The organism is Mycobacterium sp. (assembly GCF_008709575.1).
Classification (GTDB): domain Bacteria; phylum Actinomycetota; class Actinomycetes; order Mycobacteriales; family Mycobacteriaceae; genus Mycobacterium.
The window spans coordinates 1-52,035 of record NZ_VYIK01000021.1; the positions used below are offsets into that span (position 1 = coordinate 1).

A 52,035-nucleotide genomic window follows, 5' to 3' on the forward strand; every position below is an offset into this window, starting at 1 on the left:
GATCGCTGAGATTCCGCCCGAGCATGGGTTGTCGGCGGTGATTCATGCCGCGGGGGTGCTCGACGACGCGGTGGTGACGTCGTTGACGCCGCAGCGGGTTGACGCGGTGTTGCGGGCCAAGGTGGATGCGGCCTGGAATTTGCATGAGTTGTCTCGCGGGGTGTCGGCGTTTGTGATGTTTTCCTCGATGGCCGCGCTGGTGGGGTCGTCGGGTCAGGCGAACTATGCGGCGGCCAATGCGTTTTTGGATGGGTTGGCCGCGCATCGGCGCGCACACGGGTTGCCGGCGATATCGCTGGGCTGGGGGCTGTGGGAACAGCCCAGCCAGATGACCGGCAGCCTGGAGAGCGTGGACTTCGCCCGGTTCGCCCGAGACGGCATTGTGGCCCTGTCCGCTGAGGAGGCGCTGCGACTGTTCGACACCGCACTGGTGGTCGACGAGCCCTACCTGGTGCCGGCCGCCATCGACACCACGGCGCTGCGCGCCAAGCATGACGCCGGCACCCTACCGCCGATGTTCGTCGACCTGATCAACGCTCCGGCGCGGCGCCGGGTGGAGGACTCGCTGGCTGCCGCCAAGTCGAGATCCGCTCTCGTGCAGCGCCTGGAGAGCCTGGCCGAGGACGAGCAGCACGCCGTGCTGCTGGATTTGGTGCGCTCGCACATCGCCGCCGTGCTGGGCACCACCACAGCCGAGGCCATCGACCCCGACAAGGCGTTCAGCGAGTTGGGTTTCGACTCGCTGACCGCGGTGGAGATGCGGAACCGGCTCAAAGCCGCCACCGGGCTTCCCCTTTCACCCACCCTGATCTTCGACTACCCCAATTCTGCGGCGCTGGCCGGTTACTTCCGCACCGAACTCCTCGGTATCTCGACCGAGCAGGCCGAACAGCCGGTCGCCGGCGACGCCGAAATCCAGCGCCTGGTGGCCTCGATTCCGGTCAAGCGCCTGCGCCGGGCCGGAGTGCTGGACCTGTTGTTGCGCCTGGCCGATGAGGCCGACGGCACCGAGGCTGAGCAAACCCGCGAAAAGGATCTTGCCGAAATGGATCTCGAGGACTTGGTCAATGCGGCCTTGCTCGATGACGACGAATAGACCGACGACGAATCGACCTGTGCAGGGCGGTCCGTGAGAATCGCTGTTACCGGGGCGAGCGGAGTACTCGGCCGCGGCGTTGTCAGCCGGCTGCTCAGCCTGGGCCACGACGTTGTCGGAGTGGCCCGCCGCCGACCCGACAGTTGGCCTACGGCAGCGGAATTCGTGTCGAGCGACATTCGGGATGCGACTGCGGTCCGGCAGGCTGTCGACGGCGCCGACGTCGTCGCGCACTGTGCTTGGGCGGTCGAGGGCGGAAGCGAAGCCCAGCAGATCAACATCGACGGAACCGCCAACGTGCTCGACGCGATGGCGGAGGCCGGCACTCGGCGCATCGTGTTCACGTCGTCGGCGCACGCCGTGAACCCTGCCGCCCCCGAGGGCCGCGACAAAGCCCGCGTCGAAGCAATGCTGGCCGCCTCTGGCACGGAGTGGGTGGCCGTCCGTCCGGCGCTGGTCATCGGCCGCAACGTCAACAACCGCGTGCTTCGCCTGCTGGCGGGCCCGGCGTTGCCCGCCCCGCGCGGATCGAGCGGGCGCGGGCTGCAGGTGGTGCACAGCGACGACGCCGTTCGGCTCCTCATTCGGGCGATCGTCGCAACCGCCATCGACAGCGGTCCGGTCAATCTGGCTGCCCCGGGCGAGCTTTCGATTCGTCAGCTCGCCGCGGCGATCGGCCGGCCGGTGCTGCCGCGGTGGGCAGCGGTCGGGTTCGGCGCTCTGCGAGGCCTGCTGGACGCGCCGCCGATGGATACTTCGGGGCTGCGCCGATACTGGGAATTCACCCCGGCGTGGACCGCCGCCGAATGTGCCGACGACTTCGCGCTGGCGGTGCGGGGCCGGGTGAGTCTGGGCCGCCGGTTGCTGTCGTTGCCGTGGCGGCTGACCACCGTGCAGGACATTCCGGTGACCGACGCGCCGGCGACCGACGGAACCGTCCCGGTGCCGGCCGGGCCGGAGGGCTGCAACGGGGAGTTCGACACGCCGATCGACCCGCGCTTTCCGACGTTTTTGGCGACCAATCTGTCCGAGGCGCTGCCGGGACCGTTCTCGCCGTCGTCGGCGTCGGTCGCGGTGCGGGGTCTGCGGGCGGGCGGTGTTGCCATCGCCGAGCGGCTCCGGCCGGGTGGGCTGATCCAGCGCGAGATCGCGACCCGGACCGTCGGGGTGTTCGCCCACCGTCTCTACGGCGCGATCACGGCCGGGCATTTCATGGCCGAAACCGTCCCGTTCGTCAAGCCTGCCACGGTCTTGAGCAGCAGTCAGTTCTTCGGGCCGAGCCTGGCTTCGCTACCGATATTCGGCGAGCAGCGTCTGCCCGGTGAATCCCGCCGTGCGAAAAAGCTGGTGCGGACGATCCGCAACATCGGCGTGTTCGGCGTCAACCTGGTCGGGCTGAGCGCCGGCTCGGGTCGGGACACCCGCGACTACATCGCCGACATCGACCGGTTGGAACGCCTGACGAACGATGACCTCACCGAGCTCGACGAGCAGCGGCTGCTGAGCCTGATCCTGCTGGCCCGCGACCACGTGGTGCACGGGTGGGTGCTGGCCTCGGGATCGTTCATGCTCTCCGCCGCGTTCAGCCTGATCCTGCGGGGCCTGGGCGGGCGCCAGATTGCGCCACCGGTCGGTCCGGAGCTGGCCAGCGCGCGACCGCTCGGTGCGGTGCACCGGTTGGCGACCGCCGCCCGCCGCGATTCCACGGTGGGCCGCCTGCTCGCCGAGCCCGGCGATCACCTGGACGCGCTTGCCGCGCAGGCGCCGGAATTTCATGCCGCAGTGCTGGCCGAGCTGGCGCTGATGGGCCACCGCGGGCCGGCCGAAGTCGAGATGTCGTCGACCAGCTACGCCGACAATCCCGAGTTGCTGATCCGAATGGTGGCCAAGTCGTTGCACGTCACGGCGCTGCCGGCGGCGCAGCACCGGCCAATCCCGCGGCGTGCCCGGCCCGTTGCGCTGCTCTCCGCGCGACAACTGCGCGACCGCGAAGTCCGCCGCGACAGGATGGTGCGCGCCATCTGGGTGCTGCGCAGGCTGCTGCGTGAATACGGACGCCGATTGGCGGAGTCCGGCGTCATCGACGCCAGCTCCGACGTGTTCTACCTGTTGGTCGACGAACTCGACGCACTTCCCGCCTGCGCCGCCGACGTCGTGGCTCGCCGCCGTGCCGAACGGTGCAGGCTGGCCACGGTCATCCCGCCGGCGGTCTTCAGCGGCCGCTGGCAGCCTGTGCGTGCGTCGGCGACGATGCTGACCGCCGGCGAGACGCTGCACGGCCTCGGCGTGTGCGGTGGCCTGGCCCGCGGGCGGGTCCGGGTGGTGCAGCCTGAGACCATCGAGGATCTCGAGCCCGGGGAGATCCTGGTGGCCGAGGTCACCGACGTCGGCTACACCGTCGCGTTCTCCTATGCAGCAGCGGTGGTCACCGAGCTCGGCGGCCCGATGTCGCATGCCGCGGTGGTGGCCCGCGAGTTCGGGGTTCCCTGCGTGGTGGACGCGCACGGGGCCACCCGGCGTCTCCCGCCGGGTGCGCTGGTGGAGGTGGACGGCGGCACCGGGGAGATCCGCGTGCTCGCGGACCGACCGTGACTAAAACGGCGGCGGCTCGTCGGCGGGTGGTGCCGGACCGCAGCCGGGGGCATCGACGGTGAGCGTTCGGGCCTGACGGTTTCGCCGGCGTTGGTCGGCGATGTAGGTAGCGCGGTTCTGGGCGCGGGTGCGGCGCCGCCTGGGCATCATCACAGCGCGCTCAGCGCACCGCCGGGTGGGTGTCGGCGTGGACGGGGCCAGGTCCCCGGTCGGGGCGCACAGGTCGGGGAACAGCAGCGCGCTGCCTGGGGTGGTGACGTAGGTCTGCCCGGCCGGTGACGTCCAGATCACGGTGCCGTCGGGCAGCTGTTCGTCCGACCAGCCCCAGAAAGTCTTGATCAAATGGTGCTGGCGACAAACGCATTTCAAGTTCGACGCGTGTGTCGGGCCACCGTCGCGATAGGGGATCGAATGGTCCAGATCGCACTCCAGGGCCGGTCGGTCACAGCCCGGAAACCGGCACGTCAGATCCTGGCAGCGGACGAAGTCGGCCAACTCTCGCGAGGGCGAATAACCCGGCTCGGCCGGCGCATCGGCCGGATGAACCAGAGGCCGACAGCGCGCTGAGCGGGCCAAGTCGGCCAGCAGGTCTGCCGCAATGAGCTCCCCGCTGCCGAGTATCACGCCCGGCGCGGGATCGGCGCTCTCGAGGCTGGCCCGGGTGGCGACGACATGTATCATCACGGGTCCCGGCGCCGGAGCGGTGCCCGCGGGGCAGTCCGCTTGCCCGCAGCGGCACGGCAATCGGTCGGCCCCGGCCGCCAATATCCCCAGGGCGTCGGCGCGGCGCTGCTTGCGGGTGCGCGGATCATCGGCGCACACCGTGTCGGCCAGGACATTCAACCGCGCATCGACTACGTGGGCGTCGGTGCTGATCAGCCTGCCGAATACCTCGGCTAAGCCGTTGCCGCCGTCCCAGATCGAGAATTCCCGGTCGGCCTGCTTTTCGTGCCTGCGGCGCACCGCGTCGCGATCGGCGCGGGCCACCACCCGGTCGATGTAGCCGGCCAGCCGCCCTCGCGTCATCGACGGCCACCGCGCGACCCGCACAGCCAGTTCGGCATCCACGCCGGCCAGCACCTGCGGGTCGGTGAGCAAGTCGGTGCGGTAGACGATCGTCTGAAACGTCGAATAGCTGATATCGCCGGCCACCAGCAGCGCACCCACCTGTGGCAGCCGCATCCGCAGAGCGCGCGAATAGTCCAGGTAACTCGACGCCAGCGCCGTGCTGATGCGCAACGCCGCAGACACTTCGGCAACCACCGCATCGTGGGTGTCGGTCGCCCAGCTCTCGCGCTCCCCGACCTCGCGCAACCGCAGCAGATCCAGCTCACCGACGGCCACCAACCGCTCGCCGGCCGCCCGGTTCTCCGCCCGCGACGCCGCGCACAGCCGATCCACCGCAGCGGCTGCGGCGGACGACGGCCTACCGGATTCGAACATACATTCGATTATGCCACGGCCCGCCGACACTGTCACGGGTGCCGGGTGCAGGTTCGCTACGGTCGGGATATGCATCGGCACCCCGTCCGCGTGGAGCTTGCCACCGGCACCGTCGAAGGTTTCGCCCGCGACGGTGTCCGGCGCTGGCGATCCATTCCCTACGCCCGCCCGCCGGTGGGGCCGCTGCGGTGGCGGGCACCACAGCCGGCCGAGCCGTGGTCGGGCGTGCGCTACTGCCACCGCTTCACCAACTGCGCTCCGCAGGAGCGCCGCTACACGATGATCGGCCTCGGCAAGTACCAGCCGATGGGCGAGGATTGCCTGACCCTCAACGTCGTGGCACCCGAGACCACCGACGACCGACCGCTGCCGGTCATGGTCTTCGTGCACGGCGGCGGTTACATCCTGGGCAGTTCGGCCACCCCGTTGTACGACGGCGCCGCGCTGGCCCGGCGCGGGTGCGTCTATGTGTCGGTCAACTACCGGCTCGGCGTGCTCGGATGCCTGGACCTGTCGTCGCTGTCGACTCCCGATATCACGGTGGACAGCAACCTTTTCCTGCGCGACCTGGTGCTGGCGTTGCGCTGGGTGCGCGACAACATCGCAGCCTTCGGCGGCGACCCCGACAACGTCACGCTGTTCGGGGAGAGCGCGGGCGCACACGCGGTTGCCACGATGCTGGCGGTGCCCGCCGCCGGGGGCTTGTTCACGCGGGCGATCGCCGAAAGCCCGGCCACCGGGATGGTGCGGTCCCGCGCGGCCGCGGCCGAGTTCGCCGCCCGGTTCGCCCGGCTGCTCGGTGTGCGTGGGCAAGACGCCGCCCACACCCTGATGCAGGCATCCGTCGCCGAACTGCTGGCCGCACAACGCCGGCTGATCGACGAGGGCGTGCGCAACATGCTGGGCGCCTTCCCGATCGGTCCGGTTTTCGGTGACGACTGTCTGCCGCTGGATCCGGTCGAGGCGATGCGTCGCGGAGACACGCACCGGGTCCCGCTCATCGTGGGCACCAACGCCGACGAGGGGCGGCTGTTCACCCGGTTCCTGCGCATGCTGCCGACGACCGAGCAGACGATCGAAGATCTGCTCGCAAAGACCGAGCCCGCCCGGCGAGACCGGATAACCGCCGCCTACCCCGGCTATCCCCGGCGGTCGGCCTGCATCCGGCTCGGCGGCGATTTCGCCTTCGGCGCAGCGGCCTGGCAGATCGCCGAGGCCCACGGCCGGCACGCGCCGGCTTATCTGTATCGGTACGACTACGCCCCGCGCGTGTTGCACTGGTCCGGCCTGGGCGCCACCCACGGCACCGAACTGCTCGCGGTCTTCGACGTCTACCGCACCACCTTCGGCGCGTTGCTGGGGGCAGCGGCCGACCGGCGGGATGCGCTGCGCGTCAGCGACGAAATACAAGGGCGCTGGCTGTCTTTCAGCCGCACTGGGGTGCCCGGACCGGGCTGGCCGGCCTACCCGGGCAGCGACCGCGCCGTCATGGTTTTCGACCGCAAGCCGCGAATCGAATTCGACCCGCACCCCGAGCGGCGCCTGGCCTGGGAGGGCTTTTCGCTCGCACGCTAGACACTGGGAGATGCCATGCAGTCACACCTCGACCACGTCATCCAACAACCGGCCGACCTCACCGCCGACTGGCTGACCGCGGTGCTGGGCAAACGAGCCGTCACGGACTTCACGGTCGAGCGCATCGGCACCGGGCAGATGAGCGAGTGTTTCCGGCTTGGACTGACCTATGCCGACGGCGACCGCGCCGCGGGCCCGGAGTCGGTGGTGCTGAAGGTCGCGGCCACCGACCCGCTCAGCAGGCGAACCGGCGTGGAATTGGGGCTTTACGAAAGGGAAGTCCGCTTCTACCGCGAGATCGCGCCGCGGCTGACCGGGCCGGTTGCCCCCTGCTACCACGCCGCCTTCGACCCCGCGGCCGGTGTCTTCGACGTCTTGCTCGGCGATGCGAATCCGGCAGTCGTCGGCGACGAGATCCGGGGCGCCACCGAAGCGCAAGCCCGGCTTGCCGTCACCGAATTGGCCCGTCTGCAAGGTCCGTTGCTCGGCGACGCCGCGCTCGCCGACGCGCCGTGGCTCAACCGCGACTCGCCGATCAACCAGACGCTGATCGGCGGGCTTTACGCCGGGTTCCTGGACCGCTACCGCGACCAGATCACCCCGGAGCATCAGCGGGTGTGCGAGCGGCTGGTCGGCGCGTTCGACGCCTATCAGGCGGTACAAGGCCCCTGCGGGCTGGTACACGGCGACTACCGATTGGACAACATGCTGTTCGGCACCGCCGGCGCCGACCGCCCACTGACGGTGGTCGATTGGCAGACCGTCACGTGGGGCCCGGCGATGACCGATCTGGCCTATTTCCTCGGCGGCGCGCTGGCGGTGGCAGACCGGCGCGTCCACTACGACGAGCTGCTGAAGGCCTACCACGCCGCACTCGGTCCCGACGCGCCGATCGGCCTGGCCGAGGTCCGCGACGGTGTGCGCCGGCAGAGCTTCTTCGGGGTGATGATGGCGATCGTGTCGTCGATGCTGGTGGAGCGCACCGAGCGGGGCGACCTGATGTTCATGACTTTGCTGCAACGGCACTGCGAGCATGTGCTCGACACCGATGCGCTGGCGCTGCTGCCGGCGGCGGTGCCGGTGGTGCCGCTGTGCCCGGCGCCCGACGACGAATCCGCACACAGCCCGACCGACGAGCCGCTCTGGAACGAAAGCTGGTATGCCGATTTCGTCGATGTAGGGCAAGGATTCGGCGGTTGGCTACGGCTCGGCCTGGTACCCAACCAGCACACCGCGTGGCTGCACGCACTGCTGTGCGGGCCGCGGCTGCCCACCGTGGCCGTCGTCGACTTCGAGGTACCGCTGCCCGCCGACCCGTGGGCCGTGCGCACCGGCACCGTCGAGTTGCACCACCGGGTAGACGATCCGCTGCGCAGCTATCGGATTGCGCTGCAAGGTCACGGGCAGTCTTTCACCGATCCGGCGGCCCTGCTGCGCGGCGAGTCGGGCGTGCCGGTCGAGGTGACCATGGATCTGCAGTGGATCACCGACGGCACGCCCTACCGGTACCGGCTGACCACGCGCTACGAGATTCCCTGCACGGTGTCGGGCAGCATCACCGTCGACGGCACCCCATATCGGGTCGAATCAGTTCCGGGACAACGCGACCACTCCTGGGGGGTGCGCGACTGGTGGAGCATGAACTGGCTGTGGAGCGCGCTGCACCTCGACGACGGGACCCACCTGCACGCCGTGGACCTGCGCATTCCCGGTGCCGCACCCATCGCGGTCGGCTACGTGCAAGACCGCGGCGGCGCAGTCACCGAAGTGCACACCATCGCCGCTCGGGAAACCTTCGGCGCCAATGGTCTACCCCAGGAAGCGACGTTGACGCTCGACGAGATCAGCATGACCGTCGACGTGCAAGGTCACGCGCCGCTACGGTTGGTCGCCCCCGACGGGCGGGTGAGCGACTTTCCCCGGGTGTGGGCCGTGGTCACCACCGCCGACGGCCGCAGTGGCGTGGGCTGGCTGGAGTGGAACCGCAACCGCGAACAGTGCTGAGGGTCACGACAGCAGTGCCAATGCATAACTTCGGCGCAGCTTGCCCGACGGGGTCTTGGGGATCGAGCCCGGGGCCAGTACCACCACATTGCGCGGCCGCGCGGCAACTTCGGCGACGACTTCGTGTGCGACCTCGTGCTTGATGCGGCGCACCTGTGCGGGATCGTCGGCCTTGCTTGATTCGACGGCCACCGCGAACGATTCACGCGAATGGCCGGCGTCGAGCCGCACGGCCGCCACACCACCCGCGCGCACGCCGGCGACCCGCCCGGCCGCGCGCTCCACATCGGCGGGGTAGATGTTGCGCCCGGCCATGATGATCACGTCCTTGGCTCTGCCGCACACCACGACGTGACCTTGCTCGGTCAGGGTAGCCCAGATCCCCGGTGTTGAACCAGCCCCGCTCGTCTTGGGCGGCCACAAAACCGCCGGCCGTGACGTATCCGGAAGTCACCGGGGCGCCGCGCACCTCGATCAGGCCCACGCCACGCACCGGCTCGAGGGTACCGTCCTCGTCGACGATGCGGGCCTGCATGCCCTCCAGCACCGGCCCCAGGGTGGCCAGCCGTCGGGTGTTGCCGGTGGTGGCGGGCACCGCCCGACGCAGCACGGCAAGCATGTCGGCGTCCACCTCGTCTACGACGAGCCCGACTCCGCATTGCGAAAATGACACCGCGACGGTGGTTTCCGCCATCCCGTAGGCCGGCAGGATCGCCTCGGGACGCAGCCCGAACGGCGCCCCGGCCGCGCAGAGGTCCTCGACGTCGGCCGGTTCGACCTGCTCGGAACCCGACAACGCCCACCGCAAGGACGACAAATCAAGTTCACCGGATCGGGCGTGCTGGCGCAGCCGCTTGGCCAGCAAGGCGTACGCGAAGTTCGGCGCCGCGGTCATCGTTGCGCGGTATTTGTCTATCAACCTGGGCCACAACAAGATATCGGCCAAGAAGTCGATCGGAGTGATCTTGACCAGCTCGGCGCCGAACAGCATCGGAACGGTCAGAAACCCCGTCATGCCCATGTCGTGAAACAGCGGCAACCAGCTCACGATCACGTCGTTGTCCAGGTCGTAGCGGGCAGCGGCGAACATCGCCTCGGCGTTGGCGATCACGTTGGCGTGGGTGATCGCGACTGCTTTGGGGCAACCCGTCGAGCCCGACGTCAACTGCAAAAGCGCCAGATCGTCCTCGCTGCTGGCCACCGCGTCGATCGGTGCGGCGGCCAGCAGCTGGGCAATCGTCACCACCGCGACCCCGTGGCGGGCCAGCACCGCCGGCACCGCCAGGAACGGATCCGACACGATGACCGCCCTCGCCTCGAGCATGGCGACGATCGACAGCGTGTCTTGGGTCCAGACCTGCAGGTCGGTGCGCGGCGTCGGCTGGTGCAGCATCGTCAGGCACGCGCCCCGCAGCCACACCCCCTGCGCGGTAGCCGCGATCTCTGCCGGGGCGCCGGCCAACACACCCACCCGATCGCCCGGGCCGACCCCCAGAGCGGCCAAACCTCCCGCGACCTGTCGAGCCTGCCGGTGAATGTCTCCCCAGCCGTGACGAACCGGCGCGCCGGGCTCACCGGTCACCAAGCCATGACCACTTGACTCGGCGCTGCTGAGCATCGACTCGACGAATCTGCTCATCGCCGTCTCCGGTTTCAGGGCTGGTATCAGACCAGCTTCGGCCATCTCGGGACATCCGGGACGACACCGCCACAGTACCGGCCGGCGTGCCGAAACGCGTGCACCCGGACGACCGGCGCGCCGCCTCCGGCCCGGCCGTCGGCACGCCGGTGCCATCCTGGGGTAGCGTGGGGGGTGATACCGACAAGGACGGGTGGACATGGCTACACAGAACCGGTGCGACGCGCCCCAGATTCATCCGTCCCAGGTCCGAGTCGGTGACATCATCGGCGCGACGAACCCGCTGGGTCTGCGCTACACCGTCAAGCTGATCAGCGGCCCACAGACGACACCACGGCAGTGGACGTTCTTCGGCCGCGACGCCAGGGGCTTGCAGCACACGAACACGTTCGGTGAAGAAGATCTCGTCTGCCGGTACTCCGAGCCATCCTGACCGTTACGGACACCGACGGTCCGCGCCATCGTTCTGTAAGTGCGGGTCGCGATGAGCGCTGCTGGGCCCGACGAGCGTACCGCCCGGTTGTTCGAGCTCGCCGAGCGGGTGAAAGGGTTCATGCCGCCCGAGGAGGGTCGGGCGCTGCATGACGCTGCGCTGCACTACTTCGATCACGGTGTCGGGGTGGAGATCGGCACCTATTGCGGCAAGTCGACCGTGCTGCTGGGAGCGGCGGCGGCCATCGGCGACAGTGTGCTCTACACCGTCGACCATCATCACGGGTCCGAAGAGCATCAACCGGGCTGGGTTTATCACGACGTGTCGCTGGTGGACACCGCTACCGGGCGTTTCGACACCCTGCCGGCGTTGCGGCGCACCCTCGACGAGGCCGGGCTCGACGACAATGTTGTTGCGGTGGTGGGCCGATCGGCGGTGGTGGCCCGCGGCTGGCGGACACCGCTGCAGCTGCTGTTCGTCGACGGCGGGCACAGCGAAGCCGCGGCGCACGAGGACTTCGACAGCTGGGCGCGCTGGGTGAGTCCTGGTGGCGCGCTGATCATCCACGACGTATTCCCCGATCCCCGCGACGGCGGCCAGGCTCCCTACCAGATCTATTGTCGCGCATTGGAAACCGGAGCGTTCGAACAGCGATCGGTCACTGGGTCGCTGCGGGTGCTGGAACGGACTTCAGGCGCGCCGGGTGTGTTGGCTAGCGATCGGTCGGGTTGACCGCGCACTCGCAGTCGTATTCACCCTCCAGACCGCGCGGCAGATCGGTACCCCGGAAGATGCCGCTGCCGGCGGTGGTGCGTGACAATGCATCGGCCGCCAAGATCACCGCCGCCGCGGTCCAGGTGGTGCGCTCGACCGGCCAACGCTTGCCGTCGCTGAATACCAACCCGGTCCAGTAGGAGCCGTCGGATTCGCGCAGGTGCTGCATGGCCGCGAACTGGCGCAGCGCCTCGGCCCGGTAACCCATCGCGTCCAGCGCCAGCACTAATTCGCAGGTCTCGGCGCCGGTGACCCACGGCCGGTCGTCGACACAGCGGACACCGAGTCCGTCGACGACGAAATCAGGCCACCGTTCGGCGAGCCGGGCCGTCGCGGCCCGGCCCCGCAGCGCCCCACCGAGAATCGGGTAATACCAGTCCATCGAGTGATGCGGCTTCTCGGTGAACGCCTCCGGGTGCGCGGTGATCGCATGACCCAATTGTCCCAGTGCGACCTCCCAGTCGGGCTGCGGCTCGTTGACGTAGTTGGCCAGAGCCAGTGCGCAGCGCAGGCTGTGGAAAATGCTCGAACAGCCGGTCAGCAGTGCCTCGGCTACTGGGCCCGAAGAGCTTCGCGCCCAGCAGATCTCACCGCCCTCAAGCTGCAGGTCCAGCACAAACTCGATAGCTGCGCGCACCGTCGGCCACATGGCGGCGGCGAAGGCACCGTTCCCGGTGACCAGCACGTGGTGCCACACCCCGACGGCGATGTAGGCACAGAAGTTGCTGTCGCTGTTGGCATCCTCGACGACGCCGGCACGCAGCTGAAGCGGCCAGGAGCCGTCGGCGCGCTGCTGGTGACGACACCAGGCATAGGCGCGGCGGGCCGGTTCGATCAAACCCGCCGTGGTAAGGGCCATCGCACATTCGACATGATCCCAGGGATCGGTGTGCCCGCCCACCGACCACGGGATCGCACCGGACGGCTCCTGCACCGCAGCAATCGATTCCGCGGTTTGGCGGCACTGCTGTGGCGTGAGAATCCCCGCCACGCCGAGGGTGTCAGAACAGTTCAACGGCGGCCACCGATTTCTCGAAGTACAGGGCGACGCTCTTGCCGATCAGTGGGTTGAGCGCCGATTCGGCCAGGCGGGTGATCCACGGCCTGTGCATCATGTCCCAGACCAGCAGCCTGTGATAGGCGTTTACCGCAGGGTGATCTGGATTCGTCATTCCGACAATGCATTTCAGCCACCAAAATGGAGCATGTAGCGCGTGCGCGTGGTGACTATGGATAAACGTCACTCCGGCGTCGGCGATTTTGCCGCGCAGCCGACTGGCTCGGTAGATCCGGATGTGGCCGCCCTCGTTGCTGTGGTACTCGTCGGACAACAACCAGCACACCTGCTCCGGCAGCCATCGGGGCACGGTGACCGCCAGCCTGCCGCCGACCCGCAGGACGCGGATCAGCTCGGTGATCACCGCGTCGTCGGCCGGCACGTGCTCGAGGATTTCCGCGGCGATCACGCAGTCGAACGTGCCGTCGGGATAGGGCAACGCGATCGCGTCGCCCACCACGGTGTCGGCGGTGGCCGACGCGGGCGCCTCGCCGGTCTCGGCCATCGCCGACAGCATTGTCGCGACCTCGGCCAGTTGCGCGGCGTCCCGGTCGAACGCGATCACGTCGGCGCCGCGGCGGTATGCCTCGAAACTGTGCCGGCCGGCCCCGCAGCCGACGTCGATGACCTTGGTGCCGGGCCCGACGCCGAGCCGGTCGAAATCCACCGTCAGCACGGGTCGCTCGCCGTGGCCGTCGAGCCCGGTGTCCGCGCGATCGCGCGTTCATAGACGCCAACGGTCTGGGCGGCCACCGATTCCCAGCTGTACACGTCGAGCGCGCGGCGGCGGCCGGCTCTCCCGAGCCGGCGCAGCTGCTCGGGGGAGGCCAAAAGCTCGTCGAGCACCCGCAGCAACTCGCCGGCGTCTCCGGGCCGGACCAACCGTGCGCAGTCGCCGTCGGGTCCGAGCACTTCGGGCAGGGCGCCGGCCCGGCTGGCGACGATCGGCGTACCGCTGGCCATCGCCTCCACTGCCGGAAGGGAGAATCCTTCGTACAGCGAAGGAATGCAAGCGATTTCAGCAGAGGCGAACAATCCGGCGAGCTCGGCGTCGGAGAGCCCGCTGGAGGTGTGCACGATGTCGGAGAGACCGAGTTCGGCGATCAGCTTCTCGGTCGGCCCGTTCGGCTCGAGCCTGGCCACGAGCTGCAGTTCCACGTCGCGTTTGGTGCGCAACCTGGCCAGCGCGTGCAGCAGGTTCGCGACGCCCTTGAGCGGGGTGTCGGCGCTCGCGATGGCGATGAGGCGGCCGGGGACGCGCGGCCGGGCCGCCGGCGTGAACACGGTGGTGTCGACGCCGAGCGGCACCACGTGCAGCCGCTCGGGGCTGACCCCGAAGTCGACGGTGATGTCGGCGGCCGACGACGACGACACGGTCAGCAAGTCAGGAAGCGCGCGAGCGACCCGCTGCTGCATCCGCAGGAAGCCGTACCAGCGGCGCACCAAGGGTTTGCGCCACCACGGTGCCGCCGCCAGGTCCAGCAACCGGTCGCGGGTGATCGGGTGGTGCACGGTCGCTACCACCGGCAGGCCGGTCGCCGCGATCTCGAGCAGTCCGTCCCCCAGGCACTGGTTGTCGTGCACCACGTCGAAATCACCCCGCCGGCCGGCCAGCAGCCGGGCGGCGCGCAGGCTGAAGGTGCGGGGCTCCGGAAACCCGGCCGTCCACACCGTCGCGAGCTCGAGGACGTCGATGCGGTCCCGGATCTCGCGGGGGTGCGGAATGCGGAACGGGTCCGGCTCGCGGTACATGTCCAGGCTGGGCACCCGGCGAAGCACCACCCGCGGATCCAGGCCCTCGGGATAGGGCTGACCGGAGAACACCTCGACGCGATGACCCAGCTCGACCAGGCCCCGGCTGAGATGACGGACATAGACACCCTGGCCGCCGCAATGCGGCTTGCTGCGGTAGGAAAGCAAGGCAATCCGCATGTTCACGCCGGTTCCGTGAGGGCGACGCGGGCACTGGCCAGGGCAGGGGAATCGACATCGACGGCAACACGCTGTCTGGACACGTGTCTGGACTATACGTGACGGGCCGCACAGCGCAGGTGGCGCTCCGGTTCATCGCCGTCCGGGAAAGTGGCGGCTCGTCGCCATCGCCCTGCGCCGATCGGCGATACCGTGGGCGCTATGCAGGCGCTGATCATCGTCGACGTGCAGAACGACTTCTGCGAGGGCGGCTCGCTGGGTGTGGTCGGTGGCACCGCCGTGGCCGGCGCCATCACCGAGTATTTGTCGACTCCGGCCGCCGGCTACCGGCACGTGGTCGCCACCCAGGACTTCCACGTCGATCCCGGTGACCACTTCTCCGACCGACCCGACTACCTGACCTCCTGGCCGCGGCACTGCGTGGCCGGCACTCGCGGAGCGCAGTTCCACCCGGCTCTGGACACCGGCGGGATCGAGACGGTCTTCCGCAAAGGCGCTTATGCCGCGGCATACAGCGGCTTCGAGGGTGTCGACGACACCGGGACGCCGCTGGCGGACTGGTTGCGCCGGCGCGGCGTCGACGAGGTCGACGTGGTCGGGATCGCCACCGATTACTGCGTCCGCCAGACCGCCGAGGACGCGGTCCGGGCCGGTTTCGCCACCCGGGTATTGCTGGACCTGACCGCCGGCATGGCGCAGGAATCCACCGAGGCAGCCATCGACGCGATGCGGGCCGCCGGCGTCACGCTGGCGTCGAGCGCCTGATGAGCCGGCCGGTTCGGCGGCGGACGCTGTTGCGCAGCGCCGGCGTGCTCGGCGCGGCCGCACTGGTGTTCGGGTCGCCGGGATGTGCGGCCGACGACGACGCGCTGACCTTCTTCTTCGCCGCCAATCCCGAAGAGGCCGACGCCCGGATGCTGGTCATCGATGCCTTCCGGCGGCGTCATCCCGACATCACGGTGCGCACACTGCTGTCCGGGCCCAACCCGATGCAACAGGTGTCGACGTTCTGCGCCGGCGGCAAATGCCCGGACGTGATGATGGCCTGGGAGTTCTCCTACGCCGGGCTGGCCGACCGGGGAGTGCTGCTGGACCTGGGTGAGCTGTTGGCGCACGACCCGGTTTTCGCCGCGCAGCTGCGTGCCGACAGCATCACGTCGCTCTACGGCACCTTCACCTACGACGGCGGTCAGTACGCGCTGCCCGAGCAATGGTCCGGGAACTTCTTGTTCTACAACACCGCGCTGTTCGACGAGGCCGGTGTGCGCCCACCGCCCGGGCGATGGGAGCAGCCGTGGAGCTTCGGCGACTTCCTCGACGCCGCGAAGGCGCTCACCAAACGCGATCGGTCCGGCCGGGTTTCACAGTGGGGATTCGTCGACACCTGGGTGGGGTCCTATTCGGCCGGGCTCTTCGGGATGAACAACGGTGTCCCGTGGTCGACTCCGCGGATGAACCCCACCCACCTCAATTTCGGTGACCCTGCGTTCATCGAGGGCGTCCAGTTCTACGCCGACCTGGCCACCAGGCACCGGGTCGCCCCCACCGCGTCGGAGACACAGTCGATGTCCACGATGGACCTGTTCTCGGCGGGCAGAGCGGCGATGGCGCTCGGCGGGCACTGGAGATATCAGACCTTCGACCGGGCCGACGGCCTGGATTTCGACGTCACTGTGTTGCCGACCGGGCCGCGAGCCACCCGGGCCCGCTCCAACATCGGCAGCACCGGGCTCGCCATCGCGGCCGACAGCCGTCGCCGTCAGCAGGCGTGGGAGTTCGTGAAGTTCGCTGCCGGCCCGGAGGGACAGGACGTGATCGCTCGATCCGGGCTGTTCGTGCCGGTGTTGCGTTCGGCGATCCACTCGACCGGGTTCGCCGAGGCCCACCGCAGGATCGGCCATCTCGCCGTACTCACCGGCGGTCCGGCGAATTCCGAAGGACTGCCGATCACACCCGCATGGGAAAAGATCAACGCGCTGATGGACCGCAACTTCGGCCCGGTGCTGCGCGGCTCCAAGCCAGCGACGTCACTGGCCGACGGACTCGCACGCCAGGTCGACGAGGTGCTGCGCAATCCATGACGAGCCGGCCCGCCATCGCAGCATCGCGCCGTCGCCGATCGATACGACGACGCGTCGCCACCGGGCACCTGTTCGTCGCGCCGAACCTCGCCGCGGTCGCGGTGTTCATGCTGTTCCCGCTCGGATTCTCGCTGTACATGAGCTTTCAGAAGTGGGATTTGTTCACGCCGCCGAAATTCGTCGGCCTGCAAAACTTCCGGAACCTGTTCACCGCTGACCCGCTTTTCCTCATCGCGCTGCGCAACACCGTAGTGTTCACTCTCGGAACACTGGTGCCGACGGTACTCATCAGCCTGATCGTTGCCGGCATCTTGAACCGGCAAGTCAAGGGCATCGGCATCTTTCGCACCATCGTCTTCTTGCCGCTGGCGGTCTCGGCGGTCGTGATGGCCGTCGTGTGGCAGTTCGTCTTCAACACCGACAACGGGCTGCTCAACATCATGCTCGGCTGGGTTGGGATCGGCCCGATTCCGTGGCTCATCGAGCCGCACTGGGCGATGTTTTCGCTGTGCACGGTCAGCGTGTGGAAAAGCGTGCCTTTTGCGACAGTTGTCCTTCTGGCTGCGATGCAGGGGATTCCGGACGACGTCTACGAGGCCGCCCGGATCGACGGCGCGGGCGAAGTCCGCCGATTTTTCTCGATCACGGTCCCGCTGCTGCGCGGCGCGCTGATATTCGTCGTGGTGATCTCGATCATCAACGCGTTCCAGGCGTTCGACCTGGTCTACGTGCTCACCGGCGGCAACGGCGGGCCGGAGACCGCGACCTATGTGCTGGGCATCATGCTTTTCCAGAACGCCTTCGCATTCCTGCAATTCGGTTACGCGTCGGCATTGGCGTGGGTGATGTTCGCGATCCTGCTGACACTGACCGTGGTGCAGTTGCTGCTGGCACGCCGGAGTCGTCTGGAGGAGTGATGATGGGGGAGCGGGTGATCAAGTCCGGCATGCTGCGGGCCGGCGTCGTCTATCTCGCGCTCATCGGCATTGCGTGGTGCGCGCTGTTTCCGATCCTGTGGGCACTGTCGGGTTCGTTGAAGAAGGAAACCGAGGTCGGTGTGCCGGCGTTGCTGCCGGCTCATCCGCAATGGGGGAATTACCGTGAGGTCTTTGCGCTCATGCCGTTTTGTCGGATGTTCTTCAACACGGTGGTCTATGCCGGATGCATCACGGCCGGGCAGGTGTTCTTCTGCTCGCTGGCCGGCTACGCGTTTGCGCGGTTGTCGTTCCGGGGCCGCGACACGTTGTTCGTATGCTATCTCGGGACGCTGATGGTACCGCTGACGGTGACGGTGATCCCGCAGTTCATCTTGATGCGGCTGGTCGGGTGGACCGACACCCCGTGGGCGATGGTCGTGCCGGGGTTGTTCGGCACCGCATTCGGGACATATCTGATGCGGCAGTTTTTCCGCACCCTGCCCGACGAGCTCGAGGAAGCCGCGATTCTCGACGGCTGCTCACCGTGGCAGGTCTACTGGCGGATCCTGCTGCCGCACACCAAGCCGGCGGTCATGGTGTTGGCGGTGCTCACCTGGGTCAATGTCTGGAACGAATTCCTGTGGCCGCTGGTGATGATCGAGCACAAGAGCATCGCCACGCTGACCCTGGGCCTGGTCTGGCTACAAGGCGAATACGTCGCCCGATGGCCGGTGCTGATGGCCGCCTCGATGCTGATCCTGGCGCCGCTGGTGATCATTTACGCGGTCGCGCAGCGGTCGTTTGTCCGGGGTATCGCGATGAGCGGGTTCGGGGGGTAGTGGATGGCATCGGTGAGCTTCGAGCAGGCGACACGCCGTTATCCCGGCGCTGCATGCCCGGCGCTGGACAGCCTGGATCTGCAGATCGGCGACGGCGAATTCGTGGTGCTGGTGGGGCCCTCCGGGTGCGGCAAGACGACGTCGCTGCGGATGATCGCGGGTTTGGAGACGCTGGATGCGGGCCGCATCCGAATCGGCGGACGTGACGTCACCGATGATGACCCGAAAGACCGCGACGTCGCGATGGTGTTTCAAAATTACGCGCTGTACCCGCACATGACGGTGGCGCAGAATATGGGCTTCGCGTTGAAGATCGCCAGGACGCCCAGGGCCGAGATCCGCGCACGAGTCCTGGACGCGGCCCGGCTGCTCGATTTGGAGCCCTACCTGGATCGCAAACCGAGGGATCTTTCCGGCGGACAACGCCAGCGAGTGGCCATGGGCCGGGCGATCGTGCGCCGCCCTCAGGTCTTTTTGATGGACGAACCGTTGTCCAATCTCGACGCCAAGCTGCGGGTGCAGACCCGCAACCAGATCGCGGCGTTGCAGCGGCGGCTGGGCACCACCACCGTCTACGTGACTCACGACCAGGTCGAGGCCATGACCATGGGTGACCGGGTCGCGGTGTTGCGTGACGGTGTGCTGCAGCAGTACGCGTCGCCGCGGGAGCTCTACCGCGAACCGGTCAACGTGTTCGTCGCGGGGTTCATCGGCTCCCCGGCGATGAACCTTTTCACGTTGCCGGTCACCGATCACTCGGTGTCGTTGGGTGACTGGCAGATTCCGGTGCCGCGCCGGGTGGCCGACAGCGCCGCCGCGGTTGTCCTGGGAATCCGGCCCGAGCACTTCGAGCTGGGTGGTCGTGGCGTGGAGATGGAAGTCGACGTCGTCGAAGAACTCGGCGCCGACGCGTATCTGTACGGCCGGACCTGCCCGCCGGACGACATGACCGGCCAATCCATCGTCGTTCGCGCGGACGGAGGTGATCCTCCGCGGCGCGGCAGCCGGGTGCGCGTGCACCCTCGCACCGATCACCTGCATTTTTTCGGCACCGACGGCCGCAGGATGCTCTGAGTGCCGCGGCGGTTCAGGGGATAAGACCGGGTATTTCGATAAACGGGCTTGCCAGATCGAGACCGGCCGTGAAAACGCCCTCGCCGACCGCGATGATGTCGAACAGACCGCCCAGCGGCAGCAGCGCGGCATTGACGGCGACCGGCATACCGATCGCGTCAAGCACATTGCCCTGGCTGAGCTCGTAGGCAAAAATCGTAAGGTCCTCGGCCGGAACCGTCGTGAGCAGAGCATTGATGATATCTGCGGTGGGAAGCAGGGTCCCGTAAAGGCTCGAGGCGGCGCCGCTCAGCGCGTCGACGATCCCCAGCGGGGTGTCCGAGCCAGGGGATATCGCGATGTCTTTGAATGTCACTGCAGCGACGTACGACTCCTCCAACAGCCGCAGAACAGGGTTGCTGGCCAGCGAGAACAATTGCGCAGGGTGTTCAATGTCGCTGATCGCGTCTTGGATTCCCTCTTCGGTTCCCGCGACCAGCAGACCCGGAACCTTTTCCAAATCGGCCAGGCTTGGGAACAGCCCTGCCGGGGTGGGCACGTTGGCGTTGTCGTTGACCCAACCGTAGGCAGGATCGCCATAACCCAGGTTCACCAGCACTTCGACGTCGGGTTGCAGCAAGTCGGCCAGGATCGGCCCGCTGACCGGGATGGCGCGCAACGGATCCAGCAGCGGCAGGTACTCGGTGGGAATCATCCAGTACGTCGTGGCGCCGTCGTATCCGGCCGAGGTGGGCACCTCGACGGCGCTGGAGAGCTGGGCCGCAGTCAGATCGGGGTACTCGGTATGGACGAATAAAATTCCCAGCAGCGCGTTGAGATCGGCGAGCACGTCGATCGGGTAGCGGGGAAAATCGGCGAAACCGTCGTATTCCCCGGTATAGATCGCGGTCGGGTAGTCGTCGACCGGGGTTGCGCCGTTGAAGGTGATACCCAGGCTTGCGACGGTCGGGTCACTATTGGGCGGCAGGTCGAGACGTTCGAGTAGGCCCCCGTTGGGATTGTTGGGATCGCCGATCATCACGAAATGCAGTTGCTCGGGGGACGGGTCGATGCCGGCGATCCCGTTGGCGATGTTTTCCATCTCCTCGGTGGCGATCACCGCGCTTTGCGAGTAGCCGAAGACGGTGACGTCGTTCCCGGCGGCGAGCTGTTCCTGTATGGCGTTGTCGAGGATCGCGACGCCCTGGGCCACCGACTGGTTCAGCGTCAGCTCTTTGGGACCACCCACGATCGGATACAGCCCTTCGGGGGTGTCGACACCCTGCAAGGCGCACGCGGGCGGGTCGCAGTGCAAGTAGAGCTCGTTGACCGCCTGGATATAGCTCTCGGGAGGAATCGGAGTGCCGGTGCCGCCCATGATCAACGCGGCGTCGTCTGTCGCGAAGGCAGCCGCCGCAGTCAGTGCAGACAGCGCAACGAGTCCCCCGCTCCCAGTGGCGGCCAGGACCGCAGACCGTTTCCGCGGGTTGCCGCGACCGCCCATCCAGACCTCCGCCAACCTCAACCCGCAACGGACGCTAACAACGTTGCCCCACGTTGTCGGCCATTTTTAACGCTTGGGTCGTCGAGGCCTTGCAGGTGAATTTCCGTTGTGCGTCCAGGGCGGCGGCCCTCGGCGTGTCGCCGCCCTGGACGCACACTCGACGCGCGGGGTGACCCCCGGGAAACGAAACGACACCCCACGCGGTTCAGGTTACCCCGGACTCGAGTTCAGCAGCTCGGCCAGGTGCCTGGCCCGACGCCCGGCCAGCTGTTCGAGTTGGACTCGGCAGGAAAACCCGTCAGCCAACACCACCGCGTCGGGATGCTGCCGCGCCGCCGGGAGCAACGCGGCTTCGGCGATGGCCACGCTGAGGTCGAAGTGGCCGCGCTCGGCGCCGAAGTTACCGGCCATGCCGCAACAGCCGGCCACGACGTGTGAGGTGATACCCGTGCGATCAAGCAGCGCGAGGTCGGTCCCGAATCCCAGCACGGCGCGGTGGTGGCAATGCGGCTGCACGACCGCGGTGGCCGCAGACAGATCAGGCGGCTGCCAGCCCGCGGTTCGGGTGAGCAACTCCGCGAGAGTGCGCACTGACCGGGCGACGACGGCGGCGCGGTCAGTCGGCTTGAGCAGCTCTGCAGCGTCACCGCGCAGCACCGCCGTGCACGACGGTTCCAAGCCCACGATAGGCACGCCGGTTGCCGCCGTCTGCTCCAGGGTATCGATCGTTCGCTGCAGCACTTTTCGCGCTGTGTCGAGCTGACCGGTGGAGATCCAGGTCAGTCCGCAACATAGTGGCCGCGAGGGGATTCGCACCGAATACCCGGCGCGTTGGAGTACCTCGACCGCGGCGATGCCGACGTCGGGGGTGAAGTGCTCGGTGAAAGTGTCCACCCACAGCAACACCGGCGCACCCGGGACGATCGAATGGCGCTTGAACCAATCCCGGAACGTCTGCACCGCGAAGGCGGGGAGGTCGCGTCGGCTCTCGACGCCGGCCAGCCGCTTGCCCAGCGCGCCAAGTCGACCGGCTGCCAGGCGGTTTACCGTGGTGGGCACCAGCGAGGCCGCTCGCGCCCAGCGCGGCAGCCATCCCAGCGCGTAGTGCGACGCCGGGCGCGGCCGGTGCCGATAGCGTTGATAGAGCGCCTCGGCTTTGAAGGCCGCCATGTCCACCCCGGTCGGGCACTCCGACGAGCACGCCTTGCAGGATAGGCATAAGTCCAGTGATTCAAGCACTTCGGGAGCCTGCCATCCTTGCACCAGGGTGCCGTTGGCCAGCTCCTGTAATACCCGCGCCCGGCCGCGGGTGGAATCCTTTTCGTCCCGGGTGGCCCGAAACGAGGGGCACATCACGCCGGTGCCGCCGGTGGCCCGGCATTTTCCCACGCCGGTGCACCGGTGCACGGCCACGCTGAAATCGCCGTGATCACGGTGGTATCGGAAGCCCAGGCCAGTCCGCATCGGCGGGACGGAGGCCGCCCGAAGGTCGGCGTCCAGCTGCCGTGGACGGACGATGACCCCCGGGTTGAGCAGGTCGTCGGGGTCGAAAATTCCCTTGACGGCCGCTAACGTCTCGATAGCCGCTGGTGAATACATCAGCGGCAGCAGCTCACTGCGGGCGCGCCCGTCGCCATGTTCGCCCGACATCGATCCGCCGTATCTGGCGACTAAACGTGCTGCTTCGGTGAGGAATTCGCGAAAGACGGAGCGGCCGTCAGGGTGGTTCAGCGTGAAGTCGATGCGGATGTGGACGCACCCGTCGCCGAAATGCCCGTAGGGGACGCCGGTCAGGTGGAACTCGTCCATCAGCGCGTTGAACTCCCGCAGGTAGCTGCCGAGGTGGTGCGGCGGCACAGCGGCGTCCTCCCAGCCGGATTGCCCGGCCGGGTCGGTGGCGCGCGGGGCCAGCCCCGCGCCGTCCTCACGGATACGCCACAGCATCGCGGCCACGTCGGGCGACACCACCCAGCCTTCGGTGGCGCCGGCTGCCCGGCGTGCTTCCTCGGCGCGGGCGGCGACCTCGGCACCGTGGTCGCCACTGAACTCCGCGAAGAGCCAGCCGCCGCCGTCGGGCAGGGCGGGCACGCCGGGGCCGTGGGTGCGCCCGGCCACCACCTCGACGATCCGCCTGTCGAGGCCTTCCAGCGCCGTCGGCCCGAAGGGGAGCAGCGCGGGGACCGCGTCGGCCGCCGCGGCCATGTCGGGATAGCCCAGCACCAGCAGCGCGGTCGCCGCAGGTTCGGGCACCAGCCGCAGGGTCGCTTCCCGCAGCAGGCCCCAGGTTCCTTCGCTGCCGACGAATGCCTTGGCCACGTCGAAGCCCTGCTCAGGCAACAGGTGTTCCAGGGAGTATCCCGACACCTGCCGGCTGAACCGGCCGAACTCGGTGCGGATCAGGCCCAAACGCGATCCGACGAGACTCTGCAGCCGGGCCAGGGTCGGTGACGACTGCGGCGCGGCGGATCCGGTCACCCGCAGCGGCTCACCGGTTCCGGTGACGACATCGAGCTCGATCACGTTGTCTGCGGTGCGGCCGTAACCCAGGGTCCGGGAACCGCAGGCATTGTTGCCGATCATTCCGCCGATCGTGCAGCGGCTGTGGGTAGAGGGGTCGGGGCCGAACCGGAACCTGTACGGCGCCGCGGCACGCTGCAGGTCGTCGAGGACGACGCCGGGTTGAACCACCACGGTCCCCGATTCCGGGTCGAGGTCGCGGATCTGATTGAGATGCCGGGAGAAATCGACGACGATCCCGGACCCGACGGCATTGCCGGCGATCGACGTTCCGGCGCCCCGCGCGGTCAACGGCACCCCAAGTGAACGGCCGACCTCGCCGATAGCGACGATCTCGTCGACGTGGCGGGGAAACACGACCGCCGCCGGGATCACCCGATACAGCGACGCGTCCGAGGAGTACTCGGCGCGCCGGCGTGCCGACGCGTCGGCGTTGATCCCCAGACGGCGTAACGCGGCGACGGTTTCGCGCGGATCAGGGACGGTAGGCTGGTCCGCCATCGCGCTTAGGCCCTGCTTCGCGATCCGCGTCGGGGCGGTCCGAAAATGTCGGATATTCGACCGGTTTCCCCGAGGCGTCGACCGACCGGACACAGTCCGGCGCATCGGGATGGGAAAACAGGTTGGAGGTGTCCATGTGGTGTCCTTACCCAGGTCGGCCGGTGCGTCGTGGTGGCCACGGGCGACGATCGGATCGCCGCTGCGCTGTTTTCGCAGCGCGCTGGCGATTCGCGGTGAAATGCGGTTCACCTGCGACTGTACAGGCAGTGGCCGCGGATGCGCGCGTGGGCTGCTATGCTGCCAGCACTGCCGGTTGTTCGATTTGATGGCCGGCACGCCGTGAAACTCTTCGTCATGCCCTTGGTTGGTATCGCGGCGATCGATTTTGCCCACCGGCAATCTCGCCACCTTGTGCTCGACGGGCCGCGCGCAGCGCGCCGTCGACCCGGCACAACCGACGCTGAAAGACGTCACAGTGACTACTGGCAAGACCTTTGCCGCTCTCGGTGTGGGTGAACCACTCATCGAAGTGCTCGCGGCACGCGGGATCACCCATCCGTTTCCCATCCAAATCGCAACCCTTCCCGACGCGTTGGCCGGCCGGGACGTCCTCGGCCGCGGTAAGACCGGCAGCGGCAAGACGCTCGCCTTCTCGATTCCCTTGGTCAGCCGGTTGTCCGGGCATCGGTGTCGCCGACCGTCGGGTCTGGTCCTCGCCCCGACCCGGGAGCTGGCCAGCCAAATCAGCGCGACGCTGCAGCCGCTGGCCGCCGTCAACGGTCTGCGCGTGGCCACGATCTTCGGCGGCGTCCCGCAGGGTCGGCAGGAGACGGCGCTGCGGTCCGGTGTCGACCTCGTCGTGGCCTGCCCCGGCCGGCTGGAAGACTTGATGAAACAAGGTGTGATCAGCCTCGACTCGATCGCGATCACCGTGATCGACGAGGCCGATCACATGGCCGATCTCGGCTTCCTTCCCGGTGTCACCCGCATCCTGGCGGCCACCCCGGGCGGCGGTCAGCGGCTGCTGTTCTCGGCAACCCTCGACAACGGTGTCGACAAGCTCGTCGAGCGGTTTCTGCGCAACGCCGTGTTGCACTGTGTCGACGGCTCCAATTCGCCGGTGCCCGAGATGACCCACCATGTGTTCCACGTTTCCGACGCGCAAGCCAAGAAGGAGCTGGTACACCGGCTCGCCCGCGGCTCCGGTCGCCGTATCCTGTTCATGCGCACCAAACATCAAGCGCGCAAGCTCACCAAACAACTCACCGAATCCGGTGTCCCGGCAGTCGATCTGCACGGGAACCTCTCTCAACCGGCACGCGACCGAAACCTCGCCGCCTTCAGTACGGGTGCGGCGCGGGTGTTGGTGGCCACCGACATCGCCGCGCGCGGCGTGCATGTCGACGGAATCGAATTGGTCGTCCACATCGATCCGCCCGCCGAACACAAGGCTTACCTGCACCGGTCCGGACGAACGGCGCGGGCCGGAAACCCGGGCGATGTCGTCACCGTCGTCCTTCCCGAGCAGCGCAAGGACACGAACGCGCTGATGCGCCGTGCAGGCATCCGTGTCACTCCGCAGGAGGTCACCGCCGATTCGGCCGTCGTGCGCGCGGTGGCCGGTGACATGGCGCCCGGCCCCTGTACCGAAAAGCCGGCGCCGTCGCATCCGTCGCAGCGTCGCCATCTCGGTGTCGCGGGTCACAGGCGTGGTCGCCACTCCGGTCGCGCAGGGCAATGATTGTCATTGTGCCACAACGGTGTTCGACGAGGCGACCAGCCCGTGCTATGATTTCGGCGCGGATGTATTTGGTCATCCGCATTGAAATGAGAGAAGTAAGTAGATGGCACAGGGAACTGTGAAATGGTTCAACGGTGAGAAAGGCTTCGGCTTCATCACCCCTGACGACGGCGCGAAGGATCTGTTCGTTCACTACTCCGCGATCCAGGGGAGTGGCTATCGCTCGCTCGAGGAAAATCAGCGGGTTCAGTTCGAAATCGAACAAGGCGCCAAAGGACCCCAGGCAGTAGGAGTGACTGCGGTCTAAGAAACTCTGGTACCTGACAGTGGGCTGGTTCGGTTGCTTCGTGCCAGCCCACTGGAGTTTCTAGAGCTCTGGCATCGGACTCGCCTGTCATCGCGACAGTGCCGCTGCATTCGGCCGTCGTATGTCACCGCCGCGGCGGTGACGTGCTCACCTGCTGTGGTGGCATCATGACAGCATCTGTTTTGATGCTACGATTACACGGTGCGAACCACGGTGACGCTCGATCCTGACGTCGCCGCTGCATTGCGTCGTCTAGCGCGCGAGCGGGGAACATCTTTCAAAGCGGTGCTCAACGACGCGGTGCGGCGGGGGTTGAGTGGCGAACCGGCCACGCAGCGCTACCGCACACCAAGTCGCCACATGGGATTGCGGGCGGGATTCGACATCGACAAGGCGTTGGCGCTGGTGGCTGCCGATGAGGATGTCGAGATTTTGCGTAAGCTCGCTCTTCGCAAATGAGGTTGTTGGATCTGAATATCCTCGTCTATGCGATCGATGAGTCGTCGCCACGTCACGAGGTGGCCCGGGATTGGCTCGATGACACGCTGTCGGGATCGCAGACCGTTGCTTTCGCATGGCATGTTCTCGTCGGCTTTGTCCGGCTATCGACGCGCGCCGCGGTATTTGAGCGACCGTTGACTGTCGAAGAATCGTTGGACGTGGTTGATGGATGGTTACAGCAACCCTGCGTAACCGTGGCGCATCCGACGGATCGCCACGCGGTTGTACTCCGCGGGTTACTGACGTCGCTCGGTACGGCCGGCAACTTGACGAGCGATGCTCATCTGGCTGCCTTGGCTATCGAGAACGGCGCAGAACTGTGTTCCACCGACGCCGATTTCAGTCGATTTCCGGGCCTGCGATGGACTGATCCGCTGCGGGGATAACCCCAAGCAAGTGTCAGATTTACCGATAAGGGACATTATGTCAGGTAAAACCGCACTCTTGAGACCAGCAGGACCGGCCTACGGTCACCGCCCGGTATCCATTTGGAAACGCAATCGACGTTGGGCCTTTCGGGCTCTATCGTTCGCAGCATTCGCATCGTTAACATCGCGCGATGCACAATTTGCCTCCGGCAGCCGAACCCAGGCGGCTGGGTGCGGTTTCCCGGCGCGACGCACTGCGTTACGCCGCCGGGTTAGCCGGTCTGGGTGCCGCATCACTCGGCTGCGGCATGCCCATGGCGGCCGCCGCCCGTCCTCAACTGATTGACTTCGCCGCGCGCCAGATCCCCGCGGAGGTCATCCGGGCTGCCGGCTACAGCGGAGTGGTCAGCTATGTCTCGCTGTCGCGTCCTGGCTCGTCTTTTGGCGCCAAGCCCATTACCCGGGCCTACGCCGAGTCACTGACCGCCGCGGGCTTGGTGATCGTCAGTAACTACCAATACGGCAAGCCGGGTGGGACGGCGCCGTCGGACTTCACGCGGGGCTACGCCGGCGGTATCGCGGACGCGCGCACCGCTTGGCGCTTGCACACCGCGGCAGGCGGCGGCCAGAGCGCGCCGATATTCTTCTCCATCGACGAGGACAGCGACCGCGACACGTGGAATCGGTTCGCGCTGCCGTGGTTTCGCGGAATCAACTCCGTTCTTGGGGTTCAACGCACCGGGGTCTACGGCGGCATCAAAGTGTGCCAGTGGGCCGTGGCCGACGGCGTTGTCGGCTTTTCGAGCACACCGGGCCGCCGGTGGGTCTGGCAAACTCGTGCCTGGTCCGGCAATCAGGTCTACCCCGCCGCTGTTCTCTACCAACGCATCGTGAGCACGGCGTCCAATCCGGGCCCGCGGGTGGGCGGACTCGAAGTCGACGTCGACGACGTTCTTGCCCCTGATTGCGGCCAGTGGAACCTCCATCAGTCGAGTTATCCGTATGGCGATGTGGGGTGAGTGCCGCGGACGTGGGCTGCGCTCGGTCCTCGTTTGCTGAAGCGTCCAACATCTCCACGGCGATGCAACTGTCAGCTGCAAGGATATTGCCTGTTGAGCAGACAATTCTGCGGTGGCGAGTAGGAACCGGTCAGCACGCCTCTGAACCCACCTGTAGCTGAGCCACCGGGTGCGATGATGCGATTCCAATTGGCAGGCTTGAGAACATAGTGGGTGCCGGATCGTGCGAAGCTGCTGTTCCAGGTGTGGGCAATGGATTCGCCCGCCGGCATGTCGAAGTCGAGCTGCCAATCGGTCAGCGGCACCGCGCCGGGGTTGGTGACCGTGAAGCGGGCGATGAATCCGGTCTGCCACGTCGATGTCACCGCCAACGTAGCCGTGGGCGCCGCCGCACGAGCTATCGGGATGATCGCGAGTGCCAGGACGGCACTGACGGCAATGACCGTTGCCGCCACGGTCATGCGCAGCGCGGGCCGGCGGGGCTGCACGTCAGGATTCAGTCCGGCCATAGCAGCCCAGACTAAAGGCCCACACGGTGTCACCCGCCAGGGCGCGAGGACGCTGCGGTAACTTTGCTCAACCGAGACCGTCACGAAATGTGCGGGTATCGGCCCGTTGACAGGGCGTACCCCAGCTGATTACTGTCGGCTCGCCATGGCTCCCCACCGCGGCATCCGTGGTGGTCGTGCAGGTGGTTTGGTTGCGGTCGCGGGGTTGGTGAACCTCGTGGCGACACCGCTGGCCAGCGCGCCGCCGGCCAGCGCCGATGTCCTGGACTCGATCATCGAGGTGATCGTCGACTCCGTCGCGGGCCTCGACCATGTGGTCGCGGCCGACCTGAGCAGTCCGGGAGCCTCTGCAGCGGGATCCCTCGTTACGCGGCTGCACACCCTCGAGCAGGACTGGATTCTTAGCCCAACCGGGATTGAGGTCGACGATTCGATCAACACCGCATGGCGGGACCTCGGCGGTAGCGGGATTGTGATCGGAAACGGGGCTAACGGCGTCGCGGACGGTTCGTTGGCCCAGGCTACCGGCGGGGCCGGCGGGCTGCTGTTCGGCGACGGCGGCAACGGGGCCACGGACGCGGCCGGCCAGGGCGGGCCCGGCGGGCCGGCGGGGCTGCTCGGCAACGGTGGACAAGGCGGAGCCGGGGCCAGTGCGACGGCAGCCGGGATGGCCGGCGGGCCAGGCGGTGCCGGCGGACCGGGCGGGATCCTGCTGGGCGACGGCGGCCCCGGGGGCAACGGCGGTGACGGGAGCATCGGCGGCGCCGGCGGCGACGGCGGCAATACCGTCGGTCTGTTGGGCACCGGCGGCACGGGTGGCAACGGCGGCGACGGCACCGACCCCGATGCCCTGCCCGCTCTGGGCGGGGCCGGCGGCGATACCGGCATCCTCGGCAGCCACGGCGCGGTCGGCCACTTCGGCACGGTGACCGACGCTAGCAATGCTGCAACGTCGGCTGGGAGCCCCGACGGCGAAATGGTGCCCATCTCGACCACCGGAACCTGGTTTACCGACAGCGCCGGCAAGGTCGTCATCCTGCACGGGCTCAACGTCCACCCGGATACGCTCAGCCCCTCGCTGATCAAGGCCGATGCGGCATTTCTGGCCGACCACGGATTCAACGCCGTGCGGCTCAGCGTCGAATGGGACGATCTGGAGCCCGAGCCCGGGGTCTTCAACGACGCCTATCTGGCGTCGGTCGACACGATGGTGCAGACCCTGGCCAGCTACGGCGTCTACACCGACCTCGATATGTCCCAAGGCCTTTACAGCACCACGTTCGGCGGCGGAAGCGCGCCGACGTGGGCGGTGCAGACCGGCGGCCTGCCCAACATCGAGGCTGGCTTCCCTCTCACCTACGTCGTCGATCCGGCAGAGAATTACGCCTGGGATGCGTTCTGGTCGAACGCCCCGGGACCGGACGGGGTCGGACTCGAAAACCAGTACGCCCTGACCCTGGAACACGTCGCGGCCTACTTCAACGGCAACCCCGATGTGGTCGGCATCGAGATCATGAACGAGCCGTGGCCGGGCGCACTATGGCTGCCGACGTTGTTGGGCAGTCCGGCCTTCGGCGCCCAGGAGCTGACTCCCTTCTACGACCAAGCAGCGGAAGCGATCCGGGCCGTCGACCCGACCACACCGGTGTATTTCGAACCCAGTTCTTTCTTCGACTATGGGGTGAACACCCACCTGGGCACCGTGGACGCCTCGCATACCGTCTTCGCCTTCCACGACTACTGCGCACCGAATTTGGCGGGTCTTGCGATCTTCGACGCCGTGTGCCCGGCGGAACTGGGCCTCGTCGTCGAGGAGGCCGGCGCCTACGCCGCAGCGCACCATATCCCGGCGCTGATGACGGAATGGGGCGGGACGGACGACCTTAACGTCCTCGGTAGCACTATGCACAGTGCCAACCAAAGCCGGATCGGCTGGCTGGAGTACGACTTGACCGACCCCAACGAGCAACACCCCTCTTATGAGCTGGTCGTCAACAGCGACCTGCCGCCGGTCGGTGCCAATGTCGACACCGCCAAGCTGGCAACACTCGCCCAGCCGTACCCGCAGGTGGTTGCCGGCACCCCGAATTCCTGGTCGTTCGACGCCCGCACCGACATCTTCCAATTCAGTTACTCCACCGAGAAAGCTTCCGGCGTGGGCAGCTTTGCCCCCGGCTCGACCACCATCGTCTCGGTGCCCGCCATCGAGTTTCCCAACGGGTACCAGGTGAGCGTCACCGGTGGAGACGTCGTCTCCGCACCCGATGCTCCCGAACTGGTCATCGCGTCGGACGGCGACACCGACACGATCGACGTCACCGTCGGCCCGCCGGCAGGCTGAGACGCCGCCGTAAAACTGGTTTGGCCGAGGCCTTCACAGCTAAATCCCGGCATTTCTGCAGGGGACGACTCTCGTAGCCCACAGCCTGAGCGTAGTAGTCCTATAGCCATGGTGAATTATCGGTTGGCAGCAACGCACCGAGGGACGACCTGGCTAACCCGCCTTGGTGCGACGGTCGGCTGCGTCGTTGCGATTGTGTTGTCTGCTGCGGTTGCCAGCGCTGATCCGCCTGACCCGCACGACCCGGACCTGACGAAAAACTTCTGCCCGGGCGGGCAGTGGGGCGTGGGCCGGCTCCGCGTATGCGACGGCGAGCACTACCCTGACGGGTCATACTGGCACCAGTGGACGGGCGGCAACGTCTTGGTCGGGCCGACGTGGAACTACGACTGCGTCGGCGACAGCGGCAACAACGTGTTCCCGGCATCGCCGCCGCCCGGCGGCTGCGGTGGAGCGATTCCGCCCGACCAACCCGAGCAACCCGCAAACTGACCGCAGCGGGCAGCGGTTACCAAGAGGTCGGCCAGTAACGACGGATTTCGCTGCACCGCAGACGGTTTCGTCTGCGGTGCAGGGCTTCAGTTGCGCTTGATTGACGCGCTGACCAGGGCTGTTTATCCTCTAGTGACCCAGTTCACATTCGAGGTCGGAGTTTCACCGTGGCGCCGTGTCGCATCACGCTCACCCTCGGCGCTGCCACCTGCGGGGTGTTGGCTGCCGCGTTGCTCCCGATGTCCGTGGCCTTTGCCGACGCCGCCGACTCCTCCGTGTTCGACCCACTGCTGCAGGAATTCTTCGGGTTCGAGCACGACGCGTCGCAACCCACAACGGTCTTTGCGGTATCCGGGGTCCCGCCGATTTTTCAAGTCGTCCACCAAGCCCAATTCTTCGACTCCGCCGCCACTGCCGCGCTCGGTGCCGGCGCGTTCCAGGTGAACGACGAGGTGATAACGACGACGTTCGGCCCGGCCACCTCCGAACTCCTCGTCACCAGCTCCCAGGCACACACGAGCGCCCCACCGGTCGGCTCGGTGTACGACATCATCGACATCGCCAAGGGGTTCTACAACGTCTATGCCGACGTCGCGCCGACGACGCCCGGCGGCCCGGACACGCTCTCCGACACCTTGGTGACGCCGTTCGGGAACATCCCCATCATGACCGGCCAACACGATTTCCTGGATCCGGACAATGCCTACTACCTTTACAACCCGGCAGATCCGTTGACTGTGCCCACGGAATCCTCGGGCGTCGCCTCCACAAGCGATATCACCGCCGTGTCAACCTTTTTCGACCACTTCTACCAGGATTACTTCGGGTTTGTACACGATGCGTCGGCGCCGACAACCGTCACCGGCATAGCGGCGATCCCGCCGTTCTATCAGAGCGTTCACCAGACGTTATTCATCGACACCGCCCCCACTGCCACGCTGCCGGCCGGGTCGTTTCAGGCCGACAACAACGTTCTGACGGGTCTGCTGGGCCCCGGTTTTTCCGAAATCGCCGTCACCAGCTCCGAGCCGGGAACGAGCGCCCCACCGGTCGGCTCGGTTTACGAAATCAACAACATCGGTCTCGGTTTTGAGAACCTCTACTCCGACATCGCTCCGACGACACCCGGCGGCCCGGACACACTGTCGGACATCTTGGTGACGCCGTTCGGAGACTTTCCCCTCATGAAAGACCTCCATGCGTCCTTCAACTCCAGCTATTCGTTCTTCCTCTACCACCCCACCGAAGATCCAGCGGTCGTCACCGCCAGCGGCGGCAGTTTCGACTCCGCGCAGCCCTTCGCTTTCTTCGGGTTCGAGCACAACCTGTCAGAACCGACAACACTGACGTGGGTGTCCGGGATCCTGCCTTCTGTCAGCAGCGTTCACCTCAACGAATTCTTCGACTCCGCCGCTACTGCCACGCTTGCCGCCGGGTCGTTTCAGGTCGACGCCAACGTCATCATGAACGCGGCCGGCTTCAGGGACGGTGAAATCCTCGTGACCGGCTCGACGGGGGGTACGAGCGCCCCGCCGGTAGGGTCGGTGTTCGACGTCATCAACTTCGGTCACGGCGTCGAGAACTTCTACTCCGACATCGCGCCGACGACAGCCGGCGCCCCCGATGCGCTCTCGGACACGTTGGTGACGCCTTTCGGTGACCTTCCCCTGATGGTGGACTTTCACTCGTTCGTGAACCCCGCGGATCTGTTCTTCCCCTTCTGATCCGAGGGGTAAGCGCCGGATCAGACGGGCCACGCCTCGCGTCGCCAGGCGGCGTCCCAGAACATCCACTCGTAGCGAGCGCTGGTGGCGAAATGCGCCCGGGCGCGGGCCTCATCGACCGCGCCCAAGGTCTGACCGACGTCGTCGGCCAGCGTCAGCACCTCGCCGACGAGGCTCTGATACTTCTCGTCGGCATAGGTCTCGATCCAGCGCCGGTATCGCGGATCGGGCGAGCCGCGCCGGAGCAGCTCGTCCCCCACCTCGGCGTAGATCCAGTAACACGGCAGCACCGCGGCGACTCCGTCGGCGAAGCCGCCGCCGTAGGCGATAGCCAGCAGGTGGCTCGTGTAAGCGCGGGTCGTCGGCGCGACGGGCATGGCGGCGTCGGGGATGGCCAGGTCACGCAGCAGCGCCTCGTGCAGGACAAGCTCGACTTCGACGATGCCGGCGGCGTGCCGGGCGAACATACTCACGCCGTCGTGGGTGGGAGCCCTGCTGCCCACGGCGGTCAGCGCGCGGGCGAAATCGCGCAGGTAGTAGCCGTCTTGGATCAGGTAATAGGCAAAGGTCTCCGGGTTCAGGCGCCCGTCGGCCAGGCCGGCCAGGAAGGGATGGCGAAGAATCGCCGTGTAGGTGTCGGCCACCTCGGCCCATAGGCGTCCGGTCCATCCTTCTCGGATCACGCCTGCAATGATCCCAGCCACCGGTGATGGTCGTCGTCACGGCGAGGCTCCTGAGCACAGAATTCCTCCCCGAGCGGTAAACTGTCGCGACAATTGAGCAGATTTCTCGCAACGGTTTCACATACGGTGCAAGCCCGAGTGGCGCGGCTGCTGACGGTGACGAGGGAGCGACGACTGACGATGCGCTACAACCCTCCCCCCAACTGGCCCGCGCCACCGCCGGGATGGGTGCCACCACCGCAGTGGTCACCAGACCCGGCGTGGCCACCGCCACCGCCGGGCTGGAGACTGTGGGTCGACGACGATGCCCCGTCCGGGCAGAACCAGACGTCCGCGCTGCGCCGAGTCGAGCGCACCAGCGATGACGTGGAGTACTTCGGCGACGACCGCGCCTGGTCGGCGTCCTCCGAACAGATGCCGCACGGCCACGTGCCCCCGCCGTCGCTGCCGGCGCGACCCACCCAGTTCGCGCCCGAGGACCTGTCTGCCCACCACCTCGGGCGCGCTGCGACCATCCAGTGGGACGACGACAACAGGTACGACATCGGCACGATCGTCGCCGTCTCGGCCGATCCGACCTCGATCAAGATTAAACTCTCCGGCCTGGAAACGCCGGTGTCCTTTTCCCGACAGCCGCCAGGGGACGGTCCCGTCAATCCCCGCTTATACCTGTGGATTTGACCGAATCAGCGTGTGACCGTCAGGCCGACTCGCTCAACGCCGCCAGCGCCGCGTCGTAGTCGGGCTCAGCGGCGATCTCGGGCACCAGTTGCGTGTAGGTGATCTTGCCGTCGGCGCCGATCACCACAACAGCGCGGGCAAGCAGCCCGGTCATTGGGCCGTCGACCATTGTGACGCCGTAATCCTCGCCGAAGTTGTCGCGGAATGCCGACGCCACCATGACGTTCTCAATGCCCTCAGCACCGCAGAAGCGCTGCTGGGCGAACGGAAGATCTTTCGACACACACAACACGGAGACGCCGCTGTCGGCGGCACGCTCGTTGAAGGTCCGCACGCTGGTCGCGCAGACGGGTGTGTCGATCGACGGAAAGATATTGAGCAGCAAAGGTTTATCACGAAACTGCGCACTGTTGACCGGGCTGAGGTCGGCGCCTGTCAAAGCGAAGTCTGGAGCCGGGGATCCCACGTCCGGCAGTTCGCCAACGGTATTGATCGGGCTTCCGCGAAACGTTATCTGTGCCATGGGCCCAGTCTGCCAAGGCCCGCGGGCCACCGGGCACCGGGGTAGCTTTGCCGTACCGTGGGCTCGTGCGTTGGATCATCGACGGCATGAATGTGATCGGGACTCGCGCCGACGGGTGGTGGGCGGACCGACGCCGCGCCATGGTCGCGCTGGTGGACAAGCTCGACCGCTGGGCCTCGCAGAACGGCGAGCAGGTGACGGTGGTTTTCGAGGGGCCGCCGTCGGCGCAGATCCGGTCGGCGATGACCACGGTGACCTATGCACCCAGACCGGCCGCGAATTCGGCCGACGACGAGATCGTGCGGCTGGTGCACGCCGATCCGCGTCCGCACGAGATCCGTGTCGTCACATCCGACCGGGCCCTGTGCGAGCGTGTCCGCGCCGCGGGCGCGTCCGTGCAGCCGGCGCAGCGCTTCCGCGATCTCGTCGAGTCGATGCCCGGCTGATCGGCGTGCGCTGATGGAACGCCCCGGCACCGCGCCGCCGGCCCGCGACCTGGCGGTGGACTTTGTGCGGGTATCGGGCGTGGTCCTCATCGTGCTGGGACATTGGCTGGCCGGATGCGTGACCTATCACGGCGGGCATTTCGGGCGCCAGAACCCGCTCGTCGACCTGCCCTGGACACAGTGGCTGACCTGGCCGCTGCAGGCGGTCCCGGTGTTCTTCCTGGCGGCCGGGTATGCCAGCGCGGCCTCCTGGACGCATCACCGGCTGGCCGAGGGCATGTCGCGCCAGGACTGGCTGCGGTATCGGCTGGCCCGGGTGCTGGGACCCACAGCGGTCTACGTCGGGCTGGTGTCGGTGGTCGTGGTGGTTTGCCAGCTGTGCGGCGTGGCCCGCTCCGTCCTCGACTACGCGGGTTGGGCAGTGGCGATGCATCTGTGGTTCCTCGCCGTCTACCTGCTGGTGGTGTCGACGACGCCGATCGCCATTGCTGCACATCGTCGTTGGGCGCTGTGGGTGCCCGCGGTGTTAATGGTCGCGGTTGCGGCGGTGGACGCGCTCGCGCTCGGTGCCCGGGTGCCCTATCTCGGTTGGCTCAACTACCTGCTGTGCTGGGGGACGCTTTACCAGCTGGGAATCGTTTGGCGCGGAGGCCTGCTGGCCGGCCGCAGGCCCGCGCTCCTCGCCGCCGGGTCGGCGGCCGCACTGGCACTGCTGATCTGGCGAGGCCCCTACCCCATCAGCATGATCGGCGTTCCGGGTCAAGCCGTGCAGAATTCGTCGCCGCCCACCGTGGCGATGCTGGCCTTCGCCTGCGCGCAAGCCGGGGTGGCCGTGGCGGCCGCGCCCGCCCTCAACCGCGTGCTGCGTCGCGGCCGTGTGCAGCGGGTGTTGCACACGGCAAACGCCAACGTGATGGCTTTGTACCTATGGCACATGGTGCCAGTTGTCGTCGTGGCAGCCGTGGGTTACCCAACCGGCGTCTTGCCGCAGCCGATCGAGGGAACCCCGGCGTGGTGGCTGGCGCGGCTGGAGTGGGTGGTCGTCCTGGCCCTGGTGACCACGGTCGAGATGGCGCTGTTGTGGCGGCGGCGAGGCTTCTTCGCGGCTCCACTCCCCATGCTCGCCTTACCCGTGTCGCACCGCTGGGCTGAACCGATGACCCTGGCCGGCGCGGTGATGGCGGCCTATGCTCTGGGGTTCCTCGCCGCTGCGGGGTTCGCTCCGGCGGGACACTTCCCGTGGGTCGTCGCCCTGACGTTTGCCGCCGGCGTGGTCCTGGTGGCGGCCGGACCTGTGCAGCGGCGCCCTGATGCACGCCCAACGAGCCGCTGAGATACTGCGCGGCGGGCAGCGTGGCACTTTAGATCGCGCCGAAGACTCGGCGCTCAATGCTGGCATGCGTCACGCCCACCGGCCGACTAGGGTAGCGCGTCTGCTCGATTCGTCGGTGGTGGGCGGAGAACCCTTTGACCGCGGTCATGATCAGCCCGGCCAGCGGCAGCAGCACCAGCAGAAATTCCGCCAACCGGAACAGCAAGCCAACGATTCACCACGGGGACTCGTGCAGCACCAGCGTGACGAAGCCGTACGTCATGCACAACAGCAGGTTCAATGCCGCCAAAACCATGCCCGCCAAGATGAGCCAATGCGCAGCGCGGCGACGGCTGCGCTTGAACCTCGCGACGCGCTCCCGACGTTTCATCTCGGTGACCGCGAGCGCGAAATTGACGTCGATCAACTCCTCGGACGCCGGCGGCGCGCCGGCCGCGATTTCCCGCAGCCGTGCGGCCGAGATCCCCACCCCGACGTCGGCGAAGCGTCGGCTCATCTGTCTCGCCCGCCTGCGGCTGAGCACCTGATCCCGGATGGGCGCATCGTGCGGCGCCCTCTCCCAGCGGCTGCCCCACAGATTGGACGAGCTTGCCATGGCGATCACCCTAATTCGGCCCGGCCTATCCGGCAGGATTACCGCCGGCAAGCCGATGGTTACCGTCGCTCGCGGACTTTGTAGGTCGCGGGCCACGACTTTCGGGAGTCGTCGCCCACCAATGGAGTGCCCATACCCCCGACCTTGACGTCATATGCCTCCCGAGCGGCGCCGACTTCGCGGTTGGCGTGCTGCTGAGCCAGGTAGTACAGCTCATCGATCGTGGCTTCGCCGTACGCGACAAAGGTGGTTTTACGGGGGACGTTGTCGACCGCGATGGCGGCCCTTTCCAACAGCGCTCCGGTAACGAGCGCTGCCACCGCAAACAGCCCCACCGGGATCACCCAATATCCGACGAAAGCCAGCGGCCGCGTCGAGGCGGCGATCGTGACGTCCCCCGAGACGATCGGCGGAATCGCCGAGGACACCGTCATCGCGGCGAACACCGCCACCCACACCCGGCTCAGCAGCGTGGTCAGCCGGACGAACGGCTCCGCGTCGGCACGACGGCCTGCGACCCCTAGGAGGGGCTTGCCGATCAGGACGCCGGTCAGCGCCGCCAGGCAGATCCCGGCGTTGCTCAGCGCCAACGCCCACCGCTCCACGGTCCGTGGATTCATGCTGAAAATGAGCATTGCCAGCACCGGGAATACCGCAACAGCCCCGATTTCGAGCGCGCCGTGTGACGAGCGTGCCGCGAGCTTGACGCCGAAAACCGCTGTCGCGACCACCAGTGCGGCCACTACGGCAACGCCAGGGGGAACGTTAGCGACGAGCACCCAGAAGACCATCCACGGTGCAAAGCCGGCCTGCATGCCCACGGACCGTCAGTGTACGACTGGTGCGCGACTCGGCGCCTGGGCTGAACCAGCACGGTGGGGCGGCGCCGCAGCACGAGCGAAGCTATCCAAGACCCTGCGTCGAACCGCTGCGCCCGGCAGCGCTGCATCGATGACCGCGGCCGCAACCAAACACGCTGCAGCAAATCAGGCCGGAGATACACTTGCCTCGTCCAGGGAACCGAGCTGAACAGGGAGCATAAATCCATGGCCACCACTATCGAAGCGGAAGCACAGCCCCGCACTCGGTTCGAGCAAGACGTTATCGACACCCAGCGATACTTCGACAGTCCGCGCTTCGACGGGATCATTCGGCTCTACACCGCCCGACAGGTTGTCGAGCAGCGCGGCACGATCCCCACCGACTACACCGTGGCGCGAGAGGCCGCGGTGGCCTTCTATCAGCGGCTGCGCGAGCTGTTCGCACAGCGTAAAAGCATCACGACGTTCGGCCCCTATTCGCCCGGGCAGGCCGTGACCATGAAGCGCATGGGCATCGAGGGGATCTACCTCGGTGGCTGGGCAACCTCGGCCAAAGGCTCCGCGACCGAGGACCCGGGACCCGACCTGGCCAGCTACCCGCTGAGTCAGGTGCCTGAGGAGGCCGCCGGGCTGGTGCGTGCCCTGCTCACCGCCGATCGCAATCAGGAATACCTGCGCCAGCAGATGACTGAAGAGCAGCGCGCCGCGACTCCGGCCGTCGACTACCGGCCGTTCATCATCGCCGACGCCGACACCGGCCACGGCGGTGACCCCCACGTCCGCAACCTGATCCGCCGCTTCGTCGAGGCCGGTGTCGCGGGGTACCACATCGAAGACCAGCGTCCGGGCACCAAAAAATGCGGCCACCAGGGCGGCAAGGTGCTGGTGCCGTCCGACGAACAGATCAAGCGCCTCAACGCTGCCCGGTTCCAACTCGACGTGATGCGGGTACCCGGCATCATCGTGGCGCGTACTGACGCCGAAGCGGGGAACCTGATCGACAGCCGCGCCGACGAGCGCGACCAACCGTTCCTGCTGGGCGTGACCAACGTCAAGCTTCCGTCCTACAAGTCGTGCGTCCTGGCGATGATGCGGCGCTTCTACGAGCTGGGCGTCAAGGAACTCAACGGTCACCTGCTCTATGCCCTGCCCGACGGCGAGTACGCCGCTGCCGATGCCTGGCTGGAACGCCGGGGCATTGCCGATCTCATTGCGCAGGCGGCCGCGGCCTGGCACGACGGCGCGCGGCAATCCCTCGACGCCCTCTACGACAAAGTCGAGTCGCGGTTCGTCGACATCTGGGAAGACGACGCCGGGCTGATGACCTACGGCGAGGCCGTGGCCGAAGTGCTCGAATTCGCCGAACGCGAGGACGAGCCGCGGGACATGAGTGCCGCCGAGTGGCGCGAGTTCGCCGCGGGTGCATCGCTGTACACCGCGCGCCAGAAGGCGAAAGAACTGGGTGCCGACACCCGCTGGGACCCGGAGTTGGCGAAAACACCCGAAGGGTACTACCAAGTCCGCGGCGGCATACCGTATGCGATCGCCAAGTCCCTTGCCGCAGCGCCGTTCGCCGACCTGCTCTGGATGGAAACCAAGACTGCCGATCTCGCCGAAGCCCGCCAATTCGCCGACGCGATCCATGCGCAATTCCCGGACAAGATGTTGGCTTACAACCTCTCGCCCTCGTTCAACTGGGACACCACCGGCATGACCGACGAACAGATGCGGGCGTTCCCCGAAGAACTCGGCAAGATGGGCTTCGTTTTCAACTTCATCACTTACGGCGGCCATCAGATCGACGGCCTGGCCGCCGAGGAGTTCGCGACCGCGCTGCGCACCGACGGCATGTTGGCGCTGGCTCGTCTGCAGCGCCAACTTCGTCTGGTCGAATCGCCCTATCGCACACCGCAAACCCTGGTGGGCGGGCCGCGCAGCGATGCGGCGCTGGCGGCCTCGTCGGGCCGGACGGCGACCACCAAGGCGATGGGCAAGGGTTCCACGCAGCATCAGCATCTCGTGCAGACCGAGGTGCCGCGCAAGCTGTTGGAGGAATGGCTGGCGATGTGGAGCGAGCACTACCGGCTCGGTGAGAAGCTCCGCGTTCAGCTGCGCCCGCTGCGCGCCGGCTCCGAGTTGCTCGAGCTGGTCATCTATCGAGAAGGGGGCGACGCCGAGGACAAACTCGCCAACGTGATCTTCGCACCGTTCCAAGACCGCCGCGGCATCACCATCCTTACGGTGCGCGATCAGAACACCTACGCCGAATCGTTGCGCCAGAAGCGTCTGATGACGCTGATCCACCTGTGGCTGGTGCATCGCTTCAAGGCCGACGCGGTGCACTACGTCACCCCGACCGAGGACAACCTCTACCAGACCGAGAAGATGAAGTCCCACGGCATCTTCAGTGACGTCCACCAGGAGGTGGGTGAGATCATCGTCGCCGAGGTGAATCATCCGCGCATCGAGGAGTTGCTGGCGCCCGATCACCAGGCGCTGTGGCGGCTGATTCGCAAGGAGGGGTAGCCGTCCCTCCCAGGACCCCAACGGGGCTGGTCCGGATATCTCGTCAGGGAGGTTGCCATGGGTCGAAGTGTCGGAGATCGATACGAGTGCGAACAGTGCGGAGCGGCGCTGGTTTACGAGAAGGCGTGTCCATGTCAGTCCGACGAAGAGCACGCGGAGATCTGCTGCAGCACGCAGATGAAACAGGTGGTGCAGGCGTAGCACGCCGATCGCGTGCGCGGCGTCACACCTGTCGGTCGACGACAAGAACTTGGACGGCGCCGAGCCCGGGGGCACAACGTCCGAGCCCGGCAGCGAGCGGCTCGAGCCGGGGCAAAAACCCGGGGTGCGCAGCGGTGAATAACCACCCCCGCAGGTGGGCACGTCCGTAACGGCTGCCGAGGCGGCCCAGGACTTCGCGGGTCAGCTAGTCGGCCGTGGAAAACGGGGCGCGGTGGGTAGGCCGGTCGAGCAGTCCCCACAGACTTTTCGGGTTCAGGGCCAGTGCGACGATACGACCGCCGGGGCGGGTGACACGTGCCAGCTCGGCCAGCACCGCCGCCGCGTCTGTGAACTCCAGAGTTGCGATGGTCACCGTGGCGTCCGCGACGGCATCCGGCAGTGGCAGGCGTCGGGCAGCGCAGCCTCCACCGCGGCCAGTTCTACGGCCCACGCATGGGCACCCCAGGGCTTGTCGAACCAGGCGTCGTACGCTCGCGCCTCGGCCTCGGTCAGGTTCGGCGTGTGCACGGCGACGTCGCGACGGTTATTTCGACCCGACTTCGTCCCGGTATTTCCTGGCCATGTGGTCGATGGCCTGAAGTTGCGTCTCCGCCAGGTTGTCTCGCACCTCGCTGGCCCGCGCTGCGGCGTCAAGTGTCGGCTTCGCCTGGCCCTGGAAGTGGGGCATCACCTCGGCGGCGAACAGTTCCGCGGAGCGCTTGGTGGCCGCCGGGTTCGCCCACTCGTGGGCCATCTGCAGCATGCAGCCGAAGCCGCCGGATTGATCCCATAGCCGCTGCACCTGGGCTCGCGCCCGCTCCGGCGTGCCGATCACCCCGGCACCGTTGTCATTGATGATGTCGATCATCTCGTCGAGCCGCTCCCCCGGCATGGTCATCTGCGGGAATGCCGCCACCTTCTGGAAGTAGCGGAACCACGGCTCGATCCCGAATTTCACGTCGGCACGGGCCTGCTCGTCGGTCTCGGCAATATGGAACGGTCCGACCAGAGTCCAGTTTTCGCGCTCGACCCGGGTGCCAAAGGCTGCGGCGCGCTCTTCCACGATGCCCCAATGGTAGGCGAGCGCATCGAAGCCCTCGATCGTCAGCGTCGCCCCGATGGAGAGCAGGCCGATGCCATACTTGCCAGCCAGCCGCGCCCCGGTCGGCGACGCGACCGCGGCGACGGCCAGCGGGATCCCCCCGTCGGAGTAGGGAGCCAGCTGCAACCGGGCATCGAACAACTCGTGGGTGGCGGTTTTGGCGGTGACGGTCTCCCCCGCCAACAGCCGTACCACGATGTCGAGGTTGGTTTCCAGAAGTTCGCGCGTGTCGGTGGGGCTGAGCCCGATCATCGCCGAATCGGTGGGCAGTGAGCCGGGACCTACCCCGCCGATCACCCGACCGCGGGTTAGGTGATCCAGCAGCATGAGTCGGTCGGCAACCCACAGTGGGTTGTGGTACGCCAGCGAGATGACCCCGGTGCCGAGCCGGATCCGGTTAGTCCGTTGCGCGGCGGCGGCGATGAAGATCTCCGGTGAGCTGATGATCTCGCTGCCCGCCGAATGATGTTCGCCGATCCATGCCTCGTCGAAACCCAGGGCGTCGAGATGTTCGATGAACTCGAGGTCGCGCTGCAGCGCGAGGGTCGGGTTGGTACCCGCGCGGTGGAACGGTGCGATGAAATATCCGAACCTGAGCTTGGCCATCAAGGTTCCCCTTGCGATCGAGAGTTGACCGAACCTTAACCCTATCCCGCGGGGTTCCTTGACTGAGTGACGAAGCTGGCACTATTGCCGACATGGCCGTCACCGAATCGCGGGAAGTCGTCATCGAGGCGACGCCCGCCGAGATCATGGACGTCGTCCTCGACCTCGAGTCGTTGACCGAGTGGTCCTCGGTGCACCACGAGGTTGAGATCCTCGAACGGGACGGCCGCGGCCTGCCCCGCAGATCTCGGCAAGTGGTGAGGATCCTCGGTCTCAGCGACGAGCAGGTGCTCGCCTACACCGTCCACGACGACGGAGTGGGCTGGACGCTGGAGAGCGCCACACAGCAACGCGCGTTAAGCGGGCGCTACACGCTTATCCCCCAGGGCGAGTCCACCCGAGTCCGCTTCGAGATCACCGTCGATCTCGCGATGCCCGTGCCCGGATTCCTGATCAAAAAAGGCGCCAAAGGCCTGATGGACACTGCCACCGAAGGCCTGCGCAGGCGGGTGTTGGAGGTCAAGAAGGGCGCCGGGTAACCCCGCTGCCCGGCGCCGGCGAGCGGTCAGGGCCACCCGCCGCAAATACCACCCACGCAGCCGCCGCCCCCGCCCGGTCCACCACCGCCGCAACCGACCCCAGGAAGGCAGCCGCCGCCGCCGCCGGGGCCGCCGCTGCCGGTCGGGCCGCCGGGCGCCGCGCCGGATGGCGGCACTGGGCTCACACTCGTCGCCGGTGTCGTGGTTGTCGTTGTCGTCGTCGACCCTTGAGTCGTTGTCGTGGTGGTGGTTGGTCCACCTTTGTGCTCGCCGTCGCACCCGACTGACAACCACAGCACTGCAGCACCGCCGCACAGCGCGATGGCCAGTCTGGGGGATTTCATCAGACCTCACTTTCACCGATGGCCCGCACGACACGTCCCGGACCGCTGTGTTGTATACCCCCGATACGCAAAAGAAAACCGAAAAAACGTGGTACCGCCGGGTATGGCGCGGGCCACCGGCGCCGTCCCGTCACGCGGCGGCGATCCTCGGCGCGTAATTCAGACCAGCCAGGGCAACTGGGCGCGGATCAGCGGCACAATTTTTGCGGCCATATAGGCGTGGCCGGCATCGTTGGGGTGCACCCCGTCGGCACCGATCAAGTCGGATCTGCCGACGAACCAGTTTTCGGCGATCGGGTCGACGAATGTCGCCCCCGCCGCTCGTGACTGGTCGGCGATGACGTCGCGGACGCGAAGTACGTCAGCGGGTGCATCGGCCGTCGGCCATGGTGGTCCGATCACCAGGAGTCGCGCCGACGGTGCGGCACGGCGAACCAGATCGAACGCGTCGTGTGCCTTTTCGGCCAGCAAGTCAGGGTCGGTGCCCTGATCGTTGCGGGATCCGAAAAATACCACCAGTACGTCATCGGAATGCACCGCTTTGGCGGCCAGATCGCCGAAAACGCTGCCGTGGTCGCCGGGTACGCCGTAGCCTGCTCTGCCCTCGGCCGCCACATCGGGAGCGACCTGTACACCCTGACGCTCAAGTGTCGCCCAGGCTCGAGAGGTCCAGCTCTGCGGGCCCCGACCGCCCTCTCTGGTTCCGGTGGTGTACGAGTCACCGATAACGGCAAGGTGATTAGCCGGGGAACCCACACTCAGTGTGGTGTAGTTTCGCGTCGGGTCAGCGCGATGTCCGAGCGCCGCGAGCAGGACGGCGAGCGTCATAACAACCGTGCCCAGACGACTCACCACTTGCTCCACCCCCATGATCGGCGGCCCACCGGCATTTTAAGGGGCAGTGCAGGCACTATGGGACGTTTATCCGGCGCGCGCGGACATCGGCGTGTTGCGCTCTGCGCGGGTATGGCCGTTGGGCTGCACGCTGGCCTGTGCCGGATTCACAACCGGATCCGTACGCAGGTCGATGCGCGTTTTCCCGTTCGGGGCGGTGACGTCGGCCATGCGGCGCATCCAGCGGCGAGCGGGCTCTTCCACGAAGTGGAACAACAGAGCGGCGATACCCGCGGCGATCGCGAGCAGGCCAACGACCGTCAGCTTCCCGCCGGCACCCTGCAGGGTGAGCTGGAATTGCTCAGCGGCCCACGTCCAGGCCGTGTGCACCAGCTCGTGGACCATGTAGAGGCAAAACGAGATTTGCCCACCGAAGACCATCACCCGACTGGACAGCAGCATGGGCAGGCTGCCGACGCCGACCCCCAGCGTCATCACCAATGGAACAAACAACACGTCGACCAGCCCGCTGCTGTCGATGAGACCCGGCACGGGGTGGGCGTCCAGCACATACAACAGTCCCACGATCACCGCGAGCAGCAACGCGGAAAGGTACCCCGCCCCGCGCCGGACCTGATCGGTCAGACGCAACCTGGTCACCGCGGCGGCAAGGAGCGCTCCCGCGATGAATTGCATGACGATGCGTGGCAGCCAACTCCACGGTGTGTAGAACTGACCGCTGGCCAACAACAACAGCACCGGCGGCAGCGACGCGACAACCGCCAGCCAGAACAGGTTTCGGGCTCTCGTGACATGCGCCATCCGGAAGATCACCAGCACGAGCGAGCCGAAAAGCAGGTAGGCCAGCCACTCGGCGCTGATCGACCAGGCCGGTCCGTCCCAGCTCGATCCGTCGAAGTACGGCTGGAACCACAGTTGCACCATCAGCAGCTGACGCACGTAACTGACCGCCGTCAATCGACTGACGTCTTCCGACGGCACATGCCCGACATGCATCGTGAAGATCACCCACGCCGCGGCCAGGTGCAACGTCACCAGGTAAACCGGCCACACTCTGGCCAGTCGCAGCCACAGGAAGTGCAAAGTGGCGCGCGTGGACCAGGACCGGCCCATCCGATCGAGGTAGTTCCAGGTCAACACGAAACCGCTCAGGATGAAGAACAGGTCGACCCCTTGCGCGCCGCAGTTGAGCACCGGGGCGAGTGCGTCGCTGAAATCGGGTGCCGACGCCCGCAGCAGCGGACGGTAGTGAAACAGCACCACCCACACGGCGGCAATGATGCGTAGACCGGTGAGGGCTTTGATCTCTCCGCTTCGCACGACACTCTTTCTCAGGACGCCACTGCTGTTTCGTTCCCGCCGCCACGCAGGCCGGCCGGGCGGCCCCGGCTCCACGGGCAGGTGTTCGGAGATTACCAGTGCTGCCGCTGCCGCACTGCCTGCGCACGCGGTGTGGCTTGGTGTCGGGTCGCCGCCCAATAGACCCCACCCAAAGTATTGACTGGATCAAATAAAGGCGCGATATTCATGAGGTGGCCTGCAGGCCGGATTACGCAGGGCAACTGCGTGCCGCCGAGTTACGCGTAACGCGGCCCCGGCTGGCTGTTCTGGCCGCCGTGCAAGGTCATCCGCACGCCGACACCGAGGCGATCTTCGATGCGGTGCGCGGTGATCTGCCCACGGTTTCGCGTCAGGCGGTCTACGACGTTTTGCATGCGCTGACCACAGCGGGTCTGGTTCGACGAATCCAGCCGCCCGGATCGGTCGCCCGCTACGAGGCGCGGGTCGGCGACAACCACCACCACATCGTTTGCCGGTCCTGCCGGGCTATCGCCGATGTCGACTGCGCGGTCGGCGAGGCGCCCTGTCTGACTCCGGCTGACGACGGCGGGCTTCTCGACGGCTTTGTTCTCGACGAAGCCGAGGTCATCTACTGGGGCTTGTGCCCCGATTGCTCGATGTCGCAGATGACCAGCCCGTAATCACTTATTTCCGAAAGGAAGATCCCGATGTCGGAAAACGAAAACTCGGCAATCTCCTCACCCGCTCCCCATGCGCATCGGCCGATGACGAACCGGGACTGGTGGCCGGACCAGCTGGATCTGCGTGTGCTGCATCAGAACTCGCCGCTGGCCAATCCCATGGGCAGCGGCTTCAACTACGCCGAAGAGTTCAAGACCCTCGACGTCGAAGCGCTCAAGCAGGATCTCTTCGCGCTGATGAAGGACTCACAAGACTGGTGGCCGGCTGACTACGGCACCTATGGGCCGCTGTTCATCCGGATGAGCTGGCATGCTGCCGGCACGTACCGCATCCACGACGGCCGCGGCGGCGGCGGCAGAGGCGCGCAGCGCTTCGCGCCGCTGAACAGTTGGCCCGACAACGTGCTGCTCGACCGGGCGCGCCGGCTGTTGTGGCCGGTCAAGCAGAAGTACGGCCGCAAGATCTCGTGGGCTGACCTGATCATCTTCGCGGGCAACTGTGCCTACGAATCGATGGGGTTCAAGACACTGGGTTTCGGTTTTGGCCGGGAGGACATCTGGGAGCCCGACGAAGTCTACTGGGGGCCCGAGGACACCTGGCTCGGTGACGAGCGCTACAGCGGCAAGAGAGACCTCGCCAAGCCGTTCGGCGCCACCCAGATGGGCTTGATCTACGTCAACCCGGAGGGGCCCAACGGTAAACCGGATCCGGTGGCCGCGGCCATCGACATCCGCGAGACGTTCGCCCGCATGGCGATGAACGACGTCGAGACCGCCGCGTTGGTGGTCGGCGGCCACTCGGTCGGCAAGACCCACGGCGCCGGCAGACCCGAACTCGTCGGCCCCGAGCCCGAGGCCGCCCCGATCGAACAGCAGGGTCTGGGCTGGAAGAGTTCGTTCGGTACCGGCAAAGGCAGGGACGCGATGGGCAGCGGCCTGGAGGTCGTCTGGACGCCCACCCCGACGAAGTGGGACAACAGCTTCCTGGAAACTCTCTACGGTTACGAATGGGAGCTGACCAAGAGCCCGGCGGGCGCCTGGCAGTGGACCGCGAAAGACGCCGAACCGATCATTCCTGATCCGTTCGATCCGTCCGTAAAGCGCCTTCCGACGATGCTGACGACGGATCTGTCGATGCGCATGGACCCGATCTACGAGAAGATCACCCGCCGCTGGCTGGATCATCCCGAAGAGCTCGAGCATGAGTTCGCCAAGGCGTGGTACAAGCTGCTGCACCGCGACATGGGACCGCTGAGCCGCTACCTGGGCCCCTGGGTTCCCGAGCCGCAGTTGTGGCAGGATCCGGTGCCCGAGGTCGACCACGAGTTGATCGACGCCAACGACATCGCCGAGCTCAAGAGCACGTTGCTCGGGTCGGGATTGTCCATCCCGCAGTTGATCGCCACCGCCTGGGCGTCGGCGGCGAGCTTCCGGGGCACCGACCGGCGCGGCGGCGCCAACGGGGCACGGGTCCGTCTCGCGCCGCAGAAGGACTGGGAATGCAATAGTCCGGCCGAACTGGCCAAGGCCCTGCAAGCCCTCGAGCGGGTCCAGCAGGATTTCAACGCCGCCCAGTCCGGCGGCAAGAAAGTTTCGCTGGCCGATGTGATCGTGTTGGGCGGGTGCGCGGCTGTGGAGCAGGCGGCGAAGAATGCCGGGCACGACATCACCGTCCCGTTCGCGCCGGGACGCACCGACGCCTCGCAAGAGCAGACCGACGTCGAGTCGTTCGCGGTGCTCGAACCGAAGGCCGACGGGTTCCGCAACTACTTGCCCGCCGGGGAGAAGCAAGCACCGGAGCGGCTGCTGGTGGACCGAGCCGCCCTGCTGACGTTGACCGCCCCGGAGATGACGGTTCTCGTCGGCGGCATGAGGGCGCTCAATGCCAACTTCGGTCAAGCGCAGCACGGCGTGTTCACCGATCGGCCCGAGACGTTGACCAACGACTTCTTCGTGAACCTGTGCGACATGGGCAACGAGTGGAAAGCGTCCGCTTCGTCGGAGAACGTCTATGAGGTCTGTGATCGCGCTACCGGCAAAGTCAAGTGGACCGCCACGGCGGTCGATTTGGTGTTCGGTTCCAACTCGCAGCTGCGGGCCATCTCGGAGGTCTACGCCGCAGACGACGCGCAGCCGAAGTTCGTCCAGGATTTCGTCGCCGCGTGGGACAAGGTGATGAACCTCGACAGGTTCGATCTGGCCTGATCGACCGCGCACCGGGGCCCGCGACCCTGGAAATCGGTTCTTAGCAAGGTATTAGAGGTCACTCCCAGTGACCTTAAAGTAGCCCGTTACCGTGGCAATCAGGTCGAGGCCGGACCTTCCCGGCACAATTCAGCAACGTGATGACGAAGCGGGGCAGACAATGGCTAATTCCAGTGACGCGACGAGTTCCTCCTTGCTGCCCCGCTACGGTGATCCGACGTTCGACTGCGGTGGCGCGCAGGTCCGGGCGCAGTGCCGCCACCTGGCAACCGTGGTGTCGATCAGCGGCGCGATCGATGCGATCAACGTCGACCGGGCCGGCGAATACAGCAGTCATTTCGTTTTGCCCGACACCCCGATTGTCCTGGACTTGAGTGGTCTTCAGCGGATGTCGCCGCAGGGTATCCGCTTGCTGCACCGCGTCGATGACGCCTGTCGCGCCGCCGGGGTCGAGTGGGTGCTGGTGGCAAGCCCGGCGGTGACCCGGGTGCGCAGCCTCAGCGGCGACGCGTTCGCCTGTCCCGTTGTCGACTCGGTGCGCGAGGCGCTGCGCGTCTTCGCCGACGCGATCTCCGCGCGCCGGCGGCTGCTGTTGCCGCTGCTCGGCAAGTCGGCGTAGTCGCCTCGCCGGGGCGGTATCCTCGTATGATTGCCTAGGTGAGGATCACGTCGACAGCGATCGCTGGAACAGTCGTCGCGCTGGGATGGGTCGGCTATTGCGGTCACGCCGCAGCCGAACCACCCGCACCGGCGCCGCAGCCCAAGACGACGATCGACCACGACGGCACCTACGCGGTGGGAACCGATATCGTGCCGGGCACCTACAGCTCGGCCGGCCCGGTCAACGGGGGCACGTGCTACTGGAAGCGAGTCGGCAGCGACGAGGACAACAAGACCGTCATCATCGACAACGCGATGAGCAAAAAGCCTCAAGTGGTGCAGATCGACCCGGGCGACAAGGCGTTCAAGACTGACGGCTGCCAGCCGTGGCAGAAAACCGACACGGCAACCCCTGATCCGGGCAAGTCGCCGGCGGAGGTCAAGTTGCCGTTGGACATCCTCAACCGGCTGGCCGGCCCGCCCGGGGGCGCCCCGCCTGCGCCGTAGTCTGCGGTTCAGGCCCGCGCCGATGCCCTGCCGGCTAACCACCGCAGGATTCCTGCAGCGCCGGCGCACACCGTGATCGTGCCTGACAGAACCACCACCCAATTCCCCAGCCGTTGGTAGACGGTGGTGACTGACCCCAGCGGAACCCGGACGACAGCGGTGCCACGATAACTCGAGACCAGCCAGACCAGCCGCCGACCGCGCGCATCGAATGCCGCGCTGTCACCGGAGAGCCCGGTGTGCACGGCCGGATGCCCGACCTCGACGGCGTGAACGGCAATATGGCCGGCCAACTGCGGCTGCGCCCAGCTGCCCTGAAACGTCGAGGTGGAACTCTGATACGCCAGCAGTTGGGCGCCGAGTCGCACGTCTTGGCGCGCCAAGTCGGCGAACAGTGCTTCGAAGCTGATCCGCGGCCCTACGGAAAGTGCGCCGGCATGCAGCACCACCGGTCCACTCCCTCGGCCGCGGTCCTCGGCCGCGGCCTTGGTGTGGCGGGTGATCCAGCCGAGGACCGCGCGCAGCGGGACGTATTCGCCGAACGGCACCAGCCGGACCTTCCGGTAGTCGCCCAGCGACCCGGTCGGCCCGACGAGCACCGACGACTTGTAGATTCCGCCGGTCGGCGCGGGTGCATCGACATTGACCAGAAGATCCGCACCGATACGTCGGGACAGGTCCATCAGCTCCGCCATGACCGTCGGGTGACTGGCGAGGTCGACCCCCACACTGCTTTCGCCCCAGACCACCAGATCCACCCGGCGAGCGGCCAACGCTGCCGTGAGCATCTGCCCGGCTTTCTCCCGGGCCGTCGAGTCGACGATGGCGCCGGGCTGCACCAGTGCCACGTCCACCGTGGCATCGGCCGGCGGCTTGGGCTCCAGCACGTAGTAGAGCGGCCCCGCCGCAGTACACGCAGCGGCGACCAGGAACGCGACCAGACGACCGCGCACGCAGCGGGCCAGGATCACCCCGGTAAGCGCCGTGTTGGTCGCAACGAGCAGGAAACTCGTCAGCCAGACACCGCCGAGCGACGCGGACGCTAGGGTGGCGGGCCGGTTCCACTGCGAGTCGCCCAATAACTCCCACGGCCCGCCCATACCCGGCCGCGACCGAACGGCCTCGGCCATCACCCACACGCTCGGCAACACGAGGACGGCGGCCAGCATCCGGCGGGCTGTCAGCGGGCGTTGCGCCAGTAGCCGGTGGGCTGCCCATCCCCACGGCGCCCACAAGGCGCCCAGCCCGGCGGCCAGCACCACCAGCATCGGCCCGGCGCTGGGTGCGAGCCAATACTGGGTGGCCAGCACAAAGCCGGCCAGAGCGCACCAGGCCCGGGCGGCCGCCTGGTGCGGAGTGGGTGCGGCGCGCACCACCAAGAGCAGCGGGACCACGCCCACCCACGCCAGCCACCACCAAGACGGCGCCGGGAAGGCCAGCGCGAGCAGGGCGCCGAGGCTCAACCCCGCCGCGAGTCCGGAAATCAATCGAGTCCGTAGAAGCGCTGCGCGTTGCGGCCGGCGATCTTGGCGCGGGCGTGCTCGTCGATGTCGGAGCGGGTGCGCAGCTGCTTGGTGCTCTCCGGCCATTCGCCGTCCCAGTGCGGGTAGTCGCTGGCGAACATGATGAAGTCCGCGCCGAGCACGTCGATGACCCCCGGCAGGATGGGCTCCGCGGGCTCGCAGGTCACCCAGATGTTGCCGGCTTGCAGGTACTCCTGCGGATCACGCTGCCAGCCGCCCTCGATCCAGTCGCCCCGCTTCTCGAAGTGCTCGTGCAACCGGTCGATGAAGAACGGGACCCAACCCACGCCCGCCTCGAGGAAGGCCACCCGCAAGCCCGGATGACGGTCGAAGACCCCACCTGAGACCAGCGCGGTCATCGCCGTCATCTGGTCGAACGGAAAGCTGACGCAGTGCACCTGGATGTAATTCGTGAACCGGTCGACGCCGATCTTCGGCAGATGGAAACCGGGCACACCGTGAATCCCCAGCGGCATCTGCACGTCGACCGCGGCTGCGTAGAACGGGTCGAGGTCGGGGTGGTCGAGGTTGCGGGTCTGCAGCGCCGGCGGCAACAACATGGCGACCAGACCCAGCTCCTTCGCCTCGCCCATGATGTCGATCGCGACCGGACCGTGCTCGATCGGGGTCACCCCGACGCCGCGCAGCCGGCCGTTGGTCGGCCGGCAGTAATCCGCGATCCAGGCGTTGTAGAGTCGGGCGAACCCGGCGGCGAACTCGGGATCCTGCAGAGTCGGCGCGCACAGCCCGAGGCTGGGATAGAGCACCATCGTGTCGATATGGTCACGATCGGCGTTGCCGAGCACCCCGTCGACCGTCGAGCAATTCAGGCCGGCTGCTGTGCTCAATCCGTGTTCGACGGGCACACCCGCGCCCGGTCCGTGGTCTTGGGGGTAGTGGCGACCCTCGATCAGGAATCGTGGCCGGCCGTCGGCGCTCGGCATGACGTGCTGCGGCCATCGCTTCATGGCTTCGACCGCGAGCGAGGGGGTTTCGTTGACGTG

General features: G+C 67.0%; 47 protein-coding genes and 1 pseudogene. 28 read left to right on the forward strand and 20 right to left on the reverse strand.

Annotated features, from left to right (window positions below; translation table 11 throughout):
- Together F6Q13_RS06605 and F6Q13_RS06610 are read left to right on the forward strand one after the other, a co-directional pair.
- On the forward strand, positions 1-1,096 hold a 1,096-nt coding region (locus F6Q13_RS06605; protein ID WP_293054180.1), incomplete at its 5' end, for a beta-ketoacyl reductase.
- A 33-nt stretch (positions 1,097-1,129) separates the two neighbouring features.
- Positions 1,130-3,688: a PEP-utilizing enzyme gene (locus F6Q13_RS06610; protein ID WP_293054182.1), complete on the forward strand. Its 2,559-nt coding sequence runs from the start codon at positions 1,130-1,132 to the stop codon at positions 3,686-3,688.
- On the opposite strand, the gene F6Q13_RS06615 is transcribed toward F6Q13_RS06610, so the two are convergent.
- A complete protein-coding gene (locus F6Q13_RS06615) occupies positions 3,689-5,131 on the reverse strand; it encodes an HNH endonuclease signature motif containing protein (RefSeq protein ID WP_293054185.1) in 1,443 nt (480 codons plus the stop codon).
- A gap of 69 nt (positions 5,132-5,200) precedes the next feature.
- On the opposite strand from F6Q13_RS06615, the gene F6Q13_RS06620 reads away from it, so the two are divergent.
- A complete protein-coding gene (locus tag F6Q13_RS06620) occupies positions 5,201-6,706 on the forward strand; it encodes a carboxylesterase/lipase family protein (RefSeq protein WP_293054188.1) in 1,506 nt (501 codons plus the stop codon).
- Positions 6,707-6,721: 15 nt separating this feature from the next.
- Positions 6,722-8,710: a phosphotransferase gene (locus tag F6Q13_RS06625; RefSeq protein WP_293054191.1), complete on the forward strand. Its 1,989-nt coding sequence runs from the start codon at positions 6,722-6,724 to the stop codon at positions 8,708-8,710.
- A gap of 3 nt (positions 8,711-8,713) precedes the next feature.
- On the opposite strand, the pseudogene F6Q13_RS06630 reads toward F6Q13_RS06625, so the two are convergent.
- Positions 8,714-10,349: pseudogene (locus F6Q13_RS06630) on the reverse strand (fatty acyl-AMP ligase).
- A 199-nt stretch (positions 10,350-10,548) separates the two neighbouring features.
- On the opposite strand from F6Q13_RS06630, the gene F6Q13_RS06635 reads away from it, so the two are divergent.
- Together F6Q13_RS06635 and F6Q13_RS06640 are read left to right on the forward strand one after the other, a co-directional pair.
- Positions 10,549-10,782, forward strand: a complete 234-nt coding sequence (locus F6Q13_RS06635) for a hypothetical protein (RefSeq protein ID WP_293054194.1) — start codon at positions 10,549-10,551, stop codon at positions 10,780-10,782.
- A gap of 51 nt (positions 10,783-10,833) precedes the next feature.
- Entirely contained in the window at positions 10,834-11,514 is a 681-nt protein-coding gene (locus F6Q13_RS06640; protein ID WP_293054197.1) for a class I SAM-dependent methyltransferase, read from the forward strand.
- Here the strand turns inward: F6Q13_RS06640 and F6Q13_RS06645 are convergent.
- Genes F6Q13_RS06645 through F6Q13_RS06655 form a run of 3 tightly spaced genes read right to left on the reverse strand, consistent with a single transcriptional unit; the run spans position 11,495 to position 14,545 of the window.
- On the reverse strand, positions 11,495-12,571 hold the full coding sequence (locus F6Q13_RS06645; protein WP_293054200.1) for a prenyltransferase: 1,077 nt from the start codon (positions 12,569-12,571) through the stop codon (positions 11,495-11,497). The genes F6Q13_RS06640 and F6Q13_RS06645 overlap by 20 nt on opposite strands.
- Positions 12,558-13,289 carry a class I SAM-dependent methyltransferase gene (locus F6Q13_RS06650; RefSeq protein WP_293054204.1) on the reverse strand — a complete coding sequence of 244 codons (732 nt, stop codon included), beginning with the start codon at positions 13,287-13,289 and terminating at the stop codon, positions 12,558-12,560. Before F6Q13_RS06650 ends, F6Q13_RS06645 begins: the two co-directional genes overlap by 14 nt.
- Complete coding sequence (locus tag F6Q13_RS06655; protein WP_293054302.1) at positions 13,283-14,545, reverse strand: glycosyltransferase family 4 protein; 1,263 nt, start codon at positions 14,543-14,545, stop codon at positions 13,283-13,285. Before F6Q13_RS06655 ends, F6Q13_RS06650 begins: the two co-directional genes overlap by 7 nt.
- 201 nt (positions 14,546-14,746) lie before the next feature.
- On the opposite strand from F6Q13_RS06655, the gene pncA reads away from it, so the two are divergent.
- From pncA to F6Q13_RS06680, 5 genes are read left to right on the forward strand one after another with little or no spacing between them, the layout of a single operon-like run.
- Positions 14,747-15,310 (forward strand): pyrazinamidase PncA, encoded by a 564-nt coding sequence (pncA, locus tag F6Q13_RS06660; RefSeq protein WP_293054207.1) that lies wholly within the window; start codon positions 14,747-14,749, stop codon positions 15,308-15,310.
- Complete coding sequence (locus tag F6Q13_RS06665; RefSeq protein WP_293054305.1) at positions 15,307-16,626, forward strand: sugar ABC transporter substrate-binding protein; 1,320 nt, start codon at positions 15,307-15,309, stop codon at positions 16,624-16,626. The genes pncA and F6Q13_RS06665 overlap by 4 nt, the downstream gene beginning before the upstream one ends.
- Positions 16,623-17,543: a carbohydrate ABC transporter permease gene (locus F6Q13_RS06670; protein ID WP_293054210.1), complete on the forward strand. Its 921-nt coding sequence runs from the start codon at positions 16,623-16,625 to the stop codon at positions 17,541-17,543. The genes F6Q13_RS06665 and F6Q13_RS06670 overlap by 4 nt, the downstream gene beginning before the upstream one ends.
- Before the next feature lie 2 nt (positions 17,544-17,545).
- On the forward strand, positions 17,546-18,382 hold the full coding sequence (locus F6Q13_RS06675) for a carbohydrate ABC transporter permease (RefSeq protein WP_293054213.1): 837 nt from the start codon (positions 17,546-17,548) through the stop codon (positions 18,380-18,382).
- Positions 18,383-18,385: 3 nt separating this feature from the next.
- The gene (locus F6Q13_RS06680) at positions 18,386-19,456 is read left to right on the forward strand and encodes an ABC transporter ATP-binding protein (protein WP_293054216.1); all 1,071 of its coding nucleotides are present in this window, start codon (positions 18,386-18,388) and stop codon (positions 19,454-19,456) included.
- A gap of 13 nt (positions 19,457-19,469) precedes the next feature.
- On the opposite strand, the gene F6Q13_RS06685 is transcribed toward F6Q13_RS06680, so the two are convergent.
- Together F6Q13_RS06685 and F6Q13_RS06690 are read right to left on the reverse strand one after the other, a co-directional pair.
- On the reverse strand, positions 19,470-20,939 hold the full coding sequence (locus tag F6Q13_RS06685) for a PE-PPE domain-containing protein (RefSeq protein WP_293054218.1): 1,470 nt from the start codon (positions 20,937-20,939) through the stop codon (positions 19,470-19,472).
- Between the two features lie 210 nt (positions 20,940-21,149).
- The gene (locus F6Q13_RS06690) at positions 21,150-23,957 is read right to left on the reverse strand and encodes an FAD-binding and (Fe-S)-binding domain-containing protein (RefSeq protein ID WP_293054221.1); all 2,808 of its coding nucleotides are present in this window, start codon (positions 23,955-23,957) and stop codon (positions 21,150-21,152) included.
- A 475-nt stretch (positions 23,958-24,432) separates the two neighbouring features.
- On the opposite strand from F6Q13_RS06690, the gene F6Q13_RS06695 reads away from it, so the two are divergent.
- The 5 genes from F6Q13_RS06695 to F6Q13_RS06715 all read left to right on the forward strand — a co-directional run bounded on the left by F6Q13_RS06695 (position 24,433) and on the right by F6Q13_RS06715 (position 27,893).
- Positions 24,433-25,698: a DEAD/DEAH box helicase gene (locus tag F6Q13_RS06695; RefSeq protein WP_293054224.1), complete on the forward strand. Its 1,266-nt coding sequence runs from the start codon at positions 24,433-24,435 to the stop codon at positions 25,696-25,698.
- Between the two features lie 103 nt (positions 25,699-25,801).
- The gene (locus F6Q13_RS06700) at positions 25,802-26,005 is read left to right on the forward strand and encodes a cold-shock protein (protein ID WP_293054227.1); all 204 of its coding nucleotides are present in this window, start codon (positions 25,802-25,804) and stop codon (positions 26,003-26,005) included.
- 201 nt (positions 26,006-26,206) lie between these two features.
- A complete protein-coding gene (locus tag F6Q13_RS06705) occupies positions 26,207-26,464 on the forward strand; it encodes a CopG family transcriptional regulator (protein ID WP_293054230.1) in 258 nt (85 codons plus the stop codon).
- 5 nt (positions 26,465-26,469) lie between these two features.
- Positions 26,470-26,892 (forward strand): type II toxin-antitoxin system VapC family toxin, encoded by a 423-nt coding sequence (locus F6Q13_RS06710; protein WP_293054233.1) that lies wholly within the window; start codon positions 26,470-26,472, stop codon positions 26,890-26,892.
- 173 nt (positions 26,893-27,065) lie between these two features.
- A complete protein-coding gene (locus F6Q13_RS06715; protein WP_293054236.1) occupies positions 27,066-27,893 on the forward strand; it encodes a DUF1906 domain-containing protein in 828 nt (275 codons plus the stop codon).
- A gap of 71 nt (positions 27,894-27,964) precedes the next feature.
- Here the strand turns inward: F6Q13_RS06715 and F6Q13_RS06720 are convergent, their stop codons facing one another.
- A complete protein-coding gene (locus tag F6Q13_RS06720) occupies positions 27,965-28,402 on the reverse strand; it encodes a cellulose-binding domain-containing protein (RefSeq protein ID WP_293054239.1) in 438 nt (145 codons plus the stop codon).
- Positions 28,403-28,619: 217 nt separating this feature from the next.
- Here F6Q13_RS06720 and F6Q13_RS06725 point away from each other — a divergent pair, with 217 nt between their 5' ends.
- The 3 genes from F6Q13_RS06725 to F6Q13_RS06735 all read left to right on the forward strand — a co-directional run bounded on the left by F6Q13_RS06725 (position 28,620) and on the right by F6Q13_RS06735 (position 32,959).
- Positions 28,620-30,743 carry a cellulase family glycosylhydrolase gene (locus F6Q13_RS06725; RefSeq protein ID WP_293054241.1) on the forward strand — a complete coding sequence of 708 codons (2,124 nt, stop codon included), beginning with the start codon at positions 28,620-28,622 and terminating at the stop codon, positions 30,741-30,743.
- A gap of 195 nt (positions 30,744-30,938) precedes the next feature.
- Positions 30,939-31,235 (forward strand): hypothetical protein, encoded by a 297-nt coding sequence (locus F6Q13_RS06730; RefSeq protein ID WP_293054244.1) that lies wholly within the window; start codon positions 30,939-30,941, stop codon positions 31,233-31,235.
- 167 nt (positions 31,236-31,402) lie between these two features.
- Positions 31,403-32,959: a hypothetical protein gene (locus F6Q13_RS06735; RefSeq protein ID WP_293054248.1), complete on the forward strand. Its 1,557-nt coding sequence runs from the start codon at positions 31,403-31,405 to the stop codon at positions 32,957-32,959.
- Between the two features lie 20 nt (positions 32,960-32,979).
- Here the strand turns inward: F6Q13_RS06735 and tenA are convergent, their stop codons facing one another.
- Positions 32,980-33,639, reverse strand: a complete 660-nt coding sequence (gene tenA / locus F6Q13_RS06740; protein WP_293054308.1) for a thiaminase II — start codon at positions 33,637-33,639, stop codon at positions 32,980-32,982.
- Between the two features lie 141 nt (positions 33,640-33,780).
- Between tenA and F6Q13_RS06745 the strand changes: the two genes are divergently transcribed.
- On the forward strand, positions 33,781-34,323 hold the full coding sequence (locus tag F6Q13_RS06745) for a hypothetical protein (RefSeq protein WP_293054251.1): 543 nt from the start codon (positions 33,781-33,783) through the stop codon (positions 34,321-34,323).
- A 19-nt stretch (positions 34,324-34,342) separates the two neighbouring features.
- Here the strand turns inward: F6Q13_RS06745 and tpx are convergent, their stop codons facing one another.
- Positions 34,343-34,846, reverse strand: a complete 504-nt coding sequence (gene tpx / locus F6Q13_RS06750) for a thiol peroxidase (RefSeq protein ID WP_293054254.1) — start codon at positions 34,844-34,846, stop codon at positions 34,343-34,345.
- Between the two features lie 65 nt (positions 34,847-34,911).
- Here tpx and F6Q13_RS06755 point away from each other — a divergent pair, with 65 nt between their 5' ends.
- Positions 34,912-35,292, forward strand: coding sequence for an NYN domain-containing protein (locus tag F6Q13_RS06755; protein WP_293054257.1), 381 nt, complete (start codon positions 34,912-34,914; stop codon positions 35,290-35,292).
- Between the two features lie 13 nt (positions 35,293-35,305).
- Positions 35,306-36,625 carry an acyltransferase family protein gene (locus tag F6Q13_RS06760; protein ID WP_293054259.1) on the forward strand — a complete coding sequence of 440 codons (1,320 nt, stop codon included), beginning with the start codon at positions 35,306-35,308 and terminating at the stop codon, positions 36,623-36,625.
- Between the two features lie 28 nt (positions 36,626-36,653).
- Here F6Q13_RS06760 and F6Q13_RS06765 read toward each other — a convergent pair whose 3' ends face one another.
- Genes F6Q13_RS06765 through F6Q13_RS06775 form a run of 3 tightly spaced genes read right to left on the reverse strand, consistent with a single transcriptional unit; the run spans position 36,654 to position 38,041 of the window.
- Complete coding sequence (locus F6Q13_RS06765) at positions 36,654-36,830, reverse strand: hypothetical protein (RefSeq protein ID WP_293054262.1); 177 nt, start codon at positions 36,828-36,830, stop codon at positions 36,654-36,656.
- Between the two features lie 9 nt (positions 36,831-36,839).
- Positions 36,840-37,220: a hypothetical protein gene (locus F6Q13_RS06770; RefSeq protein WP_293054265.1), complete on the reverse strand. Its 381-nt coding sequence runs from the start codon at positions 37,218-37,220 to the stop codon at positions 36,840-36,842.
- 59 nt (positions 37,221-37,279) lie between these two features.
- Positions 37,280-38,041: a hypothetical protein gene (locus F6Q13_RS06775; protein ID WP_293054268.1), complete on the reverse strand. Its 762-nt coding sequence runs from the start codon at positions 38,039-38,041 to the stop codon at positions 37,280-37,282.
- A 225-nt stretch (positions 38,042-38,266) separates the two neighbouring features.
- Between F6Q13_RS06775 and aceA the strand changes: the two genes are divergently transcribed.
- Positions 38,267-40,567, forward strand: coding sequence for an isocitrate lyase ICL2 (gene aceA / locus F6Q13_RS06780; RefSeq protein WP_293054271.1), 2,301 nt, complete (start codon positions 38,267-38,269; stop codon positions 40,565-40,567).
- Positions 40,568-40,973: 406 nt separating this feature from the next.
- Here aceA and F6Q13_RS06785 read toward each other — a convergent pair whose 3' ends face one another.
- From F6Q13_RS06785 to F6Q13_RS06795, 3 genes are read right to left on the reverse strand one after another with little or no spacing between them, the layout of a single operon-like run.
- On the reverse strand, positions 40,974-41,141 hold the full coding sequence (locus F6Q13_RS06785) for a hypothetical protein (RefSeq protein ID WP_293054274.1): 168 nt from the start codon (positions 41,139-41,141) through the stop codon (positions 40,974-40,976).
- Complete coding sequence (locus tag F6Q13_RS06790) at positions 41,138-41,296, reverse strand: hypothetical protein (RefSeq protein WP_293054277.1); 159 nt, start codon at positions 41,294-41,296, stop codon at positions 41,138-41,140. The genes F6Q13_RS06785 and F6Q13_RS06790 overlap by 4 nt, the downstream gene beginning before the upstream one ends.
- A 16-nt stretch (positions 41,297-41,312) precedes the next feature.
- Positions 41,313-42,476: an LLM class flavin-dependent oxidoreductase gene (locus F6Q13_RS06795; protein WP_293054280.1), complete on the reverse strand. Its 1,164-nt coding sequence runs from the start codon at positions 42,474-42,476 to the stop codon at positions 41,313-41,315.
- Positions 42,477-42,568: 92 nt separating this feature from the next.
- On the opposite strand from F6Q13_RS06795, the gene F6Q13_RS06800 reads away from it, so the two are divergent.
- On the forward strand, positions 42,569-43,015 hold the full coding sequence (locus F6Q13_RS06800; protein WP_293054283.1) for an SRPBCC family protein: 447 nt from the start codon (positions 42,569-42,571) through the stop codon (positions 43,013-43,015).
- A gap of 503 nt (positions 43,016-43,518) precedes the next feature.
- Here F6Q13_RS06800 and F6Q13_RS06810 read toward each other — a convergent pair.
- Both F6Q13_RS06810 and F6Q13_RS06815 read right to left on the reverse strand, forming a co-directional pair.
- Positions 43,519-44,211 (reverse strand): GDSL lipase, encoded by a 693-nt coding sequence (locus tag F6Q13_RS06810; protein WP_293054286.1) that lies wholly within the window; start codon positions 44,209-44,211, stop codon positions 43,519-43,521.
- A 69-nt stretch (positions 44,212-44,280) separates the two neighbouring features.
- Entirely contained in the window at positions 44,281-45,534 is a 1,254-nt protein-coding gene (locus F6Q13_RS06815; RefSeq protein ID WP_293054289.1) for an acyltransferase, read from the reverse strand.
- Positions 45,535-45,746: 212 nt separating this feature from the next.
- On the opposite strand from F6Q13_RS06815, the gene F6Q13_RS06820 reads away from it, so the two are divergent.
- The 4 genes from F6Q13_RS06820 to F6Q13_RS06835 all read left to right on the forward strand — a co-directional run bounded on the left by F6Q13_RS06820 (position 45,747) and on the right by F6Q13_RS06835 (position 49,508).
- Positions 45,747-46,196 (forward strand): Fur family transcriptional regulator, encoded by a 450-nt coding sequence (locus tag F6Q13_RS06820; RefSeq protein WP_293054292.1) that lies wholly within the window; start codon positions 45,747-45,749, stop codon positions 46,194-46,196.
- Between the two features lie 27 nt (positions 46,197-46,223).
- Positions 46,224-48,401: a catalase/peroxidase HPI gene (gene katG / locus F6Q13_RS06825; protein ID WP_293054294.1), complete on the forward strand. Its 2,178-nt coding sequence runs from the start codon at positions 46,224-46,226 to the stop codon at positions 48,399-48,401.
- Between the two features lie 160 nt (positions 48,402-48,561).
- Positions 48,562-49,020: an STAS domain-containing protein gene (locus F6Q13_RS06830; RefSeq protein ID WP_293054297.1), complete on the forward strand. Its 459-nt coding sequence runs from the start codon at positions 48,562-48,564 to the stop codon at positions 49,018-49,020.
- Positions 49,021-49,064: 44 nt separating this feature from the next.
- Complete coding sequence (locus F6Q13_RS06835; RefSeq protein WP_293054314.1) at positions 49,065-49,508, forward strand: hypothetical protein; 444 nt, start codon at positions 49,065-49,067, stop codon at positions 49,506-49,508.
- Positions 49,509-49,516: 8 nt separating this feature from the next.
- On the opposite strand, the gene lnt is transcribed toward F6Q13_RS06835, so the two are convergent.
- Together lnt and F6Q13_RS06845 are read right to left on the reverse strand one after the other, a co-directional pair.
- Complete coding sequence (lnt, locus tag F6Q13_RS06840) at positions 49,517-50,995, reverse strand: apolipoprotein N-acyltransferase (RefSeq protein WP_367141201.1); 1,479 nt, start codon at positions 50,993-50,995, stop codon at positions 49,517-49,519.
- On the reverse strand, positions 50,992-52,035 hold a 1,044-nt coding region (locus F6Q13_RS06845), incomplete at its 5' end, for an amidohydrolase family protein (RefSeq protein WP_293054300.1). The genes lnt and F6Q13_RS06845, both read right to left, overlap by 4 nt.

What these genes read in the sequence shown, in the direction of transcription:
- katG (WP_293054294.1), top strand. Translation starts at nt 46,224, where the DNA reads ATGTCGGAAAACGAAAACTCGGCAATCTCCTCACCCGCTCCCCATGCG.
- F6Q13_RS06795 (WP_293054280.1), bottom strand. Translation starts at nt 42,476, where the DNA reads ATGGCCAAGCTCAGGTTCGGATATTTCATCGCACCGTTCCACCGCGCG.
- F6Q13_RS06830 (WP_293054297.1), top strand. Translation starts at nt 48,562, where the DNA reads ATGGCTAATTCCAGTGACGCGACGAGTTCCTCCTTGCTGCCCCGCTAC.
- F6Q13_RS06720 (WP_293054239.1), bottom strand. Translation starts at nt 28,402, where the DNA reads ATGGCCGGACTGAATCCTGACGTGCAGCCCCGCCGGCCCGCGCTGCGC.
- F6Q13_RS06770 (WP_293054265.1), bottom strand. Translation starts at nt 37,220, where the DNA reads ATGGCAAGCTCGTCCAATCTGTGGGGCAGCCGCTGGGAGAGGGCGCCG.
- F6Q13_RS06690 (WP_293054221.1), bottom strand. Translation starts at nt 23,957, where the DNA reads ATGGCGGACCAGCCTACCGTCCCTGATCCGCGCGAAACCGTCGCCGCG.
- tpx (WP_293054254.1), bottom strand. Translation starts at nt 34,846, where the DNA reads ATGGCACAGATAACGTTTCGCGGAAGCCCGATCAATACCGTTGGCGAA.
- F6Q13_RS06675 (WP_293054213.1), top strand. Translation starts at nt 17,546, where the DNA reads ATGGGGGAGCGGGTGATCAAGTCCGGCATGCTGCGGGCCGGCGTCGTC.
- F6Q13_RS06760 (WP_293054259.1), top strand. Translation starts at nt 35,306, where the DNA reads ATGGAACGCCCCGGCACCGCGCCGCCGGCCCGCGACCTGGCGGTGGAC.
- aceA (WP_293054271.1), top strand. Translation starts at nt 38,267, where the DNA reads ATGGCCACCACTATCGAAGCGGAAGCACAGCCCCGCACTCGGTTCGAG.
- F6Q13_RS06635 (WP_293054194.1), top strand. Translation starts at nt 10,549, where the DNA reads ATGGCTACACAGAACCGGTGCGACGCGCCCCAGATTCATCCGTCCCAG.
- F6Q13_RS06800 (WP_293054283.1), top strand. Translation starts at nt 42,569, where the DNA reads ATGGCCGTCACCGAATCGCGGGAAGTCGTCATCGAGGCGACGCCCGCC.
- F6Q13_RS06620 (WP_293054188.1), top strand. Translation starts at nt 5,201, where the DNA reads ATGCATCGGCACCCCGTCCGCGTGGAGCTTGCCACCGGCACCGTCGAA.
- F6Q13_RS06670 (WP_293054210.1), top strand. Translation starts at nt 16,623, where the DNA reads ATGACGAGCCGGCCCGCCATCGCAGCATCGCGCCGTCGCCGATCGATA.
- F6Q13_RS06685 (WP_293054218.1), bottom strand. Translation starts at nt 20,939, where the DNA reads ATGGGCGGTCGCGGCAACCCGCGGAAACGGTCTGCGGTCCTGGCCGCC.
- F6Q13_RS06615 (WP_293054185.1), bottom strand. Translation starts at nt 5,131, where the DNA reads ATGTTCGAATCCGGTAGGCCGTCGTCCGCCGCAGCCGCTGCGGTGGAT.
- F6Q13_RS06655 (WP_293054302.1), bottom strand. Translation starts at nt 14,545, where the DNA reads ATGCGGATTGCCTTGCTTTCCTACCGCAGCAAGCCGCATTGCGGCGGC.
- F6Q13_RS06640 (WP_293054197.1), top strand. Translation starts at nt 10,834, where the DNA reads ATGAGCGCTGCTGGGCCCGACGAGCGTACCGCCCGGTTGTTCGAGCTC.
- F6Q13_RS06715 (WP_293054236.1), top strand. Translation starts at nt 27,066, where the DNA reads ATGCACAATTTGCCTCCGGCAGCCGAACCCAGGCGGCTGGGTGCGGTT.
- F6Q13_RS06625 (WP_293054191.1), top strand. Translation starts at nt 6,722, where the DNA reads ATGCAGTCACACCTCGACCACGTCATCCAACAACCGGCCGACCTCACC.
- F6Q13_RS06680 (WP_293054216.1), top strand. Translation starts at nt 18,386, where the DNA reads ATGGCATCGGTGAGCTTCGAGCAGGCGACACGCCGTTATCCCGGCGCT.
- pncA (WP_293054207.1), top strand. Translation starts at nt 14,747, where the DNA reads ATGCAGGCGCTGATCATCGTCGACGTGCAGAACGACTTCTGCGAGGGC.
- F6Q13_RS06700 (WP_293054227.1), top strand. Translation starts at nt 25,802, where the DNA reads ATGGCACAGGGAACTGTGAAATGGTTCAACGGTGAGAAAGGCTTCGGC.